At 67.5% G+C, this 57,671-nt stretch carries 35 protein-coding genes and 1 pseudogene (1 of these 36 running past the window's edge); 28 read left to right on the top strand and 8 right to left on the bottom strand.

All coding sequences use genetic code 11. From position 1 onward, the window contains the following. The 7 genes and pseudogenes from FBZ83_RS09250 to FBZ83_RS09220 form a co-directional block, all read left to right on the top strand. Positions 1 to 2,170, top strand: the 3' portion of a protein-coding gene (locus FBZ83_RS09250) for a DUF3141 domain-containing protein (RefSeq protein WP_145682198.1). The gene continues 167 nt to the left of window position 1, outside the view; only the last 2,170 of its 2,337 coding nucleotides appear in the window; the start codon falls outside the window, past its left edge; its stop codon occupies positions 2,168 to 2,170. A 62-nt stretch (positions 2,171 to 2,232) separates the two neighbouring features. Next, complete coding sequence (locus FBZ83_RS09245) at positions 2,233 to 2,709, top strand: hypothetical protein (RefSeq protein ID WP_145682197.1); 477 nt, start codon at positions 2,233 to 2,235, stop codon at positions 2,707 to 2,709. Positions 2,710 to 2,751: 42 nt separating this feature from the next. After that, positions 2,752 to 3,681, top strand: a pseudogene (locus FBZ83_RS09240) (bifunctional enoyl-CoA hydratase/phosphate acetyltransferase); the annotation flags it as partial. 6 nt (positions 3,682 to 3,687) lie between these two features. Then, a complete protein-coding gene (locus tag FBZ83_RS09235; RefSeq protein WP_145682195.1) occupies positions 3,688 to 4,800 on the top strand; it encodes an efflux RND transporter periplasmic adaptor subunit in 1,113 nt (370 codons plus the stop codon). Between the two features lie 50 nt (positions 4,801 to 4,850). Next, entirely contained in the window at positions 4,851 to 5,978 is a 1,128-nt protein-coding gene (locus FBZ83_RS09230; RefSeq protein ID WP_145682194.1) for an efflux RND transporter periplasmic adaptor subunit, read from the top strand. Then, positions 5,975 to 9,100, top strand: a complete 3,126-nt coding sequence (locus FBZ83_RS09225; protein WP_145682193.1) for an efflux RND transporter permease subunit — start codon at positions 5,975 to 5,977, stop codon at positions 9,098 to 9,100. Before FBZ83_RS09230 ends, FBZ83_RS09225 begins: the two co-directional genes overlap by 4 nt. A gap of 69 nt (positions 9,101 to 9,169) precedes the next feature. Then, positions 9,170 to 10,294, top strand: a complete 1,125-nt coding sequence (locus FBZ83_RS09220; RefSeq protein ID WP_145682192.1) for an AI-2E family transporter — start codon at positions 9,170 to 9,172, stop codon at positions 10,292 to 10,294. A gap of 5 nt (positions 10,295 to 10,299) precedes the next feature. Here FBZ83_RS09220 and FBZ83_RS09215 read toward each other — a convergent pair whose 3' ends face one another. Then, positions 10,300 to 11,421: a hypothetical protein gene (locus FBZ83_RS09215; protein ID WP_145682191.1), complete on the bottom strand. Its 1,122-nt coding sequence runs from the start codon at positions 11,419 to 11,421 to the stop codon at positions 10,300 to 10,302. A 572-nt stretch (positions 11,422 to 11,993) separates the two neighbouring features. On the opposite strand from FBZ83_RS09215, the gene FBZ83_RS09210 reads away from it, so the two are divergent. The 3 genes from FBZ83_RS09210 to FBZ83_RS09200 are packed head-to-tail and all read left to right on the top strand — an operon-like array spanning position 11,994 to position 17,778. After that, positions 11,994 to 13,604 carry an ABC transporter substrate-binding protein gene (locus FBZ83_RS09210; RefSeq protein ID WP_247888233.1) on the top strand — a complete coding sequence of 537 codons (1,611 nt, stop codon included), beginning with the start codon at positions 11,994 to 11,996 and terminating at the stop codon, positions 13,602 to 13,604. A 28-nt stretch (positions 13,605 to 13,632) separates the two neighbouring features. Further along, complete coding sequence (locus FBZ83_RS09205) at positions 13,633 to 17,328, top strand: hybrid sensor histidine kinase/response regulator (protein ID WP_145682190.1); 3,696 nt, start codon at positions 13,633 to 13,635, stop codon at positions 17,326 to 17,328. Between the two features lie 30 nt (positions 17,329 to 17,358). Further along, positions 17,359 to 17,778, top strand: coding sequence for a response regulator (locus FBZ83_RS09200; protein ID WP_145682189.1), 420 nt, complete (start codon positions 17,359 to 17,361; stop codon positions 17,776 to 17,778). A 267-nt stretch (positions 17,779 to 18,045) separates the two neighbouring features. Here FBZ83_RS09200 and FBZ83_RS09190 read toward each other — a convergent pair whose 3' ends face one another. Next, positions 18,046 to 18,753, bottom strand: a complete 708-nt coding sequence (locus FBZ83_RS09190; protein WP_186466025.1) for a FadR/GntR family transcriptional regulator — start codon at positions 18,751 to 18,753, stop codon at positions 18,046 to 18,048. 243 nt (positions 18,754 to 18,996) lie between these two features. On the opposite strand from FBZ83_RS09190, the gene FBZ83_RS09185 reads away from it, so the two are divergent. The 6 genes from FBZ83_RS09185 to FBZ83_RS09160 all read left to right on the top strand — a co-directional run bounded on the left by FBZ83_RS09185 (position 18,997) and on the right by FBZ83_RS09160 (position 26,016). After that, complete coding sequence (locus tag FBZ83_RS09185; RefSeq protein ID WP_145682187.1) at positions 18,997 to 19,878, top strand: fumarylacetoacetate hydrolase family protein; 882 nt, start codon at positions 18,997 to 18,999, stop codon at positions 19,876 to 19,878. A gap of 42 nt (positions 19,879 to 19,920) precedes the next feature. Next, on the top strand, positions 19,921 to 20,685 hold the full coding sequence (locus FBZ83_RS09180; RefSeq protein WP_145682186.1) for an alpha/beta fold hydrolase: 765 nt from the start codon (positions 19,921 to 19,923) through the stop codon (positions 20,683 to 20,685). 174 nt (positions 20,686 to 20,859) lie between these two features. After that, on the top strand, positions 20,860 to 22,131 hold the full coding sequence (locus FBZ83_RS09175; RefSeq protein ID WP_145682185.1) for a metal-dependent hydrolase family protein: 1,272 nt from the start codon (positions 20,860 to 20,862) through the stop codon (positions 22,129 to 22,131). Between the two features lie 42 nt (positions 22,132 to 22,173). Next, positions 22,174 to 23,064, top strand: a complete 891-nt coding sequence (locus FBZ83_RS09170) for an HpcH/HpaI aldolase/citrate lyase family protein (RefSeq protein WP_145682184.1) — start codon at positions 22,174 to 22,176, stop codon at positions 23,062 to 23,064. Positions 23,065 to 23,221: 157 nt separating this feature from the next. After that, the gene (locus FBZ83_RS09165) at positions 23,222 to 24,892 is read left to right on the top strand and encodes an arylsulfatase (RefSeq protein WP_247888232.1); all 1,671 of its coding nucleotides are present in this window, start codon (positions 23,222 to 23,224) and stop codon (positions 24,890 to 24,892) included. A 74-nt stretch (positions 24,893 to 24,966) separates the two neighbouring features. After that, positions 24,967 to 26,016, top strand: a complete 1,050-nt coding sequence (locus tag FBZ83_RS09160; protein ID WP_145682182.1) for a formylglycine-generating enzyme family protein — start codon at positions 24,967 to 24,969, stop codon at positions 26,014 to 26,016. 277 nt (positions 26,017 to 26,293) lie between these two features. Here the strand turns inward: FBZ83_RS09160 and FBZ83_RS09155 are convergent, their stop codons facing one another. Further along, on the bottom strand, positions 26,294 to 27,247 hold the full coding sequence (locus FBZ83_RS09155) for a LysR family transcriptional regulator (protein WP_186466024.1): 954 nt from the start codon (positions 27,245 to 27,247) through the stop codon (positions 26,294 to 26,296). 152 nt (positions 27,248 to 27,399) lie between these two features. Between FBZ83_RS09155 and FBZ83_RS09150 the strand changes: the two genes are divergently transcribed. The 8 genes from FBZ83_RS09150 to FBZ83_RS09115 all read left to right on the top strand — a co-directional run bounded on the left by FBZ83_RS09150 (position 27,400) and on the right by FBZ83_RS09115 (position 37,209). Further along, on the top strand, positions 27,400 to 28,965 hold the full coding sequence (locus FBZ83_RS09150; RefSeq protein WP_145682180.1) for an ABC transporter substrate-binding protein: 1,566 nt from the start codon (positions 27,400 to 27,402) through the stop codon (positions 28,963 to 28,965). Between the two features lie 15 nt (positions 28,966 to 28,980). Next, complete coding sequence (locus FBZ83_RS09145) at positions 28,981 to 29,934, top strand: ABC transporter permease (RefSeq protein WP_186466023.1); 954 nt, start codon at positions 28,981 to 28,983, stop codon at positions 29,932 to 29,934. Beyond that, complete coding sequence (locus tag FBZ83_RS09140) at positions 29,931 to 30,776, top strand: ABC transporter permease (protein ID WP_145682178.1); 846 nt, start codon at positions 29,931 to 29,933, stop codon at positions 30,774 to 30,776. Before FBZ83_RS09145 ends, FBZ83_RS09140 begins: the two co-directional genes overlap by 4 nt. Beyond that, positions 30,773 to 32,449: an ABC transporter ATP-binding protein gene (locus FBZ83_RS09135; protein WP_145682177.1), complete on the top strand. Its 1,677-nt coding sequence runs from the start codon at positions 30,773 to 30,775 to the stop codon at positions 32,447 to 32,449. The genes FBZ83_RS09140 and FBZ83_RS09135 overlap by 4 nt, the downstream gene beginning before the upstream one ends. Positions 32,450 to 32,485: 36 nt before the next feature. After that, positions 32,486 to 33,646, top strand: coding sequence for a mandelate racemase/muconate lactonizing enzyme family protein (locus tag FBZ83_RS09130; RefSeq protein WP_145682176.1), 1,161 nt, complete (start codon positions 32,486 to 32,488; stop codon positions 33,644 to 33,646). A 96-nt stretch (positions 33,647 to 33,742) separates the two neighbouring features. Further along, positions 33,743 to 34,987 (top strand): aminotransferase class V-fold PLP-dependent enzyme, encoded by a 1,245-nt coding sequence (locus FBZ83_RS09125; RefSeq protein WP_145682175.1) that lies wholly within the window; start codon positions 33,743 to 33,745, stop codon positions 34,985 to 34,987. A 48-nt stretch (positions 34,988 to 35,035) separates the two neighbouring features. Further along, positions 35,036 to 35,410 carry a Rid family detoxifying hydrolase gene (locus tag FBZ83_RS09120; protein ID WP_145682174.1) on the top strand — a complete coding sequence of 125 codons (375 nt, stop codon included), beginning with the start codon at positions 35,036 to 35,038 and terminating at the stop codon, positions 35,408 to 35,410. Positions 35,411 to 36,234: 824 nt separating this feature from the next. Continuing rightward, a complete protein-coding gene (locus FBZ83_RS09115) occupies positions 36,235 to 37,209 on the top strand; it encodes a recombinase family protein (RefSeq protein ID WP_145682173.1) in 975 nt (324 codons plus the stop codon). A 121-nt stretch (positions 37,210 to 37,330) separates the two neighbouring features. Here the strand turns inward: FBZ83_RS09115 and FBZ83_RS09110 are convergent, their stop codons facing one another. After that, positions 37,331 to 37,585: a DMT family transporter gene (locus tag FBZ83_RS09110; protein ID WP_145682172.1), complete on the bottom strand. Its 255-nt coding sequence runs from the start codon at positions 37,583 to 37,585 to the stop codon at positions 37,331 to 37,333. Between FBZ83_RS09110 and FBZ83_RS09105 the strand changes: the two genes are divergently transcribed. Continuing rightward, positions 37,551 to 37,943 carry a hypothetical protein gene (locus tag FBZ83_RS09105; RefSeq protein ID WP_145682171.1) on the top strand — a complete coding sequence of 131 codons (393 nt, stop codon included), beginning with the start codon at positions 37,551 to 37,553 and terminating at the stop codon, positions 37,941 to 37,943. The genes FBZ83_RS09110 and FBZ83_RS09105 overlap by 35 nt on opposite strands. A gap of 123 nt (positions 37,944 to 38,066) precedes the next feature. Here FBZ83_RS09105 and FBZ83_RS31390 read toward each other — a convergent pair whose 3' ends face one another. From FBZ83_RS31390 to FBZ83_RS09095, 3 genes are all read right to left on the bottom strand, one after another. Further along, a complete protein-coding gene (locus FBZ83_RS31390; protein ID WP_162801347.1) occupies positions 38,067 to 38,225 on the bottom strand; it encodes a hypothetical protein in 159 nt (52 codons plus the stop codon). Between the two features lie 603 nt (positions 38,226 to 38,828). Next, positions 38,829 to 39,863, bottom strand: coding sequence for a helix-turn-helix domain-containing protein (locus tag FBZ83_RS09100; protein ID WP_145682170.1), 1,035 nt, complete (start codon positions 39,861 to 39,863; stop codon positions 38,829 to 38,831). Between the two features lie 304 nt (positions 39,864 to 40,167). Next, on the bottom strand, positions 40,168 to 41,253 hold the full coding sequence (locus tag FBZ83_RS09095; RefSeq protein ID WP_186466022.1) for a helix-turn-helix domain-containing protein: 1,086 nt from the start codon (positions 41,251 to 41,253) through the stop codon (positions 40,168 to 40,170). A gap of 294 nt (positions 41,254 to 41,547) precedes the next feature. On the opposite strand from FBZ83_RS09095, the gene FBZ83_RS09090 reads away from it, so the two are divergent. The 3 genes from FBZ83_RS09090 to FBZ83_RS09080 are packed head-to-tail and all read left to right on the top strand — an operon-like array spanning position 41,548 to position 57,195. Further along, on the top strand, positions 41,548 to 54,840 hold the full coding sequence (locus FBZ83_RS09090) for an MBG domain-containing protein (RefSeq protein ID WP_186466021.1): 13,293 nt from the start codon (positions 41,548 to 41,550) through the stop codon (positions 54,838 to 54,840). Next, entirely contained in the window at positions 54,840 to 56,627 is a 1,788-nt protein-coding gene (locus FBZ83_RS09085) for a ShlB/FhaC/HecB family hemolysin secretion/activation protein (protein WP_145682167.1), read from the top strand. Before FBZ83_RS09090 ends, FBZ83_RS09085 begins: the two co-directional genes overlap by 1 nt. Before the next feature lie 31 nt (positions 56,628 to 56,658). Then, positions 56,659 to 57,195: an invasion associated locus B family protein gene (locus FBZ83_RS09080; RefSeq protein ID WP_186466020.1), complete on the top strand. Its 537-nt coding sequence runs from the start codon at positions 56,659 to 56,661 to the stop codon at positions 57,193 to 57,195. Positions 57,196 to 57,283: 88 nt separating this feature from the next. Here FBZ83_RS09080 and FBZ83_RS09075 read toward each other — a convergent pair. Continuing rightward, the coding region (locus FBZ83_RS09075; protein WP_247888231.1) for an integrase core domain-containing protein at positions 57,284 to 57,671 on the bottom strand (388 nt) is incomplete at its 5' end.

Raw genomic sequence — 57,671 nt, 5'->3', positions numbered from 1 at the left:
CATGGAGCACGCCGACAAAGGAAAGCCGCCCGTCCTGACCTTTCCGTACGAGGTCGTGATCGAAGGGCGGAAGCTGAAGCGGCCGTGCAACTACATGCTGCTTCGCATCCTGCCGGACCCCGCCATCGGCACCGACCCGGCCAAGCGCCCGTTCGTCATCGTCGATCCGCGCGCCGGCCACGGGCCGGGCATCGGCGGCTTCAAGCCGGACAGCCAGATCGGCACCGTTCTGCGCGCCGGGCACCCCTGCTATTTCATCGGTTTCCATCCCGAACCGGAGCCGGGCCAGACCCTGGCCGATGTGGGGGAGGCCGAGGCCTTCTTCATCGAGCATGTCGGGAAACTGCACGATGGCGCGGGCGGCAAGCCGTGCGTCATCGGCAATTGCCAGGCCGGTTGGGCGGTGATGGCGCTGAGCGCGGTTCGGCCCGACCTGATGGGACCGATCATCATCGCGGGTTCCCCGCTGTCCTATTGGGCCGGCGTGACGGGGCGGAACCCGATGCGCTATCTCGGCGGGCTGTATGGCGGCTCCTGGCTCGCCGCCCTGGCCAGCGATCTCGGCAATGGCCGATTCGACGGGGCGCATCTGGTCGGCAACTTCGAGAAGCTGGACCCGGCCAACACCTATTGGAAGAAGGCGTACAACCTGTATGCCCATATCGACACGGAAGCGGACCGCTATCTCGACTTCGAAAAGTGGTGGAGCGGTTTCTTCCTGATGAACGGGGAGGAGATCGAGGCCATCACCGACGAGCTGTTCGTCGGCAACAAGATGACCAGCGGCGGCATCGTCCGGAACGGACGCCGGCTGGATTTGCGCAACATCCGCTCGCCGATCCTCGTCTTCGCATCCTTCGGTGACAACATCACGCCGCCGCAACAGGCGCTGGGCTGGATACTCGACCTTTACAGCGACATCGAAGACATCCGGGCCCACGAGCAGACCATCGTCTACAACCTCCATCACGACATCGGGCATCTGGGCATCTTCGTGTCCGGCCGCGTCGCCCGGAAGGAAACGTCGGAGTTCGTCGAGAACATCGACTTCATCGACCTGCTGCCGCCCGGTCTTTACGAAATGATCCTTCAGCCGAAGGACCCGAACGTCCCCGGCGCCGATCTGGTCGCGGGCGGCTACGTGACGCGGTTCGAGCCGCGCACGCTCGACGACATCCGCGGGCTTGGCGGCAACAGCCCGGAGGATGACCGCTGCTTCGCCGCGGTGGCCCGCATCTCGGACATCAACAAGGGCCTGTACGCCACCTTCGCCCGGCCCTCCATCCAGGCGGCCGTCAACGAGCCCTTCGCCGAATGGCTGCGGATGACGAACCCGGCGCGCAGCCAGTACTACCTGTTCTCGCACCTCAACCCGTTCATGGCGCCGGTCGGCGCCATGGCCGACTGGGTGCGCGAGCACCGCCGCCCGGTGAGCCCGGACAACCCGTACCTGGGCGCGCAGAGCCGCGTCTCCGACGAGATCGCGCAGGGGCTCGACCGCTGGCGGGATGCGCGCGACAGCGCCGTCGAGCGTCTGTTCCTGGGCCTCTACAACGCACCGCTCCTTCAGGCTCTGGTCGGGCTGGCCGCTCCGGGCGAGGGCGCGCGGCCGCCGCACGTCCGCGACGAGGCGTTCGAGGCCCTGGTCGAAAAGCGGATGGCCGAGATCATGGCCCGTGTCGAGGAGGGCGGGGTGCGTGAGGCGCTGTTCCGCGTCCTGATCCACGCGCGGCGCGGCGAGGGCGCCCTCGACGAGCGTGCCTTCCAGATGCTGCGGAAAATCCGCGACGAGCATCCCGGCACCCAGCACCTGTCCGTGGACGCGGTCCGCGCGGTCTTCCGCGAGCAGGTCTTCCTGATGCTGATGGACGAAGCCGCGGCGATGAGCGCGTTGCCCAAGCTTCTGTCCGGCGAGAAGGAGCGCAAGGAGGTGATGGCGCTGGCGGAGCGCGTTCTGGAGGCCTCCGGGCCGCTGACCCCCGACCAGCGCGCCCGGCTGCGGCAGGTGGACGCCCTTCTGCACAACAAGGAGGAGCGCATCGAGGCCGAGCGCGAGCCGCCGCTGCGCGTGTTGGCCGGGGCCGGCGGGTCGTCGCTGGTCAAAGCCGCCACCGACATCCGCCGGACGGACGCGCAGCACAGGGTGACGGGCACCGCGAAGGCCAAGTGACCCCCGGTGCCGATGCATGAGGCTGACAAAAGACAGCTCACAGGAAACAAGGGGAACGCGTCATGAGCAACATGGACCAGACCAGAGCGGCCGCGGCCGTCCCCGACATCGGTGACGACCTGATCTCGCCCGACGAACTCCGGAAGCTCGGCGAGGAGCACGAGATGGCGCTGCTCCAGGAAGCCCTGGAGCGGGAAAAGAAACACATGAAGGAACAGGACACCGTCCGCGAAGCCTTCATGAACCAGCATGTCCGACCCGACGCCAAGGAGCGGTTCACCCGCGCCGTGCGCGACGCCGCGTCGCGCGGCGTGAAGGAAATCCAGGTGGCGCGCTTCCCGAGCAGCTACTGCACCGACGGCGGCCGGGCGATCAACAATTTCGAGCCGGACTGGCCGGAGTCCCTGACCGGCTACGCCCGCGAAGCCTACGAGGTCTTCGACAAGAACCTGAGGGCCAAGGGCTACAAGCTGCGGGCGCAGATCCTGGACTATCCCGGCGGCATGCCGGGGGACGTCGGGCTGTACCTGCGCTGGTGAGGAGGGCGCGTCATGGCCGGCAGCCAGCCACCGCCCGCGCATCGGCACGAAAAGTACGAACGGCTGGTCGCCGCCTGCCGCGAAATCCCCGCCGTCTCCACGGCGGTGGCACACCCCTGCGATGCCTCGTCCTTGGGCGGCGCCGTCGATGCGGCCCGTCAGGGTTTCATCACCCCGATCCTGATCGGCCCGGCCGCGCGCATCCGGGCCGTGGCGGGCGAGTCCGGCCTCGACATCGCCCCGTACGAGATCGTCGACGTCCCGCACAGCCACGCCGCCGCCGCCACGGCGGTGGAACTGGTGCGTCGGGGGCGCGCCCAGCTTCTCATGAAGGGAAGCCTGCACACGGACGAGCTGCTGCGCGAGGTGGCGAGGAAGGACAGCGGGCTGCGGACGGAACGGCGGATCAGCCACGTCTTCATCATGGACGTGCCGACCTACGCCAAGCCGCTGTTCATCACCGACGCCGCGGTGAACATCGCCCCGACCCTGGAGGACAAGCGCGACATCATCCAGAACGCCATCGATCTGGCGCGGGCGCTGGGGAATCCCCAGCCGAAGGTGGCGATCCTGTCGGCGGTCGAGACCATCAACCCCAAGATTCCCTCCACCGTGGAGGCCGGCGCGCTGTGCAAGATGGCCGACCGGGGGCAGATCACCGGCGGGGTGCTGGATGGGCCGCTGGCGCTCGACAACGCCATCAGCCCGGAGGCGGCGAGGATCAAGGGCATCGCGTCCCCGGTCGCCGGACAGGCCGACATCCTCGTCGTGCCGGATCTGGAGGCGGGCAACATGCTCGCCAAGAACCTGACCTTCCTGGCGAACGCCGATGCCGCCGGCATCGTGCTGGGCGCGCGGGTGCCCATCGTGCTGACCAGCCGGGCCGACAGCGTGATGACGCGCATGGCCTCCTGCGCCGTGGCGGCGCTGTACGCGCACCGGCAGCGGATCGAACAGCCGGTGAAGGGATGAGACGCCATGACTTGGTCATTTGGGCCTGGGACATCCAGCTTCGGGTCATCCGGATCGGCGATCGTCGCCAGCCTCCTGCTTCTCGGCTGCGAACAGCCGGCGCCGCCACCGGCGGAGGCGACGCTGATCCGCGCGCTGCCGGTGCAGGTGAGCCAGTTCGACCGCACCGCCGCGCTGACCGGTGAGATCCAGGCCCGCCACGAAAGCAACCTCGGCTTCCGCGTCAGCGGCAAGGTGGTCGAGCGGCTGGTGGACGTCGGGCAGGCGGTCACGTCCGGCCAGCTGCTGGCGCGGCTGGACAACCAGGACCAGACCAACGCCGTGAGGTCCGCCGAGTCCGACGTGGCGGCGGCGCAGGCCGCCGTCGAGCAGAGCCGGACGCAGGAGGAGCGCCAGCGCTCCCTGCTCGCCAACGGCTTCACCACCCGGGTCCAGTACGACAACGCCCAGAAGCGCTTCCAGCAGGCGCAGGCCGAGCTGAACTCCGCCGAGGCGCAGCTGGGCTCGGCCCGGGACACGCTGTCCTACACCGAACTGCGGGCCGACCGCGACGGCGTCATCACGGCGAAGGCGGCGGAGCCCGGCCAGGTGGTCGCGGTCGGCCAGACGGTGCTGCGGCTGGCCGATCCGGGCGAGCGGGAGGCGGTCTTCCAGGTGCCGGGCGCCAGCATCCGGCTGGAGGGGCAGGCGGGCCTGCCGCCGGTCGAGGTGCGGCTCGTCAACGACGCGAAGACCGTCACCGAGGGGACGATCCGCGAGGTGTCTCCGGGCGTCGATCCGGTGACCCGGACCTACACGGTGAAGGTCGCCCTGCCCAACGCCCCCGACGCCTTCCTGCTCGGCTCCTCGGTCGTCGGGCGGGCCAAGCTGCCGGCGCGGCCGGTGGTCAATCTGCCGTCCTCGGCCCTGTTCCAGACGGGGAACGGGGAGCCGGCGGTCTGGGTCGTGGTGAAACCGGCCGACACGGTGAGCCTGCGCCCCGTCTCCGTCCTGCAATACGACACCGGCACGGTCACCGTCTCCAGCGGCCTCGACTCCGGTGATCTGGTGGTGATCGGCGGCGTCCAGAAGCTGCGGCCGGACCAGAAGGTCACCATCAAGCAGGGGAGCGGCGCATGACCCGCATCGCGCGACCAACCACGCGGCCCCCATCCATGTGGCCCCCAACCATGTGGCGGCCGCCCGCGAAGCCGCTGCTCGCCGCGCTGCTGGCCCTGGCCCCCGTGCTGGCGGCCTGTCAGCCGCAGGGCGGCCACCACGCCGACGCGGCGCCGGTGATCCGCCCGGTTCGGACCCTCACCGTGGAGCCGGTGACCTTCCGGATGGCCGGCTCCGCCACCGGAACCATCGAGGCGCGGGCCGACGCCGACCTTGGCTTCCGCATCGCCGGCAAGCTGATCGAGCGCAAGGTCGACGTGGGCGCCCTGGTCAAGGCCGGCGACGTGCTGGCGCGGCTGGACGACCAGGACCAGCGCAACGCGCTGCGGACCGCCGAGGCGAACCTCGCCTCCGCCAAGGCCGATCAGGTGCAGGCGCGCAACGAGGAGGGCCGCAAGCGGGAACTGCTGGCCAACGGCAACGCCCCCCAGGCCCAGTACGACGCGGCGCTGCTGGCGATGCGCACCGCCGACGCCAAGGTCGTCGCCACGCAGGCGGCGCTGCAATCGGCCCGCGACCGGGTCGGCTACACGGAGCTGCGGGCGGACCGGAACGGCGTGGTCACCACCATCGGGGCCGAGCCCGGGCAGGTGGTCGAAGCCGGGCAGATGGTGGTGCGCGTCGCCCAGCCGGAGGAGCGCGAAGCCGTCTTCAACGTCGCCGAGACCGGCATCCGGGCGGCGCCGAAGGACCCGGTGATCGAGGTGTCGCTGGCCGGCGCTCCCGACATCGTGGCGGTGGGCCGCGTCCGCGAGGTCTCGCCCCAGGCCGATCCCGTCACCCGGACCCACACCGTCCGGATCGCGCTGGACAACCCGCCCGACGCCCTGCGCCTCGGCGCGACGGTCGTCGGTCGCCTGAAGCAGCCGCCCGCCCCGGTGGTCGAGCTGCCGGGAACGGCGCTGTTCGAGGAGGAGGGGCGGAGCTTCGTCTGGCTCGTCGACCCGAAGGCCCAGACCGTCCGGCGTCAGCCGGTCGCGATCCGGCCCAGGGATGGTGCCAGGGACACCGATGGCCCGGTCATCGTCACCGAGGGACTGACCCGCGGCGACGTCGTGGTCACCGCGGGCGTGCGCAGCCTGACCGAAGGCCAGCGGGTCCGGTTCAACCAGACAATCGAAACGGCGGCAGCGAAATGACCGGCTTCAATCTCTCCGAGTGGGCCCTGCGCCACCGCTCCTTCGTCTGGTACCTGATCCTGTCGCTGACGCTGGCGGGCGGCATGGCCTACATGCGCCTCGGCCGCGAGGAGGACCCGGCCTTCACGATCAAGACCATGGTGGTCCAGGCCAACTGGCCCGGCGCCACCATCGAGGACACCATGAAGCTGGTGACCGACCCGATCGAGAAGAAGCTGGAGGAGATTCCCTATCTCGACTACGTCAAGAGCTACACCAAGCCCGGCATCTCGGTCGTCTACGTCAACCTGAAGGACTACACGCCGGCCGAGGCGGTGCCCGACCTGTGGTATCAGGTCCGCAAGAAGATCGCCGACATGAAGGCCACCCTGCCGCAGGGCGTGCAGGGACCGGCCTTCAACGACGAGTTCGGCGACACCTTCGGGACGGTCTTCGCCTTCACCGCCGACGGCTTCAGCTACCGCGAGCTGAAGGACTACGCGGAGACCGCGCGGGCCGAGCTGATGCGCGTGCCGGACGTCGGCAAGATCCAGTTCGTCGGCGTCCAGAACGAGCGGATCTACCTCGACTTCTCAACGCGCAAGCTGGCCGCGATGGGAATCGACCGCGAGCAGGTCATCGCCGAGCTGCAGGCGCAGAACGCCGTGGCCCCGGCCGGCGTGGTGCAGGCCGGTGACGAGAAGATCTCGGTCCGGGTCAGCGGCGCCTTCACGTCGGAGGACAGCCTGCGCGCCATCAGCCTGCGCGCCAACGACAAGTTCTACCGGCTGGCCGATCTGGCGGACATCCGGCGCGGCTACGCCGACCCGCCGTCGCCGCTGTTCCGCTACAACGGGCAGCCGGCCATCGGGATGATCATCTCCATGGCGGCCGGTGGCAACGTGCTGACCTTCGGCGAGGGCATCCGCGAGCGGATGCGGCGGGTCGAGGCGAACCTGCCGGTGGGCATCGGCGTCCATCTCGTCGCCAACCAGTCGGTGGTGGTCGAGGAGTCGGTCGCCGGCTTCACCAAGGCGCTGAAGGAGGCGGTCGTCATCGTCCTGGTGGTCAGCTTCATCAGCCTGGGCCTGCGCGCCGGGCTGGTGGTGGCGACCTCCATCCCGCTGGTGCTGGGCATGACCTTCATCGGCATGGAGTTCTACGGCATCACGCTCCAGCGCATCTCGCTGGGCGCGCTGATCATCGCGCTCGGCCTGCTGGTGGACGACGCCATGATCACCGTGGAGATGATGATCACCAAGCTGGAGGAGGGCTTCAACCTCGATAAGGCGGCGACCTTCGCCTACACCTCCACGGCCTTTCCCATGCTGACCGGCACGCTGATCACCGTGGCCGGCTTCATCCCCATCGGCTTCGCCCAGGGCGGCGCGGCGGAATACTGCTTCACGCTGTTCGCCGTGGTGGCGATGGCGCTGCTGTTCTCCTGGATCGTGGCGGTCCTGTTCGCGCCCCTCATCGGGGTGAGCGTGCTGCCCAAGACCATGAAGGCGACGCATGGCGGCGAACCGGGGCGCCTGATGCGGACGTTCCGGGGCGGCCTGCGCCTCGCCATGCGGGCGCGCTATCTGGTGATCGTCGCGACGTTGCTGCTGTTCGGCCTGTCGGTCTTCGGCCTGCGCTTCGTCCAGCAGCAGTTCTTCCCCGCCTCCGACCGCCCGGAACTGCTGGTCAACCTGACCCTGCCGCAGACGGCCTCGATCCGGTCGACCGAGGAGGTGGTGGACCGCTTCGAGAAGGTGCTGGCGGCCGACCCGGACGTCGAGCGCTGGAGCTTCTACGTCGGTCAGGGCGCGGTGCGCTTCTACCTGCCGCTCGACGTGCAGCTGGCCAACGACTACTTCGCGCAGGCCGTGGTGGTGACCAAGGGCTACAAGGTCCGCGAGGCCGTGCGCGCCCGGCTGGAGAAGGTGCTGAACGAGGACTTCTCCGACCTGAACACGCGGGTCAGCCCGCTGGAGATGGGGCCGCCGGTCGGCTGGCCGATCCAGTACCGCGTTTCCGGACCCGACGTCGGCGAGGTGCGGGCCATCGCCGCCCGGATGGCCGACACCATCGGCACCAACCCCTACACGCTGCTGGTCAACTACGACTGGAACGAGCCGTCGAAGGTGGTGCGGGTCGATGTGGACCAGGACAAGGCCCGCCTGCTGGGGATCAGCTCCAAGTCGCTCAACCAGGCGCTGAACGCCACGGTGTCGGGTGCCGCCTTCACGCAGGTGCGCGACGACATCTACCTGATCGACGTGGTGGCCCAGGCGACCAACGCGGAGCGCAGCTCCATCGAGACGCTGCGCAACCTCCAGATCGCCATTCCGGACGGCCGCACCGTGCCGCTGGGCGAGGTCGCGACCATGCGCTACGACCTGGAGCAGCCGGTGGTCTGGCGGCGGACGCGCCTGCCGACCATCACCGTCCAGGCCGATCTGGTTCCCCCGCTGCAGGCCGCGACGGTGGTGCAGCAGCTGGCCCCGGCGGTGGACGAACTGCGGCGCAGCCTGCCGCCCGGCTACACCGTCGAGGCGGGCGGCACGGTGGAGAACAGCGCCAAGGGCATGGCCTCGATCACTGCCGTCTTCCCGATCATGATCTTCGTCATGCTGACCATCCTGATGATCCAGCTGCAGAGCTTCCAGAAACTGTTCCTGGTCATCAGCGTGGCGCCGCTCGGCCTGATCGGCGTCGTCGCGGCGCTGCTGCCGACCGGCACGCCGCTGGGCTTCGTCGCGATCCTGGGCGTGGTCGCCCTGATCGGTATGATCGTCCGCAACTCGGTCATCATGATCGCCCAGATCGACGAGCATCTGGAGGCCGGGGAGCATCCCTGGGACGCCGTCATCAACGCCACCATGCACCGCGTCCGGCCGATCCTGCTGACGGCGGCGGCGGCCAGCCTGGGCATGATTCCCATCGCGCCGGAGGTGTTCTGGGGTCCCATGGCCTACGCGATCATCGGCGGGCTGATCGTGGCGACCCTGCTGACGCTGTTCTTCCTGCCGGCGCTCTACGTCGCCTGGTTCCGGATCCGGGAACCGGCGGCGGAGGAGCGTGCCAAGTCCCGGTATGACGGGGCCATGCACCCGCCGGGTCCGGCGCCGACCAAGGGAGTGACGAGCGGTGTGTGACCGCCCGTCATTCCACCCGCCGGCGCGGGTGGACGACCCGAAGGCCGCGTCCTGAAGGAGGGCACCACCATGGCCGACTTCGTCCACGACCGGTTCATGCCGCACGCCGCCGCCCCGGACTCTCCGGAGCGGTACGAGATGGGCTATGTCCGCAAGGCGCTCGTCCTGTCCATGATGCTGATCCTGCTGATCGGCTGCTTCGTCGTGTTGCGACCCTTCATCGCGGCGATCCTCTGGGCCATCATCCTGTCCTTCAGCACCTGGCCGCTGCATCGGCGAATCGAGCGGTCGCTCGGCGGCCGTACGACGCTGGCGGCGGCGATCATGACGCTGATGATCATGGTGGTTCTCGTCGGGCCGCTCGTCGCGCTTGGAGCCACGCTGTCGGAGACGGTCGTCCGGGGCTTCGAGGCGGTTCACGCCGCCATGAACCGGGGACTTCCGCCCTTGCCGGGCTGGCTGGCCGGCGTCCCGATCCTCGGGGACCGGCTGCAGGAGGTCTGGGGTGTGCTGTCGAGCGGCGAGGCCGATCTGCGCACGACGCTCCAGCCCTATGTCGGCCAGATCCGCGCCTGGGTTCTGTCAAGCGGCGGGCATCTTCTCTCAGGGACGTCGCTGATCGCGCTGAGCGTCCTGATCGCCTTCTTCCTCTATCGGGACGGCCGCACCGCCGTGCGCCGGTTGCACAGCGTCATGGGGCGGATCGCCGGCGCCCGCGCGCGGCAATCCCTCGACGTCGCCGCCGAAACGATCAACGGGGTCGTCCATGGCGTGCTCGGCACCGCGCTGGTGCAAGCCATCGCCGCCACGCTTGGTTACTGGATCGCGGGGCTTCCCGGTGCCCTGCTCCTCGGCTTCATCACCTTCTTCCTGACGCTGGTGCCGATGGGGCCGGCGTTGATCTGGTTGCCCGCCACGATCTGGCTGGCCAGCCAGGGCCGCACCGCCATGGCGATCTTCCTGGTGGCCTGGGTCGGCGTGCTGGTCGGCAGCCTCGACAACATCCTGCGCCCGATCCTGATCGGCCGAAGCAGCGATCTGCCCTTCATCATCATCTTCCTGGGCATCATCGGAGGCCTCGTCGCGTTCGGCCTGATCGGCATCTTCCTCGGTCCGACGCTGCTCGCCGTGGCCTACGGCCTCATCCGGGAGTGGAGCGGGGGCAACGAGCCAGACGACACCGTGGTGGAATAGGCGGGTCAGGCCAGCTTCTGGACAACGTTTGCGATGTTGGAGCCAAGGTCGCCCAGGGCCTTGACCGTCGTGCCGTACTCATCCGCGTATTTCTTGAGGATCGTTTTCCAGTCGGCGTTCGGAATCGCTTCGTAGGTGGACGGGTCGAAGGCCCGCCGAGCCCCGTCGATCAGGGCGTCGAGACGCTTCAGGTCGCCACGGGCGGCGTTCAGCTGGGGGGTGAGGCGGTCGATCAGATCCTTGTAGCGCTTCACCTTGTTGGCCAGACTCAGGAGGGAGGAATCCTCGGTGAGGGTGATCCCGTCGATCTTCTTCTGGTTGAGGATTCGCTCCACGTCCGCGTATTTGGCCTCCGCGGCCAAGAGCTGCCGCTCCAGCTTGTTCACGGAGTCCGCCATGAGGTAGCGGCGGCTTTCGGCCCTCTCGACCGCCTTCATCGACTCCTGCGCGCTGGCCCGGTGTTTCTTCACCGCGCTTTGCAGAGCCACCACCTCGTCCGCGCCATCGTTGAAGCTGTCGTAGGCCGCCTTGCCCTCCTTGACCACGTCGAGCGTGATCTTGGCGCCCGCCACCACCAACGGCAGCGCCGCGCCGCCGGTCAGCACCGTGGCCGTGATCGCGAGGGCCGTCGCCGTCAGGGCGAGCGCGATCTTTCCCACCGTCTTGGCGTAGACTTTCCACTTCATGTCTTCGAGCATCTTGCGCACGGCCGCATCCAGGCCGGCGAAGGCTTTCTTCACGATCATCTTCATGACCGTCGCGATCCCGCCGACGATCCCCCCGAAGCGGTCCGCGGCCCGCTTCTCCATCGTGTCGTTGATCGTGTTTATGAACAAAAACAGGTTGCGGCCGTCGATCTCGTGCTTGGCAATCTTCTGGTCCCAGCTTTGGATCTGCTTCTTGATTTCGGCGACGGTTTTTTCTTCAGTCTTCATCAGCTCTTGAATGGCTTCGCGCACATTCTTGTTGAACAGATCGACGACCTTTTTCGGCATCGGCTTTCCAGACGGGTCGGTCTTCGGGGAGTCCCAGGAAAACTCGGTCTCCACCTTGTTCCCGCCCCCGGCGAACTCGAAATATTTGTAATTCCCGTACTCGTAGGAGAATTTGACCGACTGGTCCGCCATGCTGTTCATCCTTCCGATGCAAAGTGCCGCAAGGCCCAGGCTCAACGGGGCTGTTTCGGGCGAAACGATCCCCGTTGCGTGCAAGGCGTCCCCAGTCGGAAACCCGGCCGTTCCGGAATGGTGATGTCCCGCTGATAGGGGCGGAAGAGGAATTGCCTCCAGGCGGGATCAAACTTGTTCGCGATCCCACCATTTTTGCGACGGAAGATGTCCCGGGGCATCATCCATCCGCCGTTCGGCGAAAACGGCGCTGGAGGAGGACGGTGCCCCGAGCGTGGGCGATCGCGTCAATCCGTTCGACGCTGCGACCCATGCCCGAAGCGCGTCGGCCCGCTCCGCCGCCGGCGCGCTTGTCCCCCTCCCAATGGGTTCGGGCCGTTACAGAAAGTTTCGACGAAGAAGCATTGTTTCCCATGAGAAACTTAAAGATTGTCCTTTGAAAGATATCAACAATTGCAAGTATGCATTCTTTCGCTTTAATCTCCGCAAGCCAAGTGTGGGCTCGGGCAGGTGATCGGTTGAAGGAGTGCGGCGCGGTGAAAGCAGGTTTGTTGAAGAGCGGGGCGACCCGGTTGGCCAGGACATTCCTGATCGCGCCCCTGCTGGCGGTGACGGCCCTGATGGGCGCCGGAACGCTGCAAAAGGCCGAGGCGGCATCGACGCTGGTCTTCTGTTCGGAAGGCAACCCGGACAATCTGGCCCCGGCGCTGGCCCGCACCAACACCAGTTTCGACGCGATCCTGCACGCCTACGACACGCTGGTGCGCTTCGACGCGGAGTCGAAGAGCATCGTGCCTGCGCTGGCGGAGTCCTGGACCATCTCGCCCGACGGCACGGTCTACACGTTCAAGCTGCGGGCCGGTGTGCGCTTCCACGACAGGCCCGGCTACACGCCGACGCGCACGCTGACCTCCGCCGATGTGCTGTTCAGCTTCTTCCGGCAATGGCGCAAGGACCACCCGTACCATTCGGTCGGAACCGGGGCCTACAACTACTTCAACGACCTCTCCATGGGGGCGATCCTGACGTCGATCGAGGCGGTGGACGACCTGACGGTGCGCTTCACCCTGAACCGGCCGCAGGCGCCCTTCCTGGCCAACCTGTCGATGGTCTTCGCCGCCATCACCTCGGCGGAATACGCCGACACCATGGCCAAGCGCGGCACGCCGGAGCTGTTCGATTTGGAGCCGGTGGGGACCGGCGCTTTCCAGCTGCTCTCCTACCAGAAGGACAATCTGCTCCAGTACAAGGCGTTCGAGGGGCACTGGGCGGGGCGGCCGCCGCTGGACAATCTGGTCTTCGCCATCACCCCCAACGCCACGGTCCGGCTGAACCGGCTGCAGGCCGGCGAATGCCACGTCATGCCCTATCCCAACCTGACCGACCTGCCGAAGATCCGGAACAGCCCGTCGCTGACCCTGCTGCGGCAGGAGGGCTACAACGTCGCCTTCCTCACCTTCAACGTGGAGCGGAAGCCGCTGGACGACGTGCGGGTGCGCCGGGCGCTCAGCATGGCCATCGACAAGGAAACGCTGGTGGACGCGCTCTACGGCGACACCGGGCGCACGGCGAAGAATCCGTTGCCGCCGACGAGCTGGGGCTACAACGACGCCATCACAGACATTCCCTACGACCCCAAGGGGGCGAGCCAGCTTCTGGCCGAGGCCGGCTACGCCAACGGCTTCGAGATCGAGCTGTGGCACATGCCGGTGGCCCGGCCCTACATGCCCGCCGGCAAGCGGGCGGCGGAAATGATGGCCAACGATCTGGCCCAGGTCGGCGTCAAGGCCACCCTGGTGACCGACGACTGGTCGGTCTACATGAAGCGGCTGATGAACGGCGACCACCAGCTGGGCATGATCGGCTGGACCGGCGACAACAGCGACCCGGACAATTTCCTCTACACGCTGCTGAGCTGCGAGGGAGCCCGCAAGGGCGGCGGCAACATGGGCAAATGGTGCGACCGCTCCTTCGACGACGCCATCATCGAGGCCAAGCAGACCACCGACGTCGCCAAGCGCACCGCCCTCTACCATCGGGCGCAGGAGATCTTCAAGGATCAGGCGCCGTGGCTGCCGCTGGCCCACTCCATGGTGTTCATGGTGCTGCGCGAGGAGGTGACGGGCTACCGGATGAATCCCTTCGGCCTGCACCTGTTCCACCGCGTCGACCTCGCCCAGTGAGCGGCGGTATGAGCGGCGGCGCGCGGTGATGACCCGCACCAACATCGCCCAGCGGATCGCCGCGGTCGGCGGCATGCCGGTGCTGGTGGCGGCGGCCATCGCCATCGTCGCGTGGTTCCTGCTGCAGCAGTCCGACCGCGCCAATGGCTCGGTGGTCACCGCCGGCACGATCTACCGCGAATTGCTGGGGGCGGAGGCGGCGCGCTCCGACTATCTGAACACCGCGGCCAGCCGGCGGGCGGCGCAGGCCGTCCGATTCGACGCCCACACCGGCGCGGCGCGCCGCCATCTGGACGCCCTGGCCGACGCCACCGAGGACGAGGCGCTGGAAAGCGCCGTCAGCGAGACGCGGCGCGTTCTGGACCGCTACGCCACGCAGATGGAGGAGCTGAAGGCGGTCACCGAGCGGAACGACGCCCTGATCGGCGCCATGGCCCAGCAGGCGGCCCGGCTGATCGACATCACCGACGCCGCCCGCCAGCGCCAGAACCTCGCCAACCTCGGCTATGCCGAGACGGTGGCGGACTCCGACCGCCGCCTGACCCTGCACCGCGACGTGCTGGACAACGCCCGCAGCATCTACGCCGCGCTGGCCGGTCTGTGGCGGCACGAGGCGGCCCGGCTGTCCCGTGAGCACGGTCAGGCTCAAGGCGGCGGCGTACCCGGCACTTCCGGCGCGCACGACACCGGCGTGCTGATGCTGCGCCTGAGCAACAGCGCGGACGCTCTGGAGGAGGCGCTGGAGCGGGCCGCCGAGGCGGAGGGGCGCGGGGGCCGGGGGCAGAAGCGGATCGTCGCGGCGGTCTCGCAGGTGTCCAGCGCGTTGATGGACGGGGGCGACATCCGCGACAGCGCGCAGGAGCTGGAAAAGCGCATCGACCAGATCCTGAACGTCTACGGCACGGCCTACGCCGCCACGCTGAACGAGGTCACCGAACTCACCGCCCACGCCGTGTCGGCCAACGAGACCGAACAGCAGGCGCAGGGCGTGACCATCGCCGTGCTGAAGCTGGCGCACGCCACCGCCGACGCGGTGAGTCACCGGGACATCGGCGCGACCATCGCGCTGATCGCGGACGGCGCGGCGGTGGAGGAGCAGATCGAGCGGATCGCGCTGCCCCCGCTGGTGCGCGGCGGCATGATGTCCGCCGTGGCCGGCTGGCGGGACAGCCTGGACAAGGTGCGCGAAGGGCTGAGCGTCCAGGATCTGATGATCGCCCAGATGGACGCGGACGCGAGGGAGATGGCGTCGGGCGCCAGCGCGCTGAACGACACCTTCCGCAGCAACGCCGAAACCATCGGGGCCTTCCTGCGCTCCGCCCTGGTGCTCGGTGCCACCGCCGGCCTGCTGCTGGCCATCGCCGGGGCCTTCTACGCCGCCCGCTCGATCACCCGCCCGCTGGACCGCCTGCAAAGGCAGATGGTCCATCTGGCCGGGAACCCGCTGACCGGCGCCATCGTGGACACCGGACGCCGGGACGAGGTTGGGGCGATGGCCCGCTCGGTGCAGCATTTCGTCACCGAGATCGCCCAGCGGGAAACCGCCCTGCACGAGGCCAAGAACCAGGCGGAGGAGGCGACGCGGGCGAAGTCCTCCTTCCTGGCGGTGATGAGCCACGAGATCCGCACGCCGATGAACGGCGTGACGGCGATGGCCGAGATGCTGGATCAGACCGACCTGACCGAGGAACAGCACGGCATGCTGGGGGTCATCCGGTCGTCGGCCCAGGCGCTCCTCATCATCATCAACGACATTCTCGACTTCTCCAAGATCGAGGCGGGGAAGATGGAGATCGAATCCGTCCCCTTCTCCCCGCTGGAGGTGGTCGAGGAGTCGGCGGAGCTGGTGGCCGGGCGCATCGAGGAAAAGGGGCTTCAGCTGTCCGTCGACGTCGGGCCGGGCGTTCCCGACCGGCTGACCGGCGATCCGACGCGCGTGCGCCAGATCCTCATCAACCTGATGGGAAACGCCGTCAAGTTCACCGAGAGGGGCAGCGTCGCCGTGACGGTCAGCGCCGAGCCGCGGTCCGGCACGGATGGTGCCGCGGATGGCGGGGTGATGCTGCGCTTCGCCGTGACCGACAGCGGGATCGGCCTGACCGATGAGCAGCGGGCCAAGCTGTTCCAGCCCTTCCAGCAGGCCGACAGCTCGACCTCCCGCCGCTTCGGCGGCACCGGGCTCGGCCTGACGATCTGCCACAAGCTGTGCACCATGATGGGGGGCGGCATCGGGGTGGACTCGGTGTTCGGCGAGGGGTCCACCTTCTGGTTCGAATTGCCCTTCGCGGTGGCCGTCCCGACCGCCGACTGCCCGCAGCCCCGGACACCGGCGGCCCCGGCGGTCGCGGTGAACGACGCCCGCGTGGTGGCCATCGGCTTCGACGGCGCCGGGCGCCGGGCGCTGCAAGGCATCCTGGCCGCCGCCGGCATCGACCCGCTGGGCTGGTACGATCTGAACGGGGGCCTTGAAGCGGTGACCGGCACCCATTCCGGTCCGGCGGCGACTTCCAACCGAGGCGGCGACGCCGGGCGGCTGGTGGTGCTCGTCAACGGCGGGGTCCGGTCCGAAGCCGCCATCGCCTGCTGCCGCGCCATCGTGCAGTCCCCCGCCTTCGCCGCCGGTCCGGTCCCCGCGGTCATCCTGGCGGTGCCGCGGGCGCTGGCCTCCACCATGTCGGAAGCCGACCGCATCGGGCTGTTGTGCGCCGTCAATCTGCCTCTGCGGCGGCGAAGGGTCTGGCTGACCATCGCGGCGGCGCTCGGCCGGGCCAGCCTGGAACGGCGGTCGGAACCGCGGGAGCATGACGCCACCGGCTGGGAACCGCCACCCATCGAGACCGCCATCGCGGCCGGGGCGCTGATCCTGGTGGCGGAGGACAACCCGATCAACCAGACGGTGATCCGCCGCATGCTGAACAAGCGCGGCTACGCCATCGAAATGGCCGACAACGGCGCCCGCGCGCTGGAGATGCTGCGGCCGGGCCGCTATGGCCTGCTGCTGACCGACTTCCACATGCCGGAGATGGACGGCTTCGGCCTGACCCACGCCGTCCGCGCCCGCGAGCGGGAGCTGGCGGAGGCGTTGAGCGGGACGGGGGCGGGCGCCGGTGCGGTGGACCGGCTGCCCATCGTCGCGCTGACCGCCGATGCCCTGCCGGGCACGCAGCAGCGCTGCCTGGAGGCGGGGATGGACGGCTATCTGACGAAGCCCATCGAATCCCGGCTGCTGGCCGAAACGCTGGACCGCTTCCTGCCGCAGGCCCGCTCGCTGCGCCTGCCGGCCCGCCGGACGCCCGCCAAGCCGGAGCCGATGGCGGTGGCCGAAGCGCCGCCCGCGCCGAGCTGGGCGGACGCCGACATCGACCCGCAGATCTTCGACCTCGGCCAGTTGGGTCAGAATTTCGGCCGCGACGATCCCGATGCCATGGTCTTCCTCGGTGATTTCCTGGGCATGGCGCCGGGGCTGATCCAGGCCGCCGTGACGGCGCTGGAGGCCGGAGCCGCCGGCCCGGCCCGCGACGCGGTCCACACGCTGAAGGGGGCGGCCCTGTCGATCGGAGCGGCCCGGCTGGGGCGGCTGGCCGGCGACACCCAGGACCTGCTGGACGCCGGGGACGTGGAGACCGCCGCGCTTCTCGCCAGCATGCTGGACGCCACCCTGGACGAGCTGATCACCGCGACCGCCGCGATGCGGGCGTCGCACAGTCCCGCACCGACGTCTTGAAACCGACGTCTTGAACAAGGGCAGCCCATTATGGCGGTAGATTACTCGAAGCTGAGCATCCTCATCGTCGAGGACGACAACTTCACCCGTGGCCTGATCCGCAAGGTGCTGAAGGAGATCGGGGTGCGTTCGATCCTGGAATCCTCAAACGGCAAGGATGGGCTGATGGAGGTGGTGCGGACACGTCCGGACATCGTCTTCTGCGACATCCACATGGCGCCGATGAACGGGAAGCAGTTCCTGCAGGGCGTGCGGGGAATCAAGGTCAAGGACGTGGACAAAACCCCGGTGATCTTCCTGACCGGCGATGCCGACCTCAGCACCGTGCGCTTCGCCAAGGAGCACAACGTCAACGGCTATCTGGTGAAACCGATCAGCCTCGCCAAGCTGCGCGACAGCATCGACGCGGTGGTGTCCAGCAACGTCGGAATGGCGCAATGGCTGACCTGAAACCAGCCTGATCCCGGCCTGTCAAACGCGCCGAACCCGACATTACGCGCGATGGCATCGGGCGCCGGCCGCAGGGCATGGGGCAGCGCACGCCGTGCGGCGGACTGCGCCGGGGCCGGTCGTCGGTAAAGAACCTGTTGGACCGGGCCAGGGATCAGGGGCTGCTACGAGACGCGGGGGCCCCGTAGGCGGTGGCAGGTGGGGGAAAGCGTTGTCATGCCCGGTTTCAACCCTGACTGCCGCCGAGCTTCCCAATGCGGTTCGGCATCAGCTTCCCAGAAGATTCGTCCGGACTTGCAGCAGATGCTCCTGAAGGGCGGCACGGGCCTGATCCCCGTCACGATCCTTGAGCGCGCTGACGATGCGCCGGTGCTGCTCCTCATAAACGGCGCGCCGGGCCGGCGTGAGGCTGCGCACCTTCAGGCGCGCCCATTCCGGCTGGTTTCGGATGGCGTTGATTGCGTCGTAAACATCCGCCAGCAAGCCGTTCTTGGCCGCGCCGATGATCGCCACGTGCAGCATGCCGTCCCAATGTTCGAACTCCGGAATGTCCTGGGCGCGTTCGGCATGGGCTAGGCATTCCTCCATCCGGTGAAGATCCGCTGCGGTGGCCCGCCCGGCGGCCAGCTCTGCCGCTTGCGGCTCGACCATCAGGCGCAGTTCCATGACTTCCGCCGGGCTGGCGCCGATGATGCGGCTGGTCAGGCTCTGATCCCCGGCCGTGGCCTTCACCGTTGCCTCCGATGTGACGAACGAGCCGCGGCCCACATGGCGGACGATCTTGCCCTGCTCCTCAAGCACGCGAAGACTCTTGCGCAACGTGTTGCGGGAAACGTTGAAGCGCTTCTCCAACTCACGCTCGGTCGGCAGCTTGGTGCCCGGACCCCAGGTTCCGTCGGCGATGCCTTGTTCGATCAACGCAACAACCGCGCTCGCCCCGGAAGCAGCCCGATCCCTGAGATTCAACGCGTCCATACCCGTTCCACCAGCATACTTGCTCCATTCCTCACCCAATATGGTGCGTCGGCAGCCGCCGTGCAATCTCAAACTTAGGATTTCAACGGGCGCGTTGACGCTACCGATCCAGAAAAAAGGGGCGTGGCGCATTTTCCTCTTGACCAATCATGAGCCGTGATCGCCATATTGGATCACACATGGCGCCGGTAGCGCCGCATTGGGACCAATAATGGTTCATGATTGGATCAGCGGAGGCAGCGCATGAAATTTGTCACCTTCCAGCATGACGGGCGCCGCAAGGTCGGGGTGATCGATCCGGACACGCAGCGGGTTTCGCCGATCGAGTCCGTTCTCGGCGAGCCGGTCCGTGACATGCTCGACCTTATCCGCCGTTACGACGCGACCAAGGGCGAAATGACGCTTGGTTCCGTAGGAATTCCGCTGGCCGACGTCCGTGTCGACGCGCCGATCCCGCGCCCCGACCGCAATATTTTCTGCGTTGGCAAGAACTACCACGACCACGCCCACGAGTTTACCCGCAGCGGCTTCGATGCCGGGTCGAAGGCGGCGGCCGACGCAATCCCCGACGCGCCGATCTACTTCACGAAGCCGCCGGAGACGGTGATCGCCAATGGTGATCCAATCCGTTACCCGCACGGGGTCAGCGACAGCCTCGACTATGAGGCCGAACTGGGCGTGGTCATCGGCAAGGGCGGCCGCGGGATCACCAAGGCCGACGCCTACGACCATGTCTTCGGCTACGTCATCATCAACGACATGACGGCGCGTGACTGGCAGTCGCGCCACAAGCAGTGGTTCCTGGGCAAGAGTTTCGACACCTTCTGCCCGATGGGTCCCTGGCTGGCGACGGCCGACGAGGTCGACGCGGCCAATCTGGGGCTGCGCTGCTGGGTGAACGACGAGCTGCGCCAGAACGCCAACACGCGCGATCTGATCTTCGACATTCCGACCATGATCGAGACCCTGTCGGCCGGAATCACGCTGTACCCCGGCGACATCATTGCCACCGGCACGCCGGCCGGGGTCGGCATCGGCTTCAACCCGCCGAAGTTCCTGAAGCCGGGCGACCGCGTGACGATCGAGATCGACGGGCTCGGCCGGCTCAGCAACGTGCTCGACTGAGCACGGGCGACCATTCTGCAACGGCAACAAGGGAAACACCTTATGGCACAGCATCTGGCTGTCGAGGTCCACGGCGCGGGCGACCCCGTGATCCTGGTCCATGGCCTGGGCGGCACCTCCAACGTGTTCACCCCGCAGGTCGGCGCGTTGTCGCGGTTCTTCCAATGCGTGCGCTTCGACCTTCCCGGTTCCGGGCGAAGCGCCGTCACCGACGACGTCTCGATTTCCGGCTTCATCGATGCGGTCGTGGCGGTCCTCGACAGCCGCGGCATCGAGCGCGCCCATGTGGTCGGCCATTCGCTCGGCACCGTCGTGTGCCAGCATCTTGCCGTCCGCCAGCCGGAGCGGGTGCGCAGCCTGTCGTTGATCGGGCCGCTTCACGCGCCGCCCGAGGCCGCCCGTCCGGCTCTCCGCGACCGCGCCGCCAAGGCGCGCGCCGAAGGCATGGTCGGGATCGCCGATGCGGTCGTCCAGGGCGGCACCTCGGCCGACACCAAGGCCAACCGGCCGGAGGTGGCGGCGTTCGTCCGCGAGATCCTGATGCGCCAGGACCCGGAAGGCTATGCCCGCACCTGCGAGGCCTTGGCCGCCGCCGAGCCCGCCGAGGTGGCGCGGATCGCCTGCCCGACGCTGCTCATCACGGGCGACGAGGACGGCACGGCGCCACCCCCGGCCGTGCGGACCCTGGCGTCGAAGATCCCGGGATCGAAGCTGCGCATTCTCGATCGCTGCGGCCATTGGACGACGTTCGAGCGTCCGGCGGCGGTCAACGAAGCGCTGGTCAATTTCCTGTTCTCCGTCGCCTGAGCAGCTTGCGGAAAAAACGCACCGCCGTGACGCGTTCCCTTCGCGGACGCGGCCAATCGCAAAAGCGGCGGTGTCGGTCGGAGGGCTGAGCCACGGTCCCGGCAAAGCCCGTCCGAAGCACGAACGAGACAATAAGCCGGCAAACCGGCATTCCCGATCGATCAGGAGGAAACGATGCAAACGACTCTCTTCACCGACGTGCGCGTCCTCGACAGCACCGGCGAGCAGCCTTTCGCCGGCGAAGTGCTGGTCCAAGGCAACCGCATCGCCGAGATTTCCAGGCAGGAAGGGGCGATCTCCCGCGACGCGCACCGTCATGTGGACGGCGGCGGCGCCACGCTGATGCCGGGCCTCATCGACTCGCACCTGCACCTGTCGTGGAACAACCAGCCCACGCTCGCGGCCATTCAGCAGATGCCGCCGGAAGAGCATGTCCTCTTCGCCGCCGACATGGCCAAGCTGGTGCTGGACGCCGGCTTCACGGCGGGCTTCGGCGCCGCCGCCGCCAAGCCCCGCTTGGACGTGGTGATCCGCAACGCGATCAACGCGGGCCAGATTCCCGGGCCGCGGTACCGCGCGGCGGGCCAGGAGATCGCCACGCCCGGCGGGCTTGGCGACACGTCGCCGCCGCACATCGAGCATGAGGGCCTGAATTTCGGCATGATCGTGTCCGGGCCGGAGGAGGTCCGCCGCGCCGTCCGCAAGTTCATCAAATACGGCGTCGACAACATCAAGCTGAACCTGTCGGGCGAGGAGATCACCGGGGTCGGGGCCGAGGTGACGCCGATGGCGCGCGAAGAGATCGCCGTGGCGGTGAGCGAAGCCAAGATGCATGGGAAGACCCTGTGCGCGCACGCGCGCTCCTCCAAATCGGTCAAGCTGTGCGTCGAGTTCGGCATCGAAGGCATCTTCCACGCCTCCTACGCGGACGAGGAAGCCCTCGACATGCTGGAAGCGGTGAAGGAGCGGCACTTCGTGGCGCCCGGTCTGGCGTGGCTGCTCACCACCGCCCGGGAAGCGGGCGCGTACGGCATCGCCCCCGGGTCGCCGCTGTCGCAGCAGTACGAACGCGAGCTGGAGATCGCCGTCGACAGCATGAGGAAGATGCACAAGCGCGGCATCCGGGTTCTCCCCGGCGGCGACTACGGGTTCGCCTGGCAACCGCACGGCACGAACGCCCGCGATCTCGAGATCTTCGTGAACCTGCTCGGCTTCACGCCGATGGAGGCCCTGATGTCCGCGACCCGGTCCGCCGGGCAGATCATGGGCATGGGCGACGAGCTGGGGATGATCCGGGAAGGCTGTCTGGCCGACCTCCTGCTGGTCGACGGCGATCCTCTCGCGGACGTCACCATCCTGCAGGACCGCAAGCGCCTCCTGGCGATCATGAAGGATGGCGTCTTCCACAAGGCGCCGGAAGCCCTCGCCCCGTGCGAACGCGCCTGAAACCAATCCCGACCCGGCCAAGAAAAGGAGGGGGAACGCGCGATGGACGATCTCGGCTGGCGCAGCGTGCTGTTTGTCCCGGCATCGCGGCCCGACCGCTTCGACAAGGCGCTCGCCGCCGGCGCCGATGCGGTCTGCGTGGATCTGGAGGACGCCGTGGCGCCGGCTCACAAGCAGGATGCCCGTGCCGCGGCCATGCGCTTCCTGGCGGAGGGCGCCAAAGGTGACGGCGGTGGCGGTCCCGACCGCGTGATACGCATCAACACGCCGCGCAGCGTGGCGGGGATGCGCGATGCGCTCGCCCTCATCGAGGCGCGCCCCATGGGTGGCACCGTGGTTGTCCCCAAGATCGACTCGCCCGAGGAGGTCTGCTGGCTTGACCAGTTGCTGACCGAGGCGGGGCTCGATCTTCGCCTGGTGGCTCAGATCGAGACGCTGCGTGGGATCGATCAGGCCGCCGCCATCACGGCCGCGTCCCGCCGGGTGAGCGCCGTGATGTTCGGAGGCTTGGATCTGGCGGCGGAACTCGGCGTCCCGGCGTCCTGGGATGGGCTTCTGTACGGTCGATCGCGGGTCGTCTACGCCGCCGCGCGGGCCGGCATTCCGGCCATCGACATGCCCTTCGTCGCGGTGCGCGACGCCGACGGGTGCCGCGCCGAGGCGCAGCGCGCCCTGACACTGGGCTTCACGGCGAAGATGGCCATCCATCCGGGCCAGGTTCCCACCATCAACGGCGCCTACACACCGACACCGGACGAGGTCGCCGACGCCGAACGGATCGTCACGGCCTGGAAGGACGCCCCGGACGGCGTCATCCAAGTCGACGGGAAAATGGTCGAGCGCCCCATCGTGCTCGCCATGCGACGCACACTGGCCCGCGCGCAGGCTGCCGAACGCGCCTCCACATCGAGGCGGCAGGGTGATGCCGCCTGACGGCCTTGCGTTTGGCTGGAGCCGGCCTGCAAAGGCGGACTTTTAAAAACAGAAAGAGGGGGGAAAGGCAATGCGCAGACACGCATCATTCCGGACGAGGCTGGCGCTGGGAGCCATCGTGGCGGCGACCGCCGGCGCCGTTTTGGCGGGCCCATCCATGGCGGCGGACGTCCGGACGGGTGCCGGCCCGTCGGGGAGCGGCAACCGTCCCAACATCCTGCTGATCCTTGCCGACGATTTGGGCTATTCGGACATTGGTGCGTTCGGCGGCGAGATCCAGACGCCCAATCTCGACGCCTTGGCGCGCTCCGGTCTCCAACTGACCAACTTCCATGTGTCACCGGCCTGTTCGCCGACGCGGGCCATGCTGATGGCCGGCACCGACAACCATGTGGCCGGGCTGGGGACGATGGCGGAACTGCCGACGCCCGAGCAGAAAGGAAAGGCGGGGTACGAGGGCACCCTCGGCACCAACGTCGTCCCGTTCCCGGAACTGCTGCGCGATGCGGGCTATCACACCTACATGGCCGGCAAGTGGCATCTGGGCATGACGGAGGAACTCAGCCCTCCGGCGCGCGGCTTCGATCGGTCCTACGCCATGCTCCAGGGCGGGGCGGGCTTCTTCGACCAGACCGGCAACGCGCCGCCGCCTGACGGCAAGGGAACGACCAAGGCACGCTACCGCGAGAACGGCAAGCCGGTCGACCTGCCGAAGATCGACTACACGACGAATTTCTACACGGACAAGGTCATCGAATACATCGGCAGCAACAAGGCCGATGGAAAGCCCTTCTTTGCCTATGCGGCCTACACGGCGCCGCACTTCCCATTGCAGGCGCCCGACCACCTCATCGAGAAGTACAAGGACACGTACAAGGCGGGATACGAGGCCATTCGGAACGAACGCTTCAAGCGCATGCAGGCGGCGGGGCTGATCCCGGCAAGCATGACGCCGTCCGAGCCGCCCGCGTTCTGGCCGAAATGGGAGCAGCTTTCCCCGCAGCAGAAGGATGTCGAAGCGCGCCGGATGGCGGTTTACGCGGCCATGGTCGATTCCCTGGACCAGAACATCGGCCGGCTGGTGTCCTACCTGAAGGAGATCGGCGCGTACGACAACACCATCATCGTCTTCCTGTCCGACAACGGCGCCGAGGGGAACGACATTCTGGACTTGGTCCCCGCAGCGTGGGTCGAGGAAACCTTCGACAACAGCCTGGACAACATCGGGCGTCCGGGCTCCTACGTCGGCTATGGGCCGGGGTGGGGCCATGTGAGCGCCGCCCCCTTCCGCCTTTTCAAGGCGTTCCCGACCGAGGGCGGCGTGCGTTCGCCGACCATCATTTCGTACCCCAAGCTGGCGCATCGCGGAAAGATCGACGGCCAGATCGCCTCGGTGATGGATCTGGCGCCGACCTTTCTTGAGGCCGCCGGGGTCAAGCACCCTGGAAACAGCCACAAGGGGCGCGCCGTCCATCCCATGCAGGGAACCTCCCTCTGGCCCTATCTGAACGGCCGGTCCGATCGCGCCCACCCGAAGGATCACGCGTTGGGAATGGAGCTGTTCGGGCGTGCCTCCGTCAAGAAGGGTGACTGGAAGCTGGTCTGGGTGAACCAGCCCTGGGGAACCGGCGGGTGGGAGCTTTTCAATCTTGCCGATGATCCCGGCGAGACCCGCAACCTCGTCGATGCCCAACCGGAAAAGGCCAAGGAAATGATGGCCTCCTGGGATGAGTATCGGGAGAAGAACGGTGTGATCTTCGATGAGAAGATCGCCGGCCAGCTTCAGTACAGCAATGGCACGCGCTACTACCAGGAGCTTGAGTGGTAAGCGATGCGACAGCGGCGGCCGGGCATGACCGGGACGCGGCTGGAATGCGGCCGATCGCAAGGAAAGACGAACCCATGGCCAGTAAAAGCACGGTCTTCATCACGGCGCTTGTGACGGCCGGGGTTGGTGCCGCCGCCGGACTGGCGATGTTCGCCTGGCCCGCCCAGGCCCCAGCCATGCCGAACGTCGCGCAGGACACGCTGTGCGACGGTTCCGCCGCTCCCCCCGGCACGAAGGAGGCGCCTCCCGGCATGGTGTGGATTCCGGGGGGCGATACCTGGATTGGCTCCGACCAGCATTACCGCGAGGAAGGGCCGGTGACGCGGGTGAGCGTCGATGGCTTCTGGATGGACCGGACCGAAGTCACGAACGCCCAGTTTCGCCGGTTCGTCGAAGCGACGGGGTATGTCACCGAGGCGGAACGCGTCGTCGACGGAACCGGCGCCGGTGCGGGCCGGTCCTCCGGTTCCGTGGTCTTCGTCGATCCGACCTCCCAGGCCGGGAGGAGCGACACATGGTGGCACTTGGTTCCCGAAGCGAACTGGCGCCATCCGGAGGGCCCCGGCAGCGACATCGGGGGCCGCGAGAACCATCCCGTGGTGCATGTCACGCACAACGATGCCGTCGCGTATGCGCGATGGCTCGGCCGGGAACTTCCCACCGAGGCGCAATGGGAACACGCGGCCCGGGGCGGGCTGGAAGGCGCGCCCTACGCCTGGGGCGGCGAGTTCACACCGCAGGGCGTGGCGATGGCCAACACATGGCAGGGGGTTTTCCCGATCCAGAACACGCGGGGTGACGGCTATCTGGCGACCGCCCCCGTGGGCTGCTTCACGGCGAACGGTTACGGGCTGCGGGATATGATCGGCAATGTCTGGGAATGGACGTCGGATTGGTATCGGCCGCGGCATGACGGTCTGGGCGACGTCAACCCGACCGGTCCCCGGCAGGAGGACAGTTACGACCCCCGACAGCCGGGGGTTCCCAGCCGGGTGATCAAAGGGGGCTCCTTCCTCTGCGCGCAGAACTTCTGCCAGCGCTACCGGCCGGCGTCACGCCATCCGCAGGAGGTCGGCCTCGGAGCAAGCCATCTGGGGTTCCGGACGGTGCTGAACATGAGGTAGTGGCGGCCCACGGACGTGAGCCGCCATACGGCTGGCGCGGGCCGAGCCCGACACACGCTTGATGGCATCGCGCGGCGGTCTGCGCTGGAGCCGGTCATCGGTGAAGAGCTTGCCGGACCGGGCCCAGGGCAGGGGTTGCCACGAGAGCGGGGGCTGCGTAGCGGTTGGTCCGCCGCCAACGCTGTGGGCTGGTGGAGACACGTTTGTTTGGTCTGTCTCGGCCCTCATGGCGTCCAAAAAAACCCGGCGCGGTTCAAACTCCCGCATGGATCTCCCGTCAGGAAACCAGAACATGGCACTCGAAGGAGTGCAGCCGTCCCCCTTTACCGATCTTCGCCACGTCCTTCCCAACCTCTGCGCACAACCACTCACGCACCTCTCCCACAACACCACCCACCGGCGTTTGATCGCCCAGTATGAAGTTGAATGTCGCGCGGGTGTTGAACCCCCTGTCCGACGCCGCCAGAAGCGAGCGGTAGCGAAGCAACCGGGACGTCACCGACAGCCATCCCAGGACGATCCCTTGCCCGTTCAAGGCCGACTGAAGCGCCACCGAATAATCGGAGAAAACCATCGTCTTGTGGTTCGGAGGCAATTCCAAGCCAGCAAGGCGGGCGAACGTATCCCAGTCGCACCAGTGATCGCTGAGGGTGATCAAGGTGTGCGTCCGGTTGCGCCGCGGCTGATCGAGCGTTCCCATGCGCTTTATGTAGTCCAACGCGGCCACTGGCTGGATGATCTCATCCAGGAAGTGGCTCTCCGGAGGAGCCTTGGACGTTTCTGGAAAGCGGCGCAAGCCCAGATCAGCCCGAACCGGACTCTGCCCGACACCTCCGGCGATCAGCTCGAAGCGCAGGTCCACGTCGGGGAACGCCAGCCGGAAGTCAAACAGCCGCGGAATCAGCCAATGTGCCGCCATCGATGAAGAGATGGACAAGAGCACCGGCTTCCGCCCGCTCTCCTTGTCCTTCCACGACGCAATCAGTTTTTCGATGGCGTCGAAGCTGTTGGACATCAACCCGCTCAGCTCGGCGCCGCGCGTGGTCAGACGCACGCTGGGGCCTGACCGCAGGAACAGCTTCACACCGATGGCCTCCTCCAGGGACGCCACCGCCCGGCTGACCGCAGGCTGGCTAATTCCCAGTTCTTCCGCGGCGCGCGAAAAATTCCGGTGCCGCGCAGCCGCCTCAAAAGCCAGGAAGAGGTTCGTCGGCGGCAAAACCCGCTTCATATCATGCGTCCTGGTTATGATTACCCCCATGCCGCCGGTATACCGCACCCCGCAAAAGCAAACAAACCATTTATTATCAGTCTGTTACGAACTCGCTTCCCAGGCCTGTCGCCGTGCTCCATACACGGAGGAAGTAACAGGGAGAGCAGAGAATGAATTTTTCAAAAATCAGCCGGCGTGATTTCCACACCTTGTTCGGAACCGCTATGGGGACCGCCGTGCTCGGGGGGATTCCCGTCATCGCCCAGGCGGCCGGGACAGCGAACAGCCCCTCCGCGATGGTGCCGAAGAAGGGTGGCCGCGTCCGGCTGGCCCTTGCCCAGCAGAGCACCAACGACACCTTCGACAGCGCGCGTTTCACCAACGCCAACGACTACATCCGCGGGTCCGCCGTCTTCAACACGCTGACCCGCGTCGATGGCTCGGGCCAGGCGCAACCGGAACTGGCCTTGTCCTGGGACGCGAACCCGTCGGCCACCGAATGGCGCTTCAAAATCCGCAAGGGCGTGGAATTCAGCGATGGCCAGCCCCTGTCGCTTCAGGACATAGCGTTCTCCATCATGCGCCACAAGAACGAAGCCAAGGCCTCGTCGGCGAAGCCCCTGGTCGCCAACATCGCCGCGGTGACCACGGAAGGTGACGACACCATTCTGGTCCGCTTGGCTGAGGCGGACGTCGAGTTGCCCGTTCTGCTCGGCCTGCTGCAGTTCTGCGTGGTGAAGGACGGCACGGAGGATTTTTCCAAGCCGGTCGGCACCGGCCCCTTCGTCATGGCGGAGTTCCAGCCCGGCATCCGCACCGTGCTGACCCGCAACACCAATTTCTGGAAGGACGGCCAGCCTTACCTGGACGAGATCGAGATGATCTCGATCACCGACGCCAACGCACGGGTCAGCGCCTTGCTGTCCGGCGACATCGACATGGCCGCGGACCTGAAAGGCGCGGGCATCGATCAAGTCGCGGCGAACCCGTCCACCAAGATCTTCGAGACGCCGAGCACCCGCTACGCCGGCTATCAGTTCGACGCGTCCACCAACTTCGACCCGAACCTCGGGTTGGCCATCGCCAACATGTTCGACCGCCCGAAGATCGTCGAAACCGTGCTCAAGGGCCACGGCTCCGTCGCCAATGACCATCCGGTCGGCAAGATGAGCCCATACTACAACGCCAACCTGCCACAGCGCGGACTGGACCTCGACAAAGCCAAGCATTACCTGAAGAAATCGGGAATCGGGCGGACCCCGCTCGAACTCTCGGTCAGCGACGGCGTGGTCTACAGCGTCGAAATCGCCCAGCTTCTGCAGCGCTCCGCCGCCCAGGCGGGCCTCAATCTGACCTTGCGGCGCGAGCCGTCGGAGAGCTACTGGACCGCCGTCGCCGGCAAGCGCCGCTTCTTCGCAACCAACTTCTTCCCCCGTCCGACGCCGCATCTGCTGCTCAACGTGACCTGGAAGAGCGGCTCGCAGTGGAACTTCTCCCACTACGGCAACCCGCGCCTGGACTCCCTCATCGACGGCGTTCGGGCCACCCTGGATGTGGACAAGCGCATCGCCATGTACCATGAGATCCAGGAGATCCTGCACAACTGCGGTGCGGTGACGATGCCGGTCTTCCTGAGCTATCTCGACGGTGTCTCAAGCCGCATCCAGGGGCTTACGCCCAACCAGATCGGAAACTTCTCCGGCTTCCGGTTCTCCGATCAGGTCTGGCTTTCGTAAGCGCTGGGTCTCGCCGTGATCAGATTCATCGTCAAGCGGCTGGCAGCAGGCGTCGTCCTGCTGCTGGTCATCTCCCTGCTCATTTTCGTCGGCTGCGAGATGTTGCCCGGCGATGTCGCGCAAATCATGCTTGGACAGTCGGCCAGCCCCGAGAATGTGGCGGCGTTGCGGGCCGAACTGGGATTGGATCAGCCCGCACCGGTTCGCTATCTGGCTTGGCTGTGGGGCATATGTCATGGCGACTGGGGCGTTTCGATGACCTCCCGCCAACCCGTCAGCGTGATGTTGTCCGAACGCCTGTCCAACACGTTGACGCTGGCCGGGCTGACCACGCTGGTCTCGGTTCCCCTGGCCTTGCTGATCGGCATGGTCCTGGCTGTCCACAAGGGCACCCGTCTGGACCGGGTCGGGACCATCGTCATCGTCGGCCTGTGCGCGACGCCGGAATTCCTGGTCGCCACGCTGGGCGTGCTCGTCTTCTCGATCCATCTGCGCTGGCTGCCGGCGATCTCTTACGTGACGCCCGGCTCGGGGGTCCTGACCCTCATCAAATCCATGCTGTTGCCGTTGGCCACCATGACCATCATCGTCACCGCGCAGCTCGCCCGGATGACCCGCGCGGTGGTCGGCAACATCCTGACGCAGCCTTATGTCGAGACGGCCCGGCTGAAGGGCGCCGGATCGGTCCGCGTGATCACGGTCCACGCCTTGCGCAACGCCATCGGCCCGCTGATCAACATCATCGCGATGAATGTCGCCTACCTCATCAGTGGCGTGGTGATCGTCGAAACCATCTTCGCCTTCCCCGGCCTCGCCCGGCTCATGGCGGATTCGGTTCAGGCGCGCGACCTGCCGGTGGTCCAGGCCTGCGCCATGATTTTCTCGGCCTCCTACATCGGCCTGATCATGGTCGCCGACATCGTCGCCAAGCTGTTCGACAGCCGCAAGGAACCGGGGGCTTCCGCATGATGCCGCACCAGACACCCACCCTGTTCAAAAGCCTGTTCCGGCCGACGCTGCTGTCGGTTGTCGTCGCCCTCCTGCTGCTGGTTGCCTTCGTCGTTCTGGCGGCACCGCTGTTGCCGCTGCACGACCCCGACGCCTTTCTGAGCAGCGACGGCTTCGTTCCGCCGTCCGGCGAGTACTGGTTGGGCACCGACTTCCTCGGCCGGGATCTGCTGGCGCGCCTGCTCAGCTCGGGCCGCGTCACCCTTGGCATGGCCTTGCTCAGCACCATTCTCGCCCACCTGATCGGCGACACGCTGGGTTTGCTGGCGGCGTTGCGCGGCGGATGGTTCGATGCGGTCGTCAGCCGGATCGTCGACGTGGTTCTGTCCGTTCCCAAGATCATTGCCGGTCTCGTCGTGCTGGCCGTGACGGGCCCGTCCCTCGTCGCCATCGTGGTGCTGACAGCCGTGGTCTACGCCGCCGGCGTGTTCCGGATCTCGCGCGCGCTCGGGCAAGACCTGATCGCTCAGGATTTCATCACCGTGGCCCGTGCCCGCGGCGAGGGCAATCGGTGGCTTCTGTTCGGCGAGATGCTGCCGCATGTGGTCATGCCATTGACCGCGGATTTCGCCCTGCGCCTGAGCTTCGCCATCCTCTTCATGAGCGGCCTGAGCTTCCTTGGTCTTGGCGTGCAGCCGCCAATGGCGGACTGGGGCGGACTGGTCCGTGAAAATCTGGACGGCCTGCAAATCGGTTCCTGGGCACCGATCTATCCGGCTCTCTCCATCGCGGTCGTCTCCGTCCTGCTGAACCTGTTCGTCGACGGGCTGCAGGAACGTGAAAAGAAGGAGGGCGGGGTATGACGCTTCTCCATATCCGGAATCTGAATCTGTCCGCGGACAGCGGGAAGCCCATTCTGCGGGACGTCTCGCTGACCCTGGAACATGGCCAGATCCTGGCGCTCATCGGGGCATCCGGGTCCGGGAAAACGACGCTGGCGCTGACCGCCCTGGGGCACATGCGGCCGGGCGTCCGCCACGTCTCCGGACAGGTGCTCTTCCAAGGCCAGGATCTGATGTGGATGAGCCAGAGCGCACTGGCGCGCCTGCGTGGCCGCAAGCTGGCCTACATCGCCCAGAGCGCCGCGGTCTCCTTCAACCCGCGCATCCGGCTGGACCGCCAGGTCACGGAAAGCAGCCGCATCCACCACACCATGTCCCCCGACGCGGCCCACGCCCGCGCACGGGAGGTCTATCGGACTCTTGACCTGCCCACCGGCGAAGCCTTTTACAACCGATTCCCCCATGAGGTGTCCGGCGGGCAATTGCAGCGGTTCATGATCGCCATGGGCCTGCACGAGATGCCCGAAATTCTGGTCTGTGACGAACCGACCAGCGCCCTGGACGCCACCACCCAGGTGGAGGTGCTGAAGGCCCTGGACACCGGGATCCGCGCCAGCGGGACCGCCGCCATCCTGGTCGGCCACGACATCGCCCAGGTGGTCCAGATCGCCACCCACATCCTGGTGATGCGCAACGGCGAGGTGGTCGAGCGCGGCACGGTCGAGCAAATCCTCCATCATCCCGAACACCCGTACACGCGGCAACTCCTGGAGATGCATCGCGGTTTCGATGCCGAATCCGGGACCACGGCGGCCCCCGTCACCGCCACCACCGCGGCAGCGGTGTCCCCGCCCGACCGGACCGACCGGCCGCCGCTTCTCGAGGTTCGCGATCTGGCCGTGTGCTACGGCACCGGCGGTTTCGCGGTGAAGGCGCTCAGCGGTGCGTCGCTGACCCTGAACGGCGGCGAGATGATGGCGGTGGTCGGCGAGTCCGGGTCGGGCAAGAGCACCATGGCCCGTGCCATCGCCGGCTTGGTCCAACCCAGCCAGGGCGACGTCCTGGTCAACGGGCGGCTGATGGAACGGGATGTGCTCAAGCGTCCACTCCCCGTGCGCCGGGCCGTCCAGATCACCTTCCAGTCGGCCGACACGTCCCTGAACCGCCACCACACAGTGGGCCGCATCCTCGGACAGGTGCTGACCTTCTTCGGAGAACGCTCCAAAGAGCGCCGCGCCGAGCGGATACGCGAACTTCTGGAACAGGTCCATCTGCCCGCCGACTATGTCGACCGCAAGCCGAGCCAGATGTCCGGTGGTGAAAAGCAGCGCGTCAACCTGGCCCGCTCTCTCGCCGCCCGGCCGGACGTGCTGATCTGCGACGAAATCACCTCGGCGCTCGACAACATCGTCGCCGCATCGGTGCTCGACCTGATCAACGAACTCAAGCGCGAGCTGAACATCGGCATCCTGTTCATCAGCCATGACCTTTCGGCCGTGGCGGCGATGTCGGACAAGATCATGGTCCTGCGCAACGGCGAAGTCGTCGAACAGGGTCCCACGGCGCAGGTCCTCCGGGCTCCCCGCCATCCCTACACCCGGCTGCTGCGCTCCTCGGTTGCCGCCATGCGCCTCGGATGGCTGGAGGAGGCTTCCGCGCTCCACCGGTCCCTGCGCGATGAACTCGGCGCCTGAGCCTTTATCCCATCCCATTCATCGGACAGCGTCATCATGAAGATCACCAAAGCCACGATCTATGTCATCAACGGCGAGGGCCTCAAACCCGTCATCGTCAAGCTCGATACCGATGAGGGCATATCCGGCCTCGGCGAGGTCGCCACGGCTTACGGCTGCGGCCGGACCGGCGCCGCGGGCATGATTCAGGATCTGTGCGCACGGTTCGTGATCGGCGCCGATCCGACCCGCATCAACAGCCTGATCGGCGAGATGTACGATCAGTCCTTCTGGCTGAAGAATCCGGGGGGCATTGCCGGAGCCGGCCTCAGTGCCATCGAGCAGGCCCTGTGGGACATCCGGGCACGGGCGCTGAACGTTCCGGTCTACGAGCTGTTCGGCGGACGGATGCGCGACACGCTCGCCTACTACGCCAATGGCTGGTACTTCGGCGCGACCTCCGTTGCCGATCTGCTGCGCCAAGCGGAGGCGGCCGTGAAGGACGGGCACAAGGCCCTGAAAATGTACCCCTTGGCGCGGATTCAGCCCAACGGGACCCTTCGGCACACGGTCAACCGCTACGCGGATGACCGTGACGCGGTGAACACCGCGCTGGATATCGTCGCGCAGGTCCGGCGCACCGTGGGCGCCGACGTCACGCTCATGCTCGATCTGGCCGGCGGTTTCTCGGTGAGCGACACCATCCGCTTCGCCCATGGCCTGGAAGACCTGGACATCGCCTTCATCGAGGAAATCTGCGATCCGGGGGATCTGGGTGCGCTCGAACAGGTCGCCGCCAAGACGAACATTCCGATCGCCACCGGCGAGCGGCAATATCTGCGGTACGGCTTCCGCGATCTGCTGGAGCGTCGGGCCGTCGGCATTCTGCAGCCGGACATCGGCAACACCGGCGGGTTCGCCGAAACCCATAAGATTGCCGCCATGGCCGATGCCTACGGCGTCAAGGTGCAGCCCCATGTCTGCGGCAGTTCCATTGCGGCCAGCATCGCCACCCATCTCAGCGCCGTGATCCCGAACTTCTACGTGCAGGAACACTTCCCCTACTGGGCCCGCATTCCCGGCTGGATCGAAGTGGCGACGGAGCCCTTCGAGAGCCGTCTGAAGAACGGTGCCCTGCAGATTCCGGACGGGCCGGGTTACGGCGTCACCCTGAAGGACGCCGTGGTCCGGGAGCACATCTGGGCCGAGGTTCGCTAACACCGCCCACGGGCGGGTTGCGGCACATGTTCAAGACCACCGGGGGAGGGCGGTGCCTTGCCCCGGCGGCCGTTACAAAGCAATCCAATGAATAATATGACCGGTAACGATCCGCGTCCGGCCGGCGCCTCCCCTCTGCCTGCCGACATCCTAGACGAGGAACTGGACGCGCTCCGCGCCGAGACGCCGGGGCTCGCCGGGCAAACCTTCCTCCTGAGTTGCGGCGCGTCGCTCATGCCACGTCCCGTGGTCGAGCGGATGCACGACTACCTGGACCTGGAAGCCCGGCTGGGCGGATACGGCGCCTTCGCGGCGTCCGAGGAGCGACTGGAGCGTGTTTATGGGTCGATTGCCCGGTTGATCAACGCAGCACCCGCCGAGATCGCTCTTGTGGAGAACGCCACGGTCGCGTGGCAGCTGGCTTTCCACTCCCTCGACTTCGCCCCCGGTGATGTGATCATCACCGCCGAGGCGGAGTACGGCGCCAATTATGTCACCCTGCTCCAGATGCAGCGGCGCCGGGGAGTGGTTATTCGGGTGTGTCCGTCGGATGAGCAAGGCGTCGTCGATCTGGCGGCGCTTGAGCGGATGATCGATCCGAAGGTTCGCCTGATTTCCTTGACGTGGGTGCCGACCAATGGCGGGTTGAACAATCCGGCGGCGGCCGTCGGCCGGATCGCCCGCGCGCACGGCGTTCCCTATCTGCTGGATGCCTGTCAGGCGGTCGGTCAGATGCCGGTCGATGTCCAGGCGCTCGGCTGCGACTTTCTGGCCGCGACGTCGCGCAAGTTCCTGCGAGGACCGCGTGGCGCGGGCTTCCTGTATGTCCGCCGCGCGATGCTGGATCGGTGCGAGCCCCCCTTCATCGATCACATCGGCGCCCGGTGGGTGGAGCGCAACCGCTATGAACTGCGCGACGACGCCCGGCGCTACGAAAGCTGGGAAAGCAACCACATGGCGCGGCTCGGCATGGGCGAGGCCGCCGATTATGCGATGGAAATCGGCATCGACCGCATCTGGCGCCGCTGCCGCGGGTTGGCGCAACGGCTTCGAGATGGCCTGGCAAGCGTGCCCAGCTTCCGGACTCATGACCTGGGCGCGTGCCCCAGCGCCATCGTCAGCTTCAGTTCCGATGCCGTGGACCCACGGACCATCGTCGCCGGAGCGGCAGCCCGTGGCATCGCCATCAGCACCTCGTCGCCGGAAAGCACCCGCCTGGACGCCGAACGCCGGCATCTGCCCACGCTGGTTCGCGCGGCCCCGCACTACTTCAACACCGAGGCGGACGTCGACCAGCTCGTCGCCTTCGCCGAGTCCCTCATTCGCCGCGGCGATGGCTGATCTCACGTCCCCGCCGTCGCGCCATAACGAGCCATAAGGAGACAGACCGTGACCCCCATTCATACCGACTCCGCCCCGGCTGCCATCGGCCCCTATTGTCAAGCCATGCGCCACGGCGATTTGCTGTTTGTTTCGGGCCAGCTTCCCATCGTTCCGGCGACCGGGGCTTTTGTGTCGGAAGACCCCGTCGAACAGATGGCCCAATGCCTTGCCAACATCGCCGCGATTGCCGAGGCCGCCGGCACGGACATCGCCAAATCCCTGAAACTCACCGTTCTGGTCACCGACCTGTCCACCTTCGCCGCCCTGAACGATGAATATGCGAAAGTGTTTTCCACGCATAAGCCGGCCCGTGCCTGCTACGAAGTTTCGGCCCTTCCGAAAGGCGCCCAGGTCGAAATCGACGCGATCATCGCCATGTGAAGCACGCCACGGAACCATGGTGCCCAGCGGCCATCCAATGAGTGCCGGCGCGACGCCGAAGCGGGCCGTCTCCGCGTCAGTCCGACTGTGGCCCGACAACTCTGTCAGGCCACAGATAGACTGACCTTATTAGCGTGCTGAAAAGGCTGAGTTTGCCCGAACTGGCGTGACCCCGATTCCACAATAAGACTGACCTGATTCCTGCACTTCCACAATAAAGCTGACCCGGCTCCCGTATCCGCCTTGTGCGCCAACACTTTGGGGGTGCAATCCTAGAAAAGTGCCCTTTGGCTTCCGTCACCGGTCGGCCGCCGTAGAGGGTATCCTCGACGACAAGCATTTCGTCGAGAGTCGAATGCGTGTGTCGTTGTCGGCTGGTTCGTGCGAAAAGCCGGATTCCAGGGGTTTCAACGCCCTGCTTGGCCCCGTTTTGCAAACCGGATCGTGCGAAATGCGGGCGGTTCATGCGAGAAGCTCCCCGTCGGGACGAGGGGAAGCGCCTCATGTCGTTGAAAAGCCGACATTCTTTTAGGAAGACAGATCAAGACGCGCTCAGCCCGAGGGCCGTTCTTTGCCTGATGTCCCGCCGGTCGAGGAGGCCGGCGCCGCTTGGCATCTTGTCTCGTGCCGGCTGACAGTTCCGGTCCATCAGCGGGGCGCACGGCGGCCCACGACGCCTATATATTTTACCAAACGGCCGTTACGTGCCGTCTGCATCTTTGGTAAAATGGCCCAGGCGGACGCCTGGCGAGGGTGTCTGAAGCTTAATCGGGTAAAATTCGGCGGCGTGCACCATTTCCGGACCGCTGCGCTGGGAGAGGTCCATGGCCCTGATCGGGTACGCCCGCGTGTCGACCGACGAGCAAACCACTGACCCGCAACTCGACGCGCTGAAGGCTGCCGGTTGCTCGACGATTCACCGGGAGCATGGGTCCGGCGGCGACCGGTCGCGCCCGGAACTGAAGCGCGCCATCGCGCGCTGCCGCGCCGGCGACGTGCTGGTCGTCGTGCGCATCGACCGGCTGGCCCGTTCGCTCGCCCATCTCCTGGAGATCATCGAGGCGCTCGACGCCCAAGGGGCGGGTTTCCGCTCGCTGGGCGACCCCATCGACACCACCAGCCCGCAGGGCCGCTTCACCTTGCAGATCCTCGGCGCGGTGGCCGAGTTCGAACGCGCGCTCATTCGCGAGCGCACCAAGGCCGGGTTGAAGGCCGCCAGGGAGCGGGGCCGGATCGGCGGCAATCCGGGACTGCGCTTCCGTTCAGCGGCGGCGGTGCGCGCCGTCAACGACGCCCGCGAGGCGCGGCGCGACGCCGATGTGCTGCGGGTGGCTGACGACATCCTGCCGCACGTCCGCGCGATGCGGCCCGGCTATTCCTGGGCAACCGTGGCCCGCAGCTTGGCTAGAAACGGCTCGCGGCGCCCCGACGGTGGCCCCTGGACCGGGCCGGCCCTGGCGCGTGCCGTGCGTCGCCTCGCGCGGGACGGGTTCGTGGACGACCGGGTGCTGGAGCGTACGCCGCGGCGGCGGGACAGCGACGACCTCGTCACCCTGGTCGCCTCGGCGGTGAAGACGCTGGACAACCCAACCCTGACCAACATTGCCCGGCATCTTGAAGAGCTGCATTGCCGGACGCCCCGCGGGGAAACACGCTGGTCGGTCTCGTCGGTTCAAAACCTGCTGGGTCAGGCCGTTGCACAGGGTCTTCTAGAAGATCGGCCGCTTCCTGCACCGGAAGCGCCCCGTCGGCGCGGCCGTCCGCCCAAATCGCTCAAAGGTTTGCAAAGCACTTCATAACAGCGACAGGCAATGCCCGTGGTGAGCAGAGTGTTCCGCCCCGCGCATCAGGGTGAACCGGAGCCAAGATCCCGGGCGTTTGATTTGTGAAGGGAGGTCGTGAGCGGTTGTGCTGCGGGGATCAAGCTGTGGACGGTTCCATAGCGCCTGCCAGGATGACGACACCCAGAACGATGATGGCGATGCCGAGCAGCGCCAACGGGGCCAGGGCTTCGCCGAACAGCCACCAGCCGCCGATGGCGGCACCGGCCATGCCGAACCCTGCCCAGACCGAATAGACGAGCGAGATGGGGAAACGTTGAAGGGGCATGGACAACAGCCAGAAGGACAGGGCATCGCCGATGGCGACGATCACCATCGGGCCGATCCGGGTCATCCCATGCGCGGCTTCCTACGAGCTGGGAGGAACGCTCGGCATCGCGCTGCTGGGCAGCCTGATGTCGCTGCTTTACACACGGGCCATGCTCTTGCCGTCCGGGATTGCGATCGCTCCCGAGGCGCGCGACAGCATTGATGAGGCCCTTGCTCTATCGGAAGAACTGGTACCATCCCAGGCCGAGCAGGTGATCGGCGTGGCCCGGGTGGCCTTCGACCAAGCCTTTACCGGTGTCGTCGGCACGGCCGCCCTGATGCTGATTGCCGTCGCCCTGGACGTGCGTCGCATGCTTGCCGGTCAGGAAGGGGCGAAAGACAACGGTTCTTCGAAGCGACGGGTTGATGGCTGCCGAGGTTGATGCCTCCGGCGGGCGGCATCCGCGCTTCCCATCAGGCGATCTCGTTGCCACCGGTCGCAAACGGCGCGTCGACCCAACCCGCGCTTCCAAGATCCAGGCAGAGTTGGAGGCAGCACCGTCTGCCTAAGCCGAGCCGGGAAACCCGGCGCGGTTCAGTTGTGGATGTCTGATGCCTGCGGCCACTCTCTCCAGCAGCTTGAAGACGGAGAACAGCGTCACCACGGTCAACGCCTTGATCGTTTCGCCGATGGTCAACACGCCCGCCCTGACCATGTTGGTCAACAGCCAGCCGGATTGGCTTCAACATGTTTTTCGGGACGGAGTGGAAACGCGGTGAGGAGCGGCATCAGCCATTTCGCGCCATGCCTCTTGATTCAAGCATCGGACCGCCGCCGCGGACAGTTTGCGCAGCACCGCACGCCGTTGGCGCGCTCGGAGCTTTCCGGTCGGCAAGGTGCCATGGGCGTCCAAGGCGAACTGGACGGCCTGCACGATGTGATGATGGATCACGGGTGCCGTTGCCGGCGCTTGCCGTCCCGGCGATGGTGCCGGCGAATTCGGGTGCTTCTCCCGGATCGGTGGCGCGGGTTTCGCCAAAAACCGTCCCAGACCAGTTCGCTCATCCTGGCTGGCTCTCCATGCGTCCCGGCGGGCCTGCCCGATCAGGCTCGCCGCCTTTGTGTTGGCGGCCACAAACCCGGCATGGAACGGCCCGTCGATCGGAAACCGCGATCTCCATCCGGCATGACGGTTGCGGACCGCGCCGGAAAACAGAACCCTCGGGCCTCCTCCTCGATGATTGCCTCGATACGGGGATAGGGAGCGGGTTCGCGGATCAGCCTCATAAGCCTTCAGCGGGCAATAAATATGGTGGGAACTGGGACCCTAGAAAACAGCCAGTTCATGGAACCAGCGCTTCAAGGCGTCGGCCGATCCAGCCGCCAGGGAGCGCGGTCGCTGTTTGTTGTTGCGCGCATCGCGCGGCGTCATCCCGAACGCGGATCGGAAGGCCCGGCTTAAGGCGGCCTCAGAGCGGAAGCCCCAGCGGTGCGCGATCTCAGCGATGCGGAGGCCCCCGTGCGCCGCGGTCAGTTCGCCGAGGCAGCGGTCGAGCCGACGCCGCAGGATGTAGGCGGACACCCCGCCGAGCGGCTCGAACAGCCGATACAGGGTTGGGCGGGACAGACCGAACGCTTCGGCGACCTGGGCCGCTCCGAAATCAGGATCGCCGAGACGCGCGTCGATGTGGCGCTTGATGGCCGCCATGCGGGACGCCTGCATCTGGGGCCGGACGAGATCCAGCGCGTCGACGGTCGGGCCCAGGCACCCGGCGACGAAGGCGGCGCTGCCTTTGGTCAGGATCAGGGCCTCGCGGGCCGACAAAGCGTCGGCTGCCCGGTACAGCGATTGGATGTGACCGGAAAGCAGGGCGCCGAGCGGCGTGTCGCCGCGCAGGACCATCCCGTGCAATGCATCCGGCGCGCTCACCAGCGGGGCCAGCATCTCCCGCGGCAGGCAGAGCGTCAGAGTGTCCATGTTGGTGTCGACCGTATGGACGGTCTGCGCCAGGTCCAGGACGCAGACGTCGCCCGGACCGACCTGGACATCGCGCCGCCCCATCGTTCCGCGGGAACCGCCCCGGCGCTGCACCTGGATCAGGTAATGATCGATGCCGCTGCGGGTGATGACCTGGGTGGTGCGGTGAAAGGTTTGCGTCACCGAGGCGCAGCGGCCGAGCAGCACGCCGCCCAGATGATAGGTCTGCAACGTTCCGCGGAACGCGCCGACCTCCTCCTTGGGCAGGGTGATGTCGAACACCGGCGACATCTGGTCCCGCCACAGCCAGAATCCTTCCTCTCCCGGACTCTCCAGGCTGTCGAAGGAAAGAACCGGAGCGGTGCCGTGGGTTGCATCGGCCATCAATAGTACCCAAACAATTCCCTGTGGGAAGGGAAACCACTCCCCGGCACCGCTGTCAAGATTCAACGGGGATGGCTTTTATAAGCAACAGTGGCTTGGCCGGGCCGAACTTTGGCCCGGATGGATAAGCTCCGACTTGCAACGACGCCCTCTTCGACGGGCGGAGGCGGTGCTGTATTCAATCTTTGCAAGAACAGGGGTGGGTGAACATTATCTTGCCAGCCAATCAATCAGCGCTCCCGGCGCGCGATGGCGCACGGCTTCATGGCTTGGTGAGAACAGACATGGGCCGGAACGGCGAGAGTCAGCGCGGCAAGTTGCCCGGGGTCAGGGACCGCATCCACCGTTCGAGAACACGCTCCGCCGCCCCATCGTCCTTCGGCGCGGACTGCCGCATGCGTTCGGCGGTGTCCCGCGCCTCGCCCGGCGCCATGCCGTAGGCGGCGCGGAACGCCCGGCTGAACGCGGCTTCCGACCCGAATCCCCAGTGGTAGGCGATGTCGGCGATCCGGGGCCGGTCCGGTTGGGGCGCCGCCAGATCGTGAAGCGCCCGCGCCAGCCGACGGTCGCGGACATGCTTCGCCACCCCGCCCAGCGGCTCGAACAGGCGGTAGAGGGTCGAGCGCGACAGGCCGAAGGCGTCGCAGATCAGATCGGTCCCGAGGTCGGCGGCGTCGAGCTTCCGGTCGATGAAGCTCGTGATGCGGTCGAGCAGTCCTCCCTGCGGCTCGTCGATCGGGCCGCGGGCGTCGAGCGCCGAACCGATGCCCGCGGCGATCACCCCGATGGCGCCGCCGGCCACCGTGGCGGCCACCTTGACGCTCAGGCCGGGGAGTTGGGCGTGGAGGTTGCGGACATGGTCGTTCAGCAGCGTTCCCACCGCCGACGCGGCCGGCAGCACCAGCCCGTGCAGGACCTCCGGTGCCTTGTTCGGGGAAATCAGGGCCGCGCGGGGGATCACCAGCGTCAGGGCGCTGAAAGTCGTGGTCTCGACGGCCAGCGGCCGGGCGAAATCCAGAACGCCGACATCGCCGGCCCGCATCGCGAACGCCCGTTCGCCCGCCGTGCCGGTGCAGCCCCCGTCGAGATAGACCTGGATCAGGCAGTGGTCCACGGCGCCGCGGGCGATGGTGGCGCTCGTGCGGCGCAGGGTCACCGGCGGCCCGTCGATGCGCGCCATCAGCAAGCTGCCGAGGTGATGCGTCGTCATCGACCCGACGAAGTCGGACCCGCCGTCCTCCGTGTCGTCTTTCCTGTCGTCCTCCGCGCCGACCGGCTCGGCGTCGAAGAAGACCGACAGGATGTCGCGCCACTGGCGGACGCGCTCCCGGCCCGACAGGCCATCGGGAGGGAAGCGCAGCACCGGGATCGCGGGTTCGTCGGCGGGCACCGCAGGGCTTCCCATGACGGGGACGGAGGCGGTGTCCTTTAGCAAGCTCCGCCCACCGCCCGCAACAGGACGTTGGGCCGGGCCGCCGCCGTGAGACGCGGTGCCAAGTTTTTGGGACGGATCGTCGGGCGGGGGCGGGACCGATCCGATAAATTTCCCTCTCCATAAGGAGTAAGCCGTGGGCCGGTCGGTCGATGGGGAGCGGGATTGCGGCCGTGTCGTGGCCGCACCCGGCGCGCCCGGACCACGCCGCCGCCCATGCCGACAGGGACCGGTGCCAAGGGAATGCAACACGTGACGACGGAGCGTCGGCGCTCCACCGGACGGACCATCGGCCATGGCAGCCTGCTGTTCCTTCTGCTGAGCGGCACGGCGCTCACCCCCCTGCACTCCGCGGTCGCTGACGACGCGCTGCCGACCGGCGGGCGCTTCACCGCCGGGAGCGGGCGCATCGCCGAGCAGGCCGGCGGGCTGCGCATCGACCAGGGCTCGCGCACCGGCATCGTCGAATGGCAGGGCTTTTCCATCGGCGCCGGGAAGTCGGTCCACATCGACAACGGCGCCGGCGCCACCCTGAACCGCGTCACCGGCACTCTGCCCTCGCGCATCGACGGGTCGCTGACGGCGACCGGCTCCGCCTATCTCGTCAACCGCGCCGGGATCGTGGTCGGCAAGGAGGGGCGGGTCGCGACCGGCGGCAGCTTCATCGCGTCCACCCACGACGTGCCCGACGCCGCCTTCGCCGCCCAGGGCGACCTGACCTTCGCGGGGACGTCGAAGGCCGCCGTGGTCAACATGGGAACGATCGCCTCGCGGGGCGGCGACGTGGCGCTGATCGCCCGCTCCGTGCGCAACGAGGGGACCATCGCGGCGCCGAAGGGAACCGCCGCCCTGGCGGCCGGCTACGAGGTGCTGGCGAAGGAGAAGGCCGACGCCGACGGTCGGTTCGTCGTCAAGATCGGCGGGGCGGACACCGAGGCGGTCAACGCCGGCACACTGGCGGCGGCCAACGCCGAGATGCGGGCGAACGGCGGCAACCTCTACGCGCTGGCCGGCAACACCGGCGGCCTCGTCAAGGCGACGGGGGCCGCCACGCGGGACGGCCGCGTCTTCCTGACGGCGGGGGACGGCGGCGCGGTGACCGTCGACAGCCCGGTGGTGGCGCAGCGCCAGACCGCCGAGGCCAACCCGAAGCCGGACCGCCCGACGCCGGAGGTCCGGGAGCCGGGGCGGAGGGACGGGGCGGCCAAGCGTCCACCGCGGCCCTCACGGCGACCGGACGTGTCGGGCGGCGACATCCGGGTGTCCGGCGAGTCGGTGAGGATCGCCGGAACGCTCGACGCCTCGGGAGCGGCCGGCCGGGGTGGAACGCTGGTGGCGACCGGCGGGACGGTGGTGCTGTCCGGGACGGCGGCGCTGGACGTGTCCGGCGCGTCGGGCGGCACACTGCTGGTCGGCGGCGACTACCAGGGCGGACGGAACACGGCGACGCGCTACCTCGCCGAACCGGTGGCGACGGCGCGGACGGTGACGGTGGAGGCGGGGGCGCAGCTCCGCGCCGACGGCACGCGGGGGGACGGCGGCCGGGTCGTGCTGTGGTCCGACCGCGACACCGCCTTCGCCGGGGCGATCTCGGCACGGGGCGCCGCCAAGGGCGGCGACGCGGAGGTGTCGGGCAAGGCGCGTCTGGCCTTCACCGGCACGGCGGACCTGCGCGGGACGGCGGGCTTCGGCACGCTGCTGCTCGACCCCTACAACCTGACCATCTCCGACGCCGCCGACAGCGGAATGTCCGGTTTCAGCGCCAGCGGCGACGACAGCGTTCTGAATGTGAACACGCTGAAGTCGGCGTTGAACTTCGCCAACGTCGTGGTGACGACGGGGGACGGCGGAACCCAGGCCGGCGACATCACGGTGGCGGCACCGCTCACCTGGAACGCGTCGACGACGCTCACCCTGTCGGCCTACCGGGACATCACGGTGAACGCCGCCCTCACCGCGCAGGGCAGCGAGGGGATGATCGTGCTGATGGCCGGTCGCGACGTCGCGGTGAACGCGACCGTCACCGGCGAAAACAGGTCCGATGTTTCGCTGCTGGCCAAGCGCGACGTCACGGTGAGCGCCGCCATGCGCGGTGCGAAGGTGGTGCTGTGGTCGGATTACGGCGGCATCGGGACGGGAACGGTGCGGTTCGGCGCGGGAGCCACCGTCACGGCCTCCGGCGGAGCGTCCATCCTCTACAACCCCACCGCCTACACCGCGCCGACCGATTATTCCGGCATCGCCGGGGCGGGCACGGTGGTGACCGGCTACATGCTGGTGAACACGGCGGAAAATCTGCAGGCCATCGGCACCAATCTGGCCGGCACCTACGCGCTGGGCCGCGACATCGACGCGGACGCCACCGCCGGCTGGAACCACGGCGCCGGCTTCGCCCCGCTGGGCAGCGTCGCCACGCCCTTCACCGGCCTGCTCGACGGGCGGGACCATGCCGTCAGCGGGTTGATCATCAACCGGCCCGGCAGCGACGACGTCGGCCTGTTCGGCGTCGTCGGCACCGGCGGCGCGGTGCGGGACGTCCGCATGGTGGGCGGCAGCGTGCTTGGGGCGAACCGGGTCGGAGCCCTGGTCGGCAGCAACGCCGGGGCGGTGACCTGGGCGTCGGCCACCGGCACGGTGACCGGCCGGGGTGGTGAGGTCGGCGGGCTGGTCGGCAGCAACAGCGGGACCATTGGCCAGTCCTTCGCCACCGGCGCGGTGACGGCACAGGGCGGCGCGGTTGGCGGGCTGGTCGGCAGCAGCAGCGGGACGATCCTCCAGACCTATGCCAGCGGCGCCGTGACGGCGGGGGGCGATCAGGTTGGCGGGCTGGTCGGACGGGTGACGGCAGGGTCTGTGACCGAAGCCTACGCCCTGGGCAGCGTGACGGGAACGGTGCGGGTCGGTGGCCTGATCGGCGACAACAACGGCGGCGCGGTGACCGAGAGCTACGCCACCGGGGCCGTGACGGGGCAGGTCGAGGCCGGCGGCCTGATCGGCGCCAACGGCGGTACGGTTTTGGGCTCCTTTTGGGACAAGCAGACCACCGGACTCACGAACGGAGTCGGCAGTGGTGCGGCTGGCGGAATGAGGGGCCTGACCTCCGACCAGATCCGAAATTCCACCTCCGTAAAAGACGGACAGTATTTCATCGTTTCTGGTCACAAATGGTACCTGAACATTTTCGACAGAGGCCCGGACTTCCGGCCTATCGGTGTGTGGGAGGCGGCCAGGAAAGGGGTGGACGGTTACGCGGCCATCAGCAATCTGCATCAGCTCGTCCTGATAAACGCGGGCACCGACTTGGTCGAATACAACAGGGGCGACTATCGGCTGGCCATTGACATCGATGCGTCCGAGACCGCGGGGACGAACCCCGCAGGGATATGGGGCGCCCGCGGATTCCTCCCGATTGGGAGTGCAAACAATCAGTTTCGGGGGAATTTCGACGGCAATGGGCGTGTGATCAAGGGACTTTTCATCAATCGCCCAGACACCGCGAACGTTGGTCTTTTTGGGTACGTTTACGGAATAGCAAACAACAAGCCCATCATTAAAAATATCGGACTTATCGATGGTCAAATCATTGGAGAAAATTCAAATTCCGTGGGAGGGCTTGTAGGGGGCCTTAATGGGGGGATTGTTGAGAATTCCTACTTTACCGGAACTGTTTCTGGCGGATTTTTTGTTGGCGGGCTTGTCGGCGAATCACAGTCTCCTATGGACCAGATCAGGCGATCCTACGCGGTCGCGTCCGTCACTGCGACGGAGAACTCGGCCGGAGGGCTTGTTGGAGACAGTTACGCGCAGATCGACCAGTCCTATGCGTCCGGCCGCGTGACGGGAGCCAGCAACGTCGGCGGCTTCATCGGCAGGCATTACGAAGGCGACATCACCAATTCCTATTGGGATACGCAGACCAGCGGGCAACAGAACGGCATCGGCGACGCCACCGTAACCGGCCTGACCGGCTTGACCACCGCCGAGGCGCGCCAGGCATCCTCCTATGTCGGCTGGGATTTTACCAAGGACTGGTACCAGTCCGCGGACATGCGGCCCATCGGGCGGTGGGAGGCGGCGAAGCCGGGGAGCGATGGCGTCGCCACCGTCACCAACCTCCACCAGCTCCAACTGATCGACGCGAACCCGGCGGGGTCCTACCGGCTCGGGGCGGACATCGACGCGCAGGCGACGTCGGGCGTCGATGCGGCCGGCGTCTGGGGAGCGGGCGGCTTCACGCCCTTGGGGACGGGGGGCGCCGGCTTCACCGGTCGGTTCGACGGGCGCGGCCATCTGATCCGCGGGCTGACCATCAACCGTCCGACGAGCGACGACGTCGGGCTGTTCGGCCGGATCGGCTCGGGCGGGACGGTGGGCTACGTCGGGTTGGACGCGACCAGCACCGTGACCGGACGCGACCGGGTCGGCGCCATCGCCGGATTGAACGGCGGCATCATCCTCCAATCCTTCTCGCGGGCCGGCGTGAGCGGGCAGGGCCTCGGCACCGGCGGGCTGGTGGGCCTTAACACCGCCACCATCCGCCAGTCCTACGCCTCCGGCGCGGTGACCGGGCTAGGCGACGGCGTCGGCGGGTTGGTGGGCGACAACAACGTGGGCGGTTCCATCGCCCAGTCCTACGCCACCGGGGCGGTGACCGGGCATGGCGTCGGCGTCGGCGGGCTGGTGGGGAACAACGGCGCGAGCGGCTCCATCGCCCAGTCCTACGCTACGGGCGCGGTGTCCGGGCAGGGCGCCGCGCTCGGCGGGCTGGTCGGGCGCAACGACGGCATGACCAGGCTGTCCTACTGGAACACGCAGACCAGCGGCATGGCGGCTGGCGCCGGGGCCGGGTCGGTCACCGGCGTGACCGGTCTGGACAGCGCGGGGATGCGCGACGCGAGCAGCTTCACCGGCTTCGACCGCATGGTCTGGGCGCCGGCCGACGGAACGGACGCGCCCCTGCTGTATGGCGTGTCCGGCGTGGTCGGCGTGGTGCAGTCCGCCGTCTATGGCGACGATCCGCAGACGGTGCCCGTCTCCTTGCTGGGCGGCTGGGCCTGGAGCCGGGTCACCGGCTCGGCGTCGAGCAGCTTGGCGGCCGGCACGAATGTCGGAACCTATTTGAACTTCCTCGACACATCGGGGGTTTCCGCCACCTTCAGCGCGGGCGGAGCGGCCCGTGTGGTGAATGTGGGCGCCGTGGTGACGCCGGCGACGCTGACGGTGACGGCGGACAATGGCACGATGGTCTACGGCGATGCCGTGCCGTCGCTGGGCTACACAACGTCCGGCTGGAAGAACGGCCAGGGCGACGCTCTTCTGTCCGGCGTGACCGTGTCCACGAGCGCCACTGCGCTGTCGGACGTCGGGGACTACGCCAGCACGGTGACGGGTGGGGTTCTGTCCGGCGCGGCGGTGGGCAACTACACGATTGTCCACACGACCGGCACCGTCTCGATCACACCGGCGACGCTGACGGTGACGGCGGCCAACGGGACGATGGTCTACGGCGACGCCGTGCCGTCGCTGGGCTACGCGACGTCCGGCTGGAAGAACGGCCAGAGCGGCGCCTTGCTGTCCGGTGTCGGTGTGTCCACCAACGCCACCGCGCTGTCGGACGTGGGGAGCGCTTATACCACCACGGCAACAGGCGGCACGCTGTCGGGCGCGGCGGCGGGCAACTACACGTTCAGCCATGTCGGCGGCAGCTTCTCGGTGACGCCGGCGACGCTGACGGTGACGGCGGCTGACGGGACGATGGTCTACGGCGACGCCATGCCGTCGCTGGGCTACACGACGTCCGGCTGGAAGAACGGCCAGAGCGGCGCGCTGCTGTCCGGCGTCACCGTCTCCACCGACGCCACGTCCTTGTCGAATGTCGGAACCGCCTACATCACCACGGCAACAGGCGGGACGTTGTCTGGCGCAGCGGCCGGCAACTACACGCTCAGCCATGTCGGCGGCAGCTTCGCGGTGACCCCGGCGACGCTGACCGTGACGGCGGCCAACGGGACGATGGTCTACGGCGATGCCGTCCCGTTGCTGGGCTACGCGACGTCCGGCTGGAAGAACGGCCAGAGCGGCGCGCTGCTGTCCGGCGTCACCGTCTCCACCGACGCCACGTCCTTGTCGAATGTCGGAACCGCCTACATCACCACAGCAACAGGCGGGACGTTGTCTGGCGCGGCGGCGGGCAACTACACGCTCAGCCATGTCGGCGGTTCCTTCTCGGTGACGCCGGCGACGCTGACCGTGACGGCGGCCAACGGGACGATGGTCTATGGCGACGCCGTGCCGTCGCTGGGCTACACGACGTCCGGCTGGAAGAACGGCCAGAGCGGCGTGTTGCTGTCCGGTGTCGGTGTGTCCACCAACGCCACCACGCTGTCGGATGTGGGAACCGCCTACCTCACCACGGCAACAGGCGGCACGCTGTCGGGCGCGGCGGCGGGCAACTACACGCTCAGCCATGTCGGCGGTTCCTTCTCGGTGACCCCGGCGACGCTGACGGTAACGGCGGCCAACGGGACGATGGTCTATGGCGATGCCGTGCCGTCGCTGGGCTACACGACGTCCGGCTGGAAGAACGGCCAGAGCGGCGCGCTGCTGTCCAGCGTCGGCGTGTCCACCAACGCCACCACGCTGTCGGATGTGGGGAGCGCCTACCTCACCACGGCGACGGGTGGCATCCTGTCGGGCGCGGCGGCGGGCAACTACACGCTCAGCTATGTCGGCGGCAGCTTCTCGGTGACGCCGGCGACGCTGACGGTGACGGCGGCCAACGGGACAATGGTCTACGGCGATGCCGTGCCGTCGCTGGGCTACGCGACGTCAGGCTGGAAGAACGGCCAGAGCGGGGCGCTGCTGTCCGGCGTCACCGTCTCCACGGACGCCACGTCCTTGTCGAATGTCGGAGCCACCTACCTCACCACGGCGACGGGTGGCATCCTGTCGGGCGCGGCGGCGGGCAACTACACGCTCAGCTATGTCGGCGGCAGCTTCTCGGTGACGCCGGCGACGCTGACGGTGACGGCGGCCAACGGGACAATGGTCTACGGCGATGCCGTGCCGTCGCTGGGCTACGCGACGTCAGGCTGGAAGAACGGCCAGAGCGGGGCGCTGCTGTCCGGCGTCGGCGTGTCCACCAACGCCACCACGCTGTCGGATGTCGGAACCGCCTACATCACCACGGCGACGGGCGGCACCCTCTCGGGCGGGGCGGCCGGCAACTATACCATCAGCCATGTGGGCGGTTCCTTCTCGGTGACGCCGGCGACGCTGACGGTAACGGCGGCCAACGGCACGATGGTCTACGGCGATGCCGTACCGTCGCTGGGCTACGCGACGTCCGGCTGGAAGAACGGCCAGAGCGACGCTCTTCTGTCCGGTGTGGGCGTGTCCACCAACGCCACCACGCTGTCGGATGTGGGGAGCGCCTATGTCACGACGGCAACGGGCGGCACCCTCTCGGGCGCGGCGGTGGGCAACTACACCCTCAGCCATGTCGGCGGCAGCTTCTCGGTGACGCCGGCGACGCTGACGGTAACGGCGGCCAACGGGACGATGGTCTATGGCGATGCCGTGCCGTCGTTGGGCTACGCGACGTCCGGCTGGAAGAACGGCCAGAGCGGCGCTCTTCTGTCCGGTGTGGGCGTGTCCACCAACGCCACCACGCTGTCGGATGTGGGAACCGCCTACCTCACCACGGCAACAGGCGGCACGCTGTCGGGCGCGGCGGCGGGCAACTACACGTTCAGCTACGTCAACGGCGCGTTTTCGGTGACCCCGGCGACGCTGACGGTGACGGCGGCCAACGGGACGATGGTCTACGGCGATGCCGTGCCGTCGCTGGGCTACGCGACGTCCGGCTGGAAGAACGGCCAGAGCGGCGTGCTGCTGTCCGGTGTCTCCGTCTCCACGGACGCCACGTCCTTGTCGAATGTCGGAACCGCCTACCTCACCACGGCAACAGGCGGGACGTTGTCTGGCGCGGCGGCGGGCAACTACACGCTCAGCCATGTCGGCGGCAGCTTCTCGGTGACTCCGGCGACGCTGACGGTGACGGCGGCCAACGGGACGATGGTCTATGGCGACGCCGTGCCGTCGCTGGGCTACAGCGTGTCGGGGTGGAAGAACGGCCAGAGCGGCGCCCTGCTGTCCGATGTCAGCGTATCCACCAGCGCCACCACGCTGTCGGACGTAGGAACCGCCTACACCACCACAGCGACGGGCGGCACGCTGTCGGGCGCAGCGACGGGAAATTACACGCTCAGCTACGTCAACGGCACCTTCTCGGTGACTCCGGCGACGCTGACCGTGACGGCCGACAATGGGACGATGGTCTACGGCGATGCCGTGCCGTCGCTGGGCTACGCGACGTCCGGCTGGAAAAACGGCCAGAGCGGGGCGCTGCTGTCCAGCGTCGGCGTGTCCACCAACGCCACCACGCTGTCGGATGTGGGGAGCGCCTACGTCACGACGGCGACGGGCGGCACCCTCTCGGGCGGGGCGGCCGGCAACTATACCATCAGCCATGTGGGCGGTTCCTTCTCGGTGACCCCGGCGACGCTGACGGTAACGGCGGCCAACGGGACGATGGTCTACGGCGACGCCGTGCCGTCGCTGGGCTACACAACGTCCGGTTGGAGGAACGGACAGGGCGGCGCTCTCTTGTCCGGCGTCGGCGTTTCCACCAACGCCACAGCGCTGTCGAATGTCGGGAACTACACCAGCACGGCGACCGGTGGAGCGCTGTCCGGAGCAGCGGCCGGCAATTACACGCTCAACCACGTCAACGGCGCTTTCTCCGTGATTCCGGCGACGCTGACGGTGACGGCGGCCAATGGGACGATGGTCTACGGCGACGCCGTACCGTCGCTGGGCTACACGACGTCGGGCTGGAGGAACGGCCAGAGCGATGCCCTGCTCTCGGCGGTCGCGGTCTCCACCAACGCCACCACGCTGTCAAACGTTGGGATCTACACCAGCACGGCGACCGGCGGGACGCTGTTGGGCGCGGCAGCCGGCAACTATACGCTCAGCCATGCGACCGGCGGCGTCACGATCACCCCGGCGCCGCTGACGGTGACGGCTGCCGACGGCACGATGGTCTACGGCGATGCCGTGCCGTCGCTGGGTTACAGCGTGTCGGGGTGGAAGAACGGCCAGGGTGACGCCTCGCTCTCGGGCATCAGTGCCTCCGCAAGCGCCACATCCGTGTCGAGCGTTGGTGCTTATACCACCATGGCGACGGGCGGCACGCTGTCTGGGGGGGCAGCAGGGAATTACACGCTCAGCTACGTCAACGGTTCCTTCACGGTGACTCCGGCCACCCTGACGGTGACGGCTGCCAACGGCACGATGATCTATGGCGACACCGTACCCTCGCTGGGCTACACGATTTCGGGATGGAAGAACGGCCAGAGCGATGCGCTGCTCTCCGGCGTCACCGTCTCGAGCGACGCCACGTCACTGTCGGATGTGGGAACCGCCTACATCACCACAGCAACGGGCGGCACGCTGTCGGGCGCGGCAACCGGCAACTATACCATCAGCCATGTGGGCGGTTCCCTCTCGGTGACTCCGGCCGCGCTGACGGTGACGGCGGGCAACGGCATGATGGTCTACGGCGATGCCGTGCCGTCGCTGGGCTACACCAGCTCCGGTTGGAAGAACGGCCAGAGCGGGGCGCTGCTCTCGGCGGTCGTGGTCTCCACCAATGCCACCACGCTGTCCGACGTGGGGAACGCCTATGTCACGACAGCGACGGGCGGCACACTGTCCGGGTCGGCGGTGGGCAACTACACGCTCAGCTACGTCAACGGTGCTTTCTCGGTGACGCCGGCGACGCTGACTGTGACGGCAGCCAACGGGACGTTGGTCTATGGCGATGCCCTATCGTCGCTGGGCTACACGACGTCAGGCTGGAGGAACGGCCAGAGCGATGCGCTGCTGTCCGGCGTCACCGTCTCCACCGACGTCACGTCGCTGTCGAACGTTGGGGTCTACGCCAGCACGGCAGCGGGCGGCACGCTGTCGGGCGCGGCTACCGGGAACTATGTGCTCCGCCATGTGGACGGCAGCTTTTCGGTGACCCCGGCGACGCTAACGGTGACCGCCGCCAATGGCGCAATGGTCTACGGTGACACGGCGCCGTCGGTGGGCTACAGCGTGGCGGGCTGGAAGAACGGCCAGGGGGAGGCGCTGCTCTCCGGGGTCACCGTCTCCACCGACGCCACGTCGCTGTCGAACGTCGGGCTCTACACCTCCTCCACAACGGGAGGAATCTTGTCGGGCGCGGCGGCGGGCAATTACACACTCAGCCGTGCGACCGGCACCGTCACGATCACCCCGGCGACGCTGACGGTGACCGCCGCCAATGGCGCGATGGTCTACGGTGATGCCGCGCCGACGCTGGGCTACAGCGTGTCGGGCTGGCGGAACGGCCAGAGCGACGCCCTGCTCTCAGGGGTCACGGTCTCCACCAACGCATCATCCCTGTCGGACGTTGGAACCTCCTACCTCACCACGGCGACGGGCGGAGCGTTGTCCGGAGCGGCCGTCGGCAACTACACCCTCAGCTACGTCGGTGGCTCCCTCTCGGTGACGCCGGCGGTCCTGACGGTGACCGCTGCCAATGGCGCGATGGTCTACGGCGATGCCGTGCCGTCGCTGGGCTACACCAGTTCTGGTTGGAAGAACGGCCAGAGCGACGCGCTGCTCTCAGGCATCGGCGTTTCCACCAATGCCACCACGCTGTCGGATGTGGGGGCCGCCTACACCACCATGGCGATGGGCGGAACGCTGGCGGGCGCGGCGGCGGGAAACTACACTCTCGCCTACGTCGGGGGGGCCTTCTCGGTGACGCCGGCGGCGCTGACGGTGACGGCGGCCAGCGGCACGATGGTTTACGGCGATGCCGTGCCATCGCTGGGCTACGCCATCTCCGGCTGGAAGAACGGCCAAGGCGACGCTCTCTTGTCCGGCGTCGGCGTTTCCACCGACGCCACGTCGCTGTCGAATGTCGGGAACTACGCCAGCACGGCGACCGGTGGAACGCTGTCCGGAGCAGCGGCCGGCAATTACACGCTCAACCACGTCAACGGCGCCATATCGGTGACGCCGGCGACATTGACGGTGACGGCGGGCGGAGGCTCCATGATTTACGGCGACGCCGTACCGTCACTGAGCTACACGACGGCGGGATGGAGGAACGGTCAGGGCGGCGCTCTGCTCTCGGCCGTCACCGTCTCCACGGACGCCACGTCCTTGTCGAATGTAGGGGCCGCCTACACCACCACAGCGACGGGCGGTACGCTGTCCGGGCCGGCGGCGGGCAATTACACGCTCAGCTACGTCGACGGTGTCTTCTCGGTGACGCCGGCGACGCTGACCGTGACGGCGGCCAATGGGACGATGGTCTATGGCGACGCCGTGCCGTCGCTGGGCTACACGACGTCGGGCTGGAGGAACGGCCAGAGCGACGCCCTGCTGTCCGGCGTCGGCATCTCTACGGACGCCACGTCCTTGTCGAATGTCGGAACCTCGTACCTTACCATGGCGACGGGCGGAGTGCTGTCGGGCGGCGCGACGGGCAATTACACTCTCGCCTACGTCGGGGGGGCCTTCTCGGTGACGCCGGCGACGTTGACGGTGACGGCAGCCGACGCGACGATGATCTACGGCGAAAACGTCCCGGCACTGGGCTACACCACATCGGGGTGGAAGAACGGCCAGGGTGACGCCTCGCTCTCGGGCATCAGTGTCTCCACCGGCGCCACATCCCTGTCGAATGTCGGGACTTACGCCAGCAGCGCGACGGGCGGGACGTTGTTAGGCGCGGCAGCCGGCAATTACACGCTCAGCCATGTGGGCGGCACCGTCTTGATCAGCCCGGCGCCGTTGACCGTGACCGCCGGCAACGGCGCGATGGTCTACGGCGACGCCGTGCCGTCGCCGGGCTACGGCGTGTCGGGGTGGAAGAACGGCCAGGGCGACGCGTTGCTGTCCGGCGTCACCGTGTCCACCAACGCCACGGCTCTGTCCGACGTCGGCAGCGCCTACCTCACGTCGGCGACAGGCGGGACGCTGTCCGGGGCGGCGGCCGGCAACTACACGCTCAGCTATGTCAACGGCGCCTTCTCGGTGACGCCGGCGGTGCTGACGGTGACCGCGGCCAACGGCACGATGGCCTATGGAGATGCCGTGCCGTCACTGGGCTACAGCGTATCGGGCTGGAGGAACGGCCAGAACGGGGCCTTGCTGTCCGGCGTCGGCGTCTCTACCAACGCCACGTCGCTGTCGAATGCCGGAACCGCCTACATCACCACGGCGACGGGCGGGGTTCTGTCAGGCGCCGCGGCTGGAAACTACACGCTCACTCATCTGGGCGGTACCTTCGCGGTGACGCCGGCGACGCTGACGGTGACGGCGGCCGACGGCACAATGGTCTACGGCGATGCCGTGCCGGCGCTGGGCTACACCACATCGGGTTGGAAGAACGGCCAGGGTGACGCCCTGATCTCCGGCATCGGCGTCTCCACCGCCGTTACGTCGCTGTCGAATGCCGGAGCCTATGTCAGCACAGTTACGGGCGGCGTCCTGTCCGGAGCGGCGGTGGGCAACTACAGTCTCAGCCATATGACCGGCACCGTCACAGTGACCCCGGCGCCGCTGACCGTGACGGCAGGCAACGGCATGATGGTCTACGGCGACGCCGTGCCGTCGCTGGGCTACGGCGTGTCGGGCTGGAGAAACGGCCAAAGCGACGCCCTGCTGTCCGGTGTCATCGTCTCCACCAACGCCACCGCGCTGTCGAACGTCGGGGCCTATGCCAGTGCGGCGACGGGTGGAACGCTGTCGGGTGCGGCGGCCGGCAACTACACGATCCGCTACGTCAACGGTGCCTTCGCGGTGACCCCGGCGCCGCTGACCGTGACCGCAGCCAACGGCACGATGGTCCTTGGTGACAGCGTGCCGTCGCTGGGCTACAGCGTGTCGGGCTGGAAGAATGGTCAAGGCGACGCCCTGTTGTCCGGCGTCGGCGTCTCCACCAGCGCCACATCTCTGTCGAGCGTCGGACGATACGTCAGCACGGCGACGGGCGGGGTCCTCTCCGGCGATGCGGCAGGAAACTACACGCTTCGCTATGTCGATGGTAACCTGGTGATCGTCCAGCCCCCGCCGGTGGTGGTCGTTGACGACCCGTCCCGTCCGGCCGGCACCGCCAATCCGCCGTCCACCGATCGTCCAACCGCAAGCGATCCGCGCGCCACCCCGGGCGTGCCGGTGGAGTTGCCTCCGCCGTCCGGGATCGCCGCCTTCCTGCCTGCGCGTCTCATCGATCCGGTCGCGCCGTCTCCGGCTGTGCCCCCCGTTGCAGGCCGCTCGGGAAGCGAAGCCGGATCGCCGGGCCTCGCATCGGAACAGGATGGGGGCGGCGATGGAACCCAGGACGCTTGCGGCGCGGCCGGCGGCGAAGGCTGTGCATCCCTTCCCCACCCCGCCAACCGGGTTCTGGGAACCTTCCTGAGCGTGAAATCCCCGTGATGCCGTCAAACCCTTGCCGTTTCCCCATCCAAGCCTTCGCCCTGGGTGTCCTGGTCCTGGTCCTGGTCCTGGTCCTGTCGGGCGGCGGCGGGCTCGCGCAGTCCGTGCCGGTCGAACGGAACCCGCCGCCGGAGCAGGCGGCGCCGTCCGCCACAATCTCGGTCGATCCTGGCAGCCGCGTGGCGGCGGACCCAACGCCGCTCGGCGTCTCGCTGCGCGCCTTCCGCCTGATCGGCCGCGATGCGGCCGCCCCGCTTCCAGAGGGGGACGAGGTCGTCATCGGCCGGATCGGCCTGGGAGGTGTGGAGCCCGATCCGGCCTTGCGGAGCGAGTTGCGCGCGGCACTCGCCGGCTTCATCGGCCGGCCGCTGTCCATGGCGCTGATCGCCGATGCGCAAGCGGCCGTCGCGGGGGTCTATCGGGACGTCGGCTACCCGTTCGTCTCGGTCAGCGTTCCCCCGCAGGAAATTTCCGCCGGCATCCTCAGCCTGCAGGTGATCGAGTTCGCATTGGGCCGGGTCTCCACCCAGGGGGAAGAGGATGAGCCCGGCGCTTCCGTCGCGGAGCGGATTCGTGGCGCCGAGGGTGAGCGGATTGAGGCGGCGCGGATCGACGAGGATTTGCGTTGGCTCAACCGCTATCCCTACCGCCGGGTGCAGGGCGTCTTTTCACCCGGCGACGGTTTCGGCCGGTCCGATCTGACGCTGGAAGTGACCCGCCAGAAGCCTTGGCAGGTCTTCGCCGGCTATTCCAACACCGGCACGCGCGAGACCGACCGCAACCGCCTGTTCGTCGGCGGCGGGTTCGGCCTTGCCGGGCTCGACCACGCCTACGGCTCCTGGCAGACGACCGGATCGCGCGACCTGTTCTCCGATGCCGGGCGTCTGTTTCCGGGTGACGGCGACCGGGCCCGCTATCTCAGTCATTCGGCCCGCTTCGTTCTGCCGACCGGCGATCGCCAGGCGATCGAGGTCAGCCCGAACTTTGTGGCGACGCGTCAGAAGACGGATCCCTTCACCTCCGACAACACCTTCTTCGAGCTGCCGGTCTACTACCGTTCCGCGCTTTCCGACCTTCTCCCTGGCGTCCACTTCGGCGACGTCCAAGCGGGAATCGAGATCAAGAGGCTGGAGCGGCGGGTCGCGTTCCAGGATGTGTGGCTGGGCCGGGCGCGCGTGGACCTCTTCCAGATCGGTCTCGGCTGGGACCGGAGCTGGAGCGACCGCCTGGGGACGACGGCGATCGGCCTGACCGGCAAGGCCAATCCCGGCGGCGTCCTGGCCGGCAACGACGACCAGGGCTGGAGCGCTTTCTCGAACGGCCGGGTGCGGCGTCTGGACTACGCGTACATGACCGGCGTGGCGAGCCGCAGCACGGACCTCGGCAACGGCTTCGGCCTCGTCAACGAGCTGACGGTCCAACTCGCCGGGCGGGCGCTGCCCGATACGGAGCAGATCGCGCTCGGCGGTCTCTACGCGGTGCGCGGATACGACCTCGGGGACGGCGTGGCCGATCGCGGCCTCATCCTGCGCAACGAACTGCGTTTGCCCGGTTTCGCGCTGATCCGGGACGATGCCGTACACCCCTTCGCCTTCCTGGACGGCGCCATCGGAACCGACTTCGGAGGGCGCCGCACGCTTTCCCTCGCGGGTACCGGCCTCGGCCTCGACTACCGCTTCGCCGGTCATCTGACGATGGGGCTGACCGCGGGCGTCGCCCTGCTTGACGAGGACAAGCGGCGTGCCGGCGATCTCGACCTGAGGGTCCGGATCTCCACCATCTACTGACCCTATGCAAACCCTCTTGAGAAGACCACCGATGATCGCAACCATGACCCGCCCGAGTGTTGCCCTTCTGTCGCTAGTGCTTTGCGTTGCCGCCGGTGCCGCATCGGCGCAGCAGCCGACACCGAACCGGACGACGGCCAACTATGACGATTGGATCGTGCGCTGCGAAATGGGGCGCGACGGTGCCAAGGACACGAAGGTCTGTGAGAGCGTGCAGACGGTTGCCGGGCCGGATGGGCGCATCATCGCGCAGACAGTGATCGGCCGGCCGGCCGGAGCCGCCAGCGACAAGATCCTCGTCGAGTTGCCAGCCGGCGTGTGGCTGTCTGACGGGGCGACCATTCGCGTCGGTGACAAGCCGGTTGTCTCGCTCGCCTTCCGTCGGTGCCTGCAATCCTGCTACGCCGACGCGGATCTCTCGAAACAGAGTCTGGATGCCCTGGCGACGGCAACCCAGCCAATCATCCTGGGTTTTTCCGACGGTCCCGGCAAGGCGATGACCCTGCCGCTGTCCGCCAAGGGCCTGCGCAACGCCTACACGGCCAGCGTAGGAAAGCAGGGAGGCTGAAGCGATATGGTGAACGACCCTTGGGACTTCCGGGATCTCCCAGAGTGATGCAGGACGCGGGCTGACCTGCTCCCCAAGTTTCCTCCACTCAGAGTGCGAGTCCCCTCATGTGATGCCCTGAATGGGCGTTGATGGCAACCGGGGCCGGGGCATGCCACGGCCCGGGTTGCGGCGACGTCCGCGTGGCGACTTCGATCGGTGTGGCGCCGCCGAGGCCGGTGTGCGGTCGGAGGTGGTTATAGTCGCTCCGCCACGCCTCCAGGACGGCACGGGCATGGGTGAGCGAGGTGAACAGAGTCTCGTTGAGGCATTCGTCGCGCAGTCGCCCATTGAACGACTCCGCGAAGGCGTTCTGGAACGGCTTGCCGGGCGCGATGTAATGCCACTCCACCCGGCGTTCCTGCGCCCAGGCGAGAATGGCCATGCTGGTGAACTCGGTGCCGTTGTCCGACACGCACACGACCGGCCAGCCGCGG

This window comes from Azospirillum brasilense, assembly GCF_007827815.1.
Lineage (GTDB): Bacteria > Pseudomonadota > Alphaproteobacteria > Azospirillales > Azospirillaceae > Azospirillum > Azospirillum brasilense_C.
Note: the sequence above shows the minus strand (reverse complement) of the source record. Positions and strands in the feature narration are given on the sequence as shown.

Coding starts and splice junctions, on each gene's coding strand:
- FBZ83_RS09215 (WP_145682191.1), bottom strand. CDS start 11,421: ATGGCGGACCAGTCGGTCAAATTCTCCTACGAGTACGGGAATTACAAA.
- FBZ83_RS09165 (WP_247888232.1), top strand. CDS start 23,222: ATGGCGGCGGACGTCCGGACGGGTGCCGGCCCGTCGGGGAGCGGCAAC.
- FBZ83_RS09160 (WP_145682182.1), top strand. CDS start 24,967: ATGGCCAGTAAAAGCACGGTCTTCATCACGGCGCTTGTGACGGCCGGG.
- FBZ83_RS09225 (WP_145682193.1), top strand. CDS start 5,975: ATGACCGGCTTCAATCTCTCCGAGTGGGCCCTGCGCCACCGCTCCTTC.
- FBZ83_RS09140 (WP_145682178.1), top strand. CDS start 29,931: ATGATGCCGCACCAGACACCCACCCTGTTCAAAAGCCTGTTCCGGCCG.
- FBZ83_RS09100 (WP_145682170.1), bottom strand. CDS start 39,863: ATGGCCGATGCAACCCACGGCACCGCTCCGGTTCTTTCCTTCGACAGC.
- FBZ83_RS09155 (WP_186466024.1), bottom strand. CDS start 27,247: ATGAAGCGGGTTTTGCCGCCGACGAACCTCTTCCTGGCTTTTGAGGCG.
- FBZ83_RS09150 (WP_145682180.1), top strand. CDS start 27,400: ATGAATTTTTCAAAAATCAGCCGGCGTGATTTCCACACCTTGTTCGGA.
- FBZ83_RS09175 (WP_145682185.1), top strand. CDS start 20,860: ATGCAAACGACTCTCTTCACCGACGTGCGCGTCCTCGACAGCACCGGC.
- FBZ83_RS09135 (WP_145682177.1), top strand. CDS start 30,773: ATGACGCTTCTCCATATCCGGAATCTGAATCTGTCCGCGGACAGCGGG.
- FBZ83_RS09115 (WP_145682173.1), top strand. CDS start 36,235: ATGGCCCTGATCGGGTACGCCCGCGTGTCGACCGACGAGCAAACCACT.
- FBZ83_RS09230 (WP_145682194.1), top strand. CDS start 4,851: ATGTGGCGGCCGCCCGCGAAGCCGCTGCTCGCCGCGCTGCTGGCCCTG.
- FBZ83_RS09220 (WP_145682192.1), top strand. CDS start 9,170: ATGGCCGACTTCGTCCACGACCGGTTCATGCCGCACGCCGCCGCCCCG.
- FBZ83_RS09080 (WP_186466020.1), top strand. CDS start 56,659: ATGATCGCAACCATGACCCGCCCGAGTGTTGCCCTTCTGTCGCTAGTG.
- FBZ83_RS09185 (WP_145682187.1), top strand. CDS start 18,997: ATGAAATTTGTCACCTTCCAGCATGACGGGCGCCGCAAGGTCGGGGTG.
- FBZ83_RS09105 (WP_145682171.1), top strand. CDS start 37,551: ATGGCGACGATCACCATCGGGCCGATCCGGGTCATCCCATGCGCGGCT.
- FBZ83_RS09125 (WP_145682175.1), top strand. CDS start 33,743: ATGACCGGTAACGATCCGCGTCCGGCCGGCGCCTCCCCTCTGCCTGCC.
- FBZ83_RS09110 (WP_145682172.1), bottom strand. CDS start 37,585: ATGACCCGGATCGGCCCGATGGTGATCGTCGCCATCGGCGATGCCCTG.
- FBZ83_RS09205 (WP_145682190.1), top strand. CDS start 13,633: ATGACCCGCACCAACATCGCCCAGCGGATCGCCGCGGTCGGCGGCATG.
- FBZ83_RS09180 (WP_145682186.1), top strand. CDS start 19,921: ATGGCACAGCATCTGGCTGTCGAGGTCCACGGCGCGGGCGACCCCGTG.
- FBZ83_RS09235 (WP_145682195.1), top strand. CDS start 3,688: ATGACTTGGTCATTTGGGCCTGGGACATCCAGCTTCGGGTCATCCGGA.
- FBZ83_RS09170 (WP_145682184.1), top strand. CDS start 22,174: ATGGACGATCTCGGCTGGCGCAGCGTGCTGTTTGTCCCGGCATCGCGG.
- FBZ83_RS09245 (WP_145682197.1), top strand. CDS start 2,233: ATGAGCAACATGGACCAGACCAGAGCGGCCGCGGCCGTCCCCGACATC.
- FBZ83_RS09085 (WP_145682167.1), top strand. CDS start 54,840: ATGCCGTCAAACCCTTGCCGTTTCCCCATCCAAGCCTTCGCCCTGGGT.
- FBZ83_RS09130 (WP_145682176.1), top strand. CDS start 32,486: ATGAAGATCACCAAAGCCACGATCTATGTCATCAACGGCGAGGGCCTC.
- FBZ83_RS09200 (WP_145682189.1), top strand. CDS start 17,359: ATGGCGGTAGATTACTCGAAGCTGAGCATCCTCATCGTCGAGGACGAC.
- FBZ83_RS09190 (WP_186466025.1), bottom strand. CDS start 18,753: ATGGACGCGTTGAATCTCAGGGATCGGGCTGCTTCCGGGGCGAGCGCG.